General features: G+C 72.5%; 41 protein-coding genes (1 of these 41 only partly in view). 26 read left to right on the plus strand and 15 right to left on the minus strand.

What is annotated here, in order from left to right; all coding sequences use genetic code 11:
- The 3 genes in view from wrbA to EV699_RS00950 are tightly spaced (at most 53 nt apart) and all read right to left on the minus strand, a layout consistent with a single transcriptional unit that may run on beyond the window.
- Positions 1 to 444, minus strand: the 5' portion of a protein-coding gene (gene wrbA / locus EV699_RS00940; RefSeq protein ID WP_132538070.1) for an NAD(P)H:quinone oxidoreductase. Its footprint begins 159 nt before the window's first position; only the first 444 of its 603 coding nucleotides appear in the window; it begins with the start codon at positions 442 to 444; its stop codon lies beyond the left edge, outside the window.
- Positions 445 to 497: 53 nt separating this feature from the next.
- Complete coding sequence (locus EV699_RS00945) at positions 498 to 1,310, minus strand: metallophosphoesterase family protein (RefSeq protein ID WP_132538071.1); 813 nt, start codon at positions 1,308 to 1,310, stop codon at positions 498 to 500.
- The gene (locus EV699_RS00950) at positions 1,307 to 2,230 is read right to left on the minus strand and encodes a diacylglycerol/lipid kinase family protein (protein WP_132538072.1); all 924 of its coding nucleotides are present in this window, start codon (positions 2,228 to 2,230) and stop codon (positions 1,307 to 1,309) included. The genes EV699_RS00945 and EV699_RS00950 overlap by 4 nt, the downstream gene beginning before the upstream one ends.
- Before the next feature lie 33 nt (positions 2,231 to 2,263).
- Between EV699_RS00950 and EV699_RS00955 the strand changes: the two genes are divergently transcribed.
- The gene (locus tag EV699_RS00955) at positions 2,264 to 2,908 is read left to right on the plus strand and encodes a phosphatase PAP2 family protein (RefSeq protein ID WP_132538073.1); all 645 of its coding nucleotides are present in this window, start codon (positions 2,264 to 2,266) and stop codon (positions 2,906 to 2,908) included.
- Positions 2,909 to 2,932: 24 nt separating this feature from the next.
- On the opposite strand, the gene EV699_RS00960 is transcribed toward EV699_RS00955, so the two are convergent.
- The 6 genes from EV699_RS00960 to EV699_RS00985 form a co-directional block, all read right to left on the minus strand.
- Entirely contained in the window at positions 2,933 to 4,573 is a 1,641-nt protein-coding gene (locus EV699_RS00960) for an electron transfer flavoprotein-ubiquinone oxidoreductase (protein WP_165903977.1), read from the minus strand.
- Between the two features lie 178 nt (positions 4,574 to 4,751).
- Positions 4,752 to 5,510: a sulfite exporter TauE/SafE family protein gene (locus tag EV699_RS00965; protein WP_132538075.1), complete on the minus strand. Its 759-nt coding sequence runs from the start codon at positions 5,508 to 5,510 to the stop codon at positions 4,752 to 4,754.
- Positions 5,511 to 5,523: 13 nt separating this feature from the next.
- The gene (gene dapE, locus EV699_RS00970) at positions 5,524 to 6,684 is read right to left on the minus strand and encodes a succinyl-diaminopimelate desuccinylase (RefSeq protein WP_132538076.1); all 1,161 of its coding nucleotides are present in this window, start codon (positions 6,682 to 6,684) and stop codon (positions 5,524 to 5,526) included.
- Positions 6,685 to 6,798: 114 nt separating this feature from the next.
- Entirely contained in the window at positions 6,799 to 9,018 is a 2,220-nt protein-coding gene (locus EV699_RS00975; RefSeq protein WP_132538077.1) for a tetratricopeptide repeat protein, read from the minus strand.
- Between the two features lie 271 nt (positions 9,019 to 9,289).
- On the minus strand, positions 9,290 to 10,102 hold the full coding sequence (gene thiD / locus EV699_RS00980) for a bifunctional hydroxymethylpyrimidine kinase/phosphomethylpyrimidine kinase (protein ID WP_132538078.1): 813 nt from the start codon (positions 10,100 to 10,102) through the stop codon (positions 9,290 to 9,292).
- A gap of 74 nt (positions 10,103 to 10,176) precedes the next feature.
- Entirely contained in the window at positions 10,177 to 11,184 is a 1,008-nt protein-coding gene (locus tag EV699_RS00985) for a bile acid:sodium symporter family protein (protein ID WP_132538079.1), read from the minus strand.
- Positions 11,185 to 11,268: 84 nt separating this feature from the next.
- Here EV699_RS00985 and EV699_RS00990 point away from each other — a divergent pair, with 84 nt between their 5' ends.
- From EV699_RS00990 to EV699_RS01030, 9 genes are all read left to right on the plus strand, one after another.
- Complete coding sequence (locus tag EV699_RS00990; protein ID WP_132538080.1) at positions 11,269 to 12,060, plus strand: AraC family transcriptional regulator; 792 nt, start codon at positions 11,269 to 11,271, stop codon at positions 12,058 to 12,060.
- 161 nt (positions 12,061 to 12,221) lie between these two features.
- Entirely contained in the window at positions 12,222 to 13,724 is a 1,503-nt protein-coding gene (locus tag EV699_RS00995; protein ID WP_132538081.1) for an aldehyde dehydrogenase family protein, read from the plus strand.
- A 70-nt stretch (positions 13,725 to 13,794) separates the two neighbouring features.
- The gene (locus EV699_RS01000) at positions 13,795 to 14,778 is read left to right on the plus strand and encodes an MBL fold metallo-hydrolase (protein WP_165903978.1); all 984 of its coding nucleotides are present in this window, start codon (positions 13,795 to 13,797) and stop codon (positions 14,776 to 14,778) included.
- Between the two features lie 40 nt (positions 14,779 to 14,818).
- Positions 14,819 to 16,492: an FAD-dependent oxidoreductase gene (locus EV699_RS01005; protein WP_132538083.1), complete on the plus strand. Its 1,674-nt coding sequence runs from the start codon at positions 14,819 to 14,821 to the stop codon at positions 16,490 to 16,492.
- A gap of 14 nt (positions 16,493 to 16,506) precedes the next feature.
- On the plus strand, positions 16,507 to 16,728 hold the full coding sequence (locus EV699_RS01010; RefSeq protein ID WP_132538084.1) for a DUF2783 domain-containing protein: 222 nt from the start codon (positions 16,507 to 16,509) through the stop codon (positions 16,726 to 16,728).
- Positions 16,728 to 18,032, plus strand: coding sequence for a homogentisate 1,2-dioxygenase (hmgA, locus tag EV699_RS01015; protein WP_132538085.1), 1,305 nt, complete (start codon positions 16,728 to 16,730; stop codon positions 18,030 to 18,032). Before EV699_RS01010 ends, hmgA begins: the two co-directional genes overlap by 1 nt.
- Before the next feature lie 24 nt (positions 18,033 to 18,056).
- The gene (gene fahA, locus EV699_RS01020; RefSeq protein WP_132538086.1) at positions 18,057 to 19,373 is read left to right on the plus strand and encodes a fumarylacetoacetase; all 1,317 of its coding nucleotides are present in this window, start codon (positions 18,057 to 18,059) and stop codon (positions 19,371 to 19,373) included.
- Between the two features lie 151 nt (positions 19,374 to 19,524).
- Complete coding sequence (locus EV699_RS01025; protein WP_132538087.1) at positions 19,525 to 19,761, plus strand: hypothetical protein; 237 nt, start codon at positions 19,525 to 19,527, stop codon at positions 19,759 to 19,761.
- Positions 19,762 to 19,771: 10 nt separating this feature from the next.
- On the plus strand, positions 19,772 to 21,589 hold the full coding sequence (locus EV699_RS01030) for a tetratricopeptide repeat protein (RefSeq protein WP_243662514.1): 1,818 nt from the start codon (positions 19,772 to 19,774) through the stop codon (positions 21,587 to 21,589).
- A 146-nt stretch (positions 21,590 to 21,735) separates the two neighbouring features.
- On the opposite strand, the gene feaR is transcribed toward EV699_RS01030, so the two are convergent.
- Complete coding sequence (feaR, locus tag EV699_RS01035) at positions 21,736 to 22,680, minus strand: transcriptional regulator FeaR (RefSeq protein WP_165903979.1); 945 nt, start codon at positions 22,678 to 22,680, stop codon at positions 21,736 to 21,738.
- Between the two features lie 244 nt (positions 22,681 to 22,924).
- Between feaR and EV699_RS01040 the strand changes: the two genes are divergently transcribed.
- Genes EV699_RS01040 through EV699_RS01060 form a run of 5 tightly spaced genes read left to right on the plus strand, consistent with a single transcriptional unit; the run spans position 22,925 to position 26,307 of the window.
- Positions 22,925 to 24,064 (plus strand): amine dehydrogenase large subunit, encoded by a 1,140-nt coding sequence (locus EV699_RS01040; RefSeq protein ID WP_132538089.1) that lies wholly within the window; start codon positions 22,925 to 22,927, stop codon positions 24,062 to 24,064.
- Between the two features lie 16 nt (positions 24,065 to 24,080).
- A complete protein-coding gene (locus EV699_RS01045; protein WP_132538090.1) occupies positions 24,081 to 24,623 on the plus strand; it encodes a MauE/DoxX family redox-associated membrane protein in 543 nt (180 codons plus the stop codon).
- A 3-nt stretch (positions 24,624 to 24,626) separates the two neighbouring features.
- Positions 24,627 to 25,244 (plus strand): methylamine dehydrogenase accessory protein MauD, encoded by a 618-nt coding sequence (gene mauD / locus EV699_RS01050; RefSeq protein WP_132538091.1) that lies wholly within the window; start codon positions 24,627 to 24,629, stop codon positions 25,242 to 25,244.
- A gap of 21 nt (positions 25,245 to 25,265) precedes the next feature.
- Positions 25,266 to 25,790, plus strand: coding sequence for a methylamine dehydrogenase light chain (locus EV699_RS01055; RefSeq protein ID WP_132538092.1), 525 nt, complete (start codon positions 25,266 to 25,268; stop codon positions 25,788 to 25,790).
- Positions 25,777 to 26,307, plus strand: coding sequence for a cytochrome c family protein (locus EV699_RS01060; RefSeq protein ID WP_132538093.1), 531 nt, complete (start codon positions 25,777 to 25,779; stop codon positions 26,305 to 26,307). The genes EV699_RS01055 and EV699_RS01060 overlap by 14 nt, the downstream gene beginning before the upstream one ends.
- A 101-nt stretch (positions 26,308 to 26,408) precedes the next feature.
- On the opposite strand, the gene recN is transcribed toward EV699_RS01060, so the two are convergent.
- Both recN and EV699_RS01070 read right to left on the minus strand, forming a co-directional pair.
- Positions 26,409 to 28,079 (minus strand): DNA repair protein RecN, encoded by a 1,671-nt coding sequence (gene recN, locus EV699_RS01065; protein WP_132538094.1) that lies wholly within the window; start codon positions 28,077 to 28,079, stop codon positions 26,409 to 26,411.
- A 34-nt stretch (positions 28,080 to 28,113) separates the two neighbouring features.
- Positions 28,114 to 29,013 carry an NAD(+) kinase gene (locus EV699_RS01070; protein ID WP_132538095.1) on the minus strand — a complete coding sequence of 300 codons (900 nt, stop codon included), beginning with the start codon at positions 29,011 to 29,013 and terminating at the stop codon, positions 28,114 to 28,116.
- A 143-nt stretch (positions 29,014 to 29,156) separates the two neighbouring features.
- Between EV699_RS01070 and hrcA the strand changes: the two genes are divergently transcribed.
- From hrcA to EV699_RS01095, 5 genes are all read left to right on the plus strand, one after another.
- Entirely contained in the window at positions 29,157 to 30,215 is a 1,059-nt protein-coding gene (gene hrcA / locus EV699_RS01075) for a heat-inducible transcriptional repressor HrcA (RefSeq protein ID WP_207922980.1), read from the plus strand.
- 91 nt (positions 30,216 to 30,306) lie between these two features.
- Positions 30,307 to 30,927: a nucleotide exchange factor GrpE gene (gene grpE, locus EV699_RS01080; RefSeq protein WP_132538096.1), complete on the plus strand. Its 621-nt coding sequence runs from the start codon at positions 30,307 to 30,309 to the stop codon at positions 30,925 to 30,927.
- 117 nt (positions 30,928 to 31,044) lie between these two features.
- Positions 31,045 to 32,967, plus strand: a complete 1,923-nt coding sequence (gene dnaK / locus EV699_RS01085; protein ID WP_132538097.1) for a molecular chaperone DnaK — start codon at positions 31,045 to 31,047, stop codon at positions 32,965 to 32,967.
- 106 nt (positions 32,968 to 33,073) lie between these two features.
- Positions 33,074 to 34,216, plus strand: coding sequence for a molecular chaperone DnaJ (gene dnaJ / locus EV699_RS01090; protein ID WP_132538098.1), 1,143 nt, complete (start codon positions 33,074 to 33,076; stop codon positions 34,214 to 34,216).
- 362 nt (positions 34,217 to 34,578) lie between these two features.
- Positions 34,579 to 35,721: a carboxylate-amine ligase gene (locus tag EV699_RS01095; RefSeq protein WP_132538099.1), complete on the plus strand. Its 1,143-nt coding sequence runs from the start codon at positions 34,579 to 34,581 to the stop codon at positions 35,719 to 35,721.
- Positions 35,722 to 35,734: 13 nt separating this feature from the next.
- On the opposite strand, the gene EV699_RS01100 is transcribed toward EV699_RS01095, so the two are convergent.
- Entirely contained in the window at positions 35,735 to 36,748 is a 1,014-nt protein-coding gene (locus tag EV699_RS01100; protein WP_132538100.1) for a hypothetical protein, read from the minus strand.
- A 69-nt stretch (positions 36,749 to 36,817) separates the two neighbouring features.
- Between EV699_RS01100 and EV699_RS01105 the strand changes: the two genes are divergently transcribed.
- The 3 genes from EV699_RS01105 (at position 36,818) to EV699_RS01115 (ending at position 38,481) form a co-directional block, all read left to right on the plus strand.
- The gene (locus EV699_RS01105; protein ID WP_132538101.1) at positions 36,818 to 37,351 is read left to right on the plus strand and encodes a DNA-deoxyinosine glycosylase; all 534 of its coding nucleotides are present in this window, start codon (positions 36,818 to 36,820) and stop codon (positions 37,349 to 37,351) included.
- Between the two features lie 75 nt (positions 37,352 to 37,426).
- A complete protein-coding gene (locus EV699_RS01110) occupies positions 37,427 to 37,681 on the plus strand; it encodes a hypothetical protein (RefSeq protein WP_132538102.1) in 255 nt (84 codons plus the stop codon).
- A gap of 8 nt (positions 37,682 to 37,689) precedes the next feature.
- Positions 37,690 to 38,481, plus strand: a complete 792-nt coding sequence (locus EV699_RS01115; protein ID WP_132538103.1) for a ferritin-like domain-containing protein — start codon at positions 37,690 to 37,692, stop codon at positions 38,479 to 38,481.
- Between the two features lie 6 nt (positions 38,482 to 38,487).
- Here EV699_RS01115 and EV699_RS01120 read toward each other — a convergent pair whose 3' ends face one another.
- Positions 38,488 to 38,922, minus strand: coding sequence for a DUF411 domain-containing protein (locus EV699_RS01120; RefSeq protein WP_132538104.1), 435 nt, complete (start codon positions 38,920 to 38,922; stop codon positions 38,488 to 38,490).
- A gap of 157 nt (positions 38,923 to 39,079) precedes the next feature.
- Between EV699_RS01120 and EV699_RS01125 the strand changes: the two genes are divergently transcribed.
- The 3 genes from EV699_RS01125 (at position 39,080) to EV699_RS01135 (ending at position 41,205) form a co-directional block, all read left to right on the plus strand.
- On the plus strand, positions 39,080 to 39,805 hold the full coding sequence (locus EV699_RS01125; RefSeq protein WP_165903980.1) for a DUF2470 domain-containing protein: 726 nt from the start codon (positions 39,080 to 39,082) through the stop codon (positions 39,803 to 39,805).
- Between the two features lie 71 nt (positions 39,806 to 39,876).
- Complete coding sequence (locus EV699_RS01130) at positions 39,877 to 40,560, plus strand: hypothetical protein (RefSeq protein ID WP_132538106.1); 684 nt, start codon at positions 39,877 to 39,879, stop codon at positions 40,558 to 40,560.
- Positions 40,561 to 40,812: 252 nt separating this feature from the next.
- Complete coding sequence (locus EV699_RS01135) at positions 40,813 to 41,205, plus strand: GFA family protein (RefSeq protein ID WP_132538107.1); 393 nt, start codon at positions 40,813 to 40,815, stop codon at positions 41,203 to 41,205.
- A 24-nt stretch (positions 41,206 to 41,229) separates the two neighbouring features.
- On the opposite strand, the gene EV699_RS01140 is transcribed toward EV699_RS01135, so the two are convergent.
- The gene (locus tag EV699_RS01140; protein WP_132538108.1) at positions 41,230 to 41,757 is read right to left on the minus strand and encodes a hypothetical protein; all 528 of its coding nucleotides are present in this window, start codon (positions 41,755 to 41,757) and stop codon (positions 41,230 to 41,232) included.
- Positions 41,758 to 42,019: the final 262 nt, after the last annotated feature.

The raw sequence follows: 42,019 nt of genomic DNA on the forward strand, positions 1-42,019 counted from the left end.
GGCACAGGCGTAGGGCACGCCGACGATCACCATGCCGTGGTGCAGCAGCGTGGTGTGGAAGGAGGTGATCGTCGTCTCCTGCCCGCCGTGCTGGGTGCCGGTCGAGGTGAACACGCTGCCGACCTTGCCGACCAGCCCGCCGCGCACCCACAGGCCGCCGGTCTGGTCGAGGAAGTTGCGCATCTGCGCGCACATGTTGCCGAAGCGCGTGGGCGTGCCGAAGATGATCCCGTCGTAGTCCCCCAGTTCGGCCGGGCTCGCGATCGGCGCCGCCTGGTCCCACTTGGCGCCGGCCTTGCGCGCGACGTCCTCGGGCATGGTGTCGGCGACGCGCTTGAGCGTGACCTCCACGCCGGCGACGCGCTGCGCGCCCTCGACCACCGCCTGCGCCATCGTCTCGATGTGCCCGTACATGCTGTAGTACACGACCAACAGTTTGCTCATGCCCGTCTCCGTTGTTGCTGCCCACGTCATGCCGGCGTCGCGGCGCCGGCCCGTCAGTCGGCCGCCGTCACCCACCCCGCGGGGGTGCGGCGGAAGCGGCGCGTCAGCACCGGCGCGAAGGCGCCGTCGCGGTGTTCGAGGTGCTCCACCTCGATGTGCCCGTGCTCGATGCGCAGCCAGTTGAAACCGTTGCCCTCGTCGCGGGTACGCGTCGAGGTGGCGGTGCCGGCCTGCACCAGCAGCGCGCTGCGCCGGGCGCTGTGGCGCGACCCGGCAAAGCCGTGCGCGGTGCGGTGCAGGTGCCCGGCGAGAAAGACGTCGACGCCGCCGTCGTCGACCAGCTGCGGGAAGGCGGCGTCGCCGCGCCCGATCAGCATAGCCGGTGCGGCGCGGCCGCTGGGGCAGTCGAACGGGTGGTGGGTGACGAGGATGCGCACCTGCCCCGGCGCGGCCGTGCGCAGCCGCGCCACCGCGCGGTGCACCTGGCCCGCGCTCAGCCGCCCGCCCGACACCGTGAGCGAGCGTGCGCTGTTCAGCCCGAGCACCAGCCATTCGGCGTCGGCGTGTTCGGGTTCGAGCGTCGGGCCGAGGTGCTGGCGGTAGTGGCGGAACGGCCACAGGAAACGCGCGAACGGGTTGTGCAGCGGCACGTCGTGGTTGCCGGGCACCGCCAGCACCGGACAGCCGAGCCCGGCGATGAAGGCCGCGGCGTCACGGAACTGCGCCGGCCGCGCGCGCTGGGTGAGGTCGCCCGAGATCACCACCAGGTCGGGCGCCAGCGTCCGCAGCGTGGCGCCGAGCTCGGCGACCACGGCGGCGTCGATGCGCCCGAAGTGCAGGTCCGACAGGTGCGCGAGCGTTCTCATCGCGCCGGCTCGCGCGGCACCACCACGCGCAGCGCCTCGGGCACCCAGCGCAGCTCCAGCGGCGCGCGGGTGCGCACGATCTCGCCGTCGACGACGAGCTTCACGCGCCGCTTGCTGCGGTCGACGCTGATGCGCCGGGCGGTGAAGGTCTCCAGCGTGCCGACCTCGCCGATGCGCCCGAGCAGCGCGCCGAGGGCGGTGGCGAGCACCTGCAGGCGGCTCATCGGCCGCATCACCAGCACCGCGAGCCCGGCCTCGTCCGCCGCCACGCCGAGCTGTTCGAGCTGCAGCGGGTTGGCGCCGAAGAACACCATCGGCGTGTCGCGGGTGAGCGAACGGCCGCCGATCGCCAGCTGCACGCGGTAGTGGCGGTGGCGGCGCAGCGCGGTGTAGACCGCCGACAGCGCGGCGACGATGCGGTGGCGCCCGAGCAGCGCCTTGTGCCGCTCGCGCGCCTCGATGATCGTGCGGTACAGGCCGAAGCTCGCGTTGTTGAGGAACACGCGGCCGTTGACGGTGCCGGCGGCGGCGCTCGCCAGGCGGCCGTCGAGCAGCGCGGTGGCGGCGGCGAGCGGGTCGGCCGGCATGCCGAGCGCGCGGGCGAAGTAGTTGAAGGTGCCGAGCGGGATCACCCCGAGCGGCACGGGGCTGCCGAACAGCGCGCCGGCGACGGCGTTGACGGTGCCGTCGCCGCCCGCCGCCACCACCAGCCGGCGCTCCCGTGCTGCCGCGGCCTCGCGGGCCAGCGCGGTGATGTCGCGGCCGTGCGCCGGGAGGCGAACTTCCACCGCGCGGCCGGTCGAAGCCAGCGCCGCGTGCAGGCGCGCGGGCAGATCGGCGTCGTGCTGTGCGCCCGCGCCGGGGTTCATGATCAGGGTGATCGGCAGATCGTCGAGTCCGCTCCCGCCGGCGTCGGCCATGGGCGTGTGCTCCCCGTTCGGAGGGTGACGGTAGTGAAGATACCCGTTGGCGGCGTGCGTGAAAGCGCGCGCCGCCGTCTGCTGGCGGGCGCGCTCGCGCTGCTCGCCGCGCTGGCCGCCGCCGCCGGCCTGCTCGCCGGGGGCCTCGCCGCGCGCTTCGACACGGCGCTCCTGGCGGCGTTCGACCCGGCCGCGCCGTGGCGCGTGCGCATGCTCGACCTCACCGCGCTCGGTTCGTCGACGCTGGTGACGCTGTTCGCGGCCGGCGGCGTGCTGCTGCTGCTCGCGCTGCGGCGCGGCCGCGATGCGCTGCACCTCGGCCTCGCGGCGGCCGGCAGCGGGCTCCTGGTGCAGCTCCTCAAGCCGCTGTACGCGCGGCCGCGCCCCGACCTGCTGGCGCCGCTCGCCGACTACGCCGGCAGCGCCTTCCCGAGCGGGCACGCGCTGATGGCGACCGCGCTCGCCGGCACGCTCGCCTGGTGCTGCCGGCACGACGGCCCGCGCGCGGCGCGGGCGCTGCTGTGGGGGTTCGCCGCGCTGGTGGTGCTCGCGGTGGCGGTGTCGCGCGTCTACCTGCGCGTGCACTGGCCGAGCGACGTGCTCGGCGGCGCGGTGTTCGGCGCGCTGTGGGCGGCGCTGGCGGGTGCCCTGGCCAGCGCCGTGGCACCGCCGCGCTGAGCCGCCGCCCGCGGCGCGGGGGGCTCACATGTTGGGGTAGTTGGGGCCGCCGCCACCCTCGGGCACCACCCAGTCGATGTTCTGCGTCGGGTCCTTGATGTCGCAGGTCTTGCAGTGCACGCAGTTCTGGGCGTTGACCTGCAGGCGCTTGCCGCTGCCGGCCGCGTCATCGTCGACGTACTCGTACACCCCGGCCGGGCAGAAGCGCTGCTCGGGCCCGGCGTAGCGCGCCCAGTTGACGGCGACCGGCACGCCCGGGTCGCGCAGGCGCAGGTGGCTCGGCTGGCCCTCGCTGTGGTTGGTGTTGGAGATGAACACGCTCGACAGCTTGTCGAAGCTCACCTTGCCGTCGGGTTTCGGGTAGTCGATGCGCTCGCTCGCCGCCGCCGGCTGCAGCGCGGTGTGGTCGGCGTGGTGACGCAGCGTCCACGGCGCGCGCCCGCGCAGCACGTAGGTGTCGAGCGCGCCGTAGGCGAGCCCGCCGAGCAGGCCCCAGCGGAACGCCGGGCGGATGTTGCGCACGCCGCGCAGCTCCTCCCACAGCCAGCTCGCCTTGAGCTGCTCGGGGTAGGCGTCGAGCGTCACCCCGGTGGCGGTGTCGTCGGCCAGTGCGGCGAAGGCCGCCTCGGCCGCGACCATGCCCGACTTCATCGCCGTGTGCGTGCCCTTGATCTTCGGCACGTTGAGAAAGCCCGCGGTGTCGCCGATCAGCGCGCCGCCCGGGAACACCAGCCTGGGGATCGACTGGAAGCCGCCCTCGCTCAGCGCGCGCGCGCCGTAGCTGATGCGCCGGCCGCCCTCGAAGGTCGGGCGGATGTCGGGGTGGGTCTTGAAGCGCTGGAACTCGTCGAACGGCGACAGCCACGGGTTGCGGTAGTCGAGCCCGACCACGAAGCCGACGGCGACCTGGTGGTTCTCCAGGTGGTAGAGGAAGGAGCCGCCGTAGGTCTGGCCGTCGAGCGGCCAGCCGACCGTGTGCACGACGCGGCCGGGGTGGTGCTGCGCCGGGTCGACCTCCCACAGCTCCTTGATGCCGATGCCGTAGGTCTGCGGGTCGGCGCCCTCGCGCAGGCGGAAGCGCTCGAACAGCGTCTTGGTCAGCGAGCCGCGGCAGCCCTCGGCGAACAGCGTCAGCCGCGCGCGCAGCTCCACGCCGGGTTCGTAGGCGTCGGTGGGCTGGCCATCCTTGTCCAGGCCCATGTCGCCGGTGGCCACGCCGCACACCGCGCCGGCGGTGTCGTAGAGCACCTCGGCGGCGGCGAAGCCGGCGTAGATCTCCACCCCCAGCTCCTCGGCCTGGGCGCCGAGCCAGCGGCAGACGTTGCCGAGGCTGACGATGTAGTTGCCGGCGTTGTGCATCTGCGGCGGTGTCGGCAGGCGGTAGCTGGTCTGGCTGCTCAGCAGCAGGAAGCGGTCGTCGCTGACCGGGGTGTTCAGCGGCGCGCCGCGCTCACGCCAGTCGGGGATCAGCTCGTCCAGCGCGCGCGGCTCGATGCACGCCCCCGAGAGGATGTGCGCGCCGATCTCCGAGCCCTTTTCGAGCAGGCACACGCCCAGCTCCCGGCCGTGCTCGGCGGCGAGCTGTTTCAGGCGGATGGCCGCGCTCAGGCCCGCCGGGCCGCCGCCGACGATGACGACGTCGTACTCCATCGCTTCACGTTTCACGCTCTCTCCTCTCTCGGTACTGACAGGGGATGTCATCGTAACATCCCTTATCAATATAAGTAAAAACCCTAATAACGACGCAGCGCCCGCGAGGGCTCCGTCGCGCGGGCAGGGGACGGGGCCCGCCGCCGCCGTGGCCCGTCGAATTGTAGGGGCGTGGCGTGCCCGCGGCGTGGCATCAGCCGGCGAACTGCTGCCAGAGCAGGCGCGCGGCCATCGCCATCACCACCACCATGAACACCGGGCGGATCAGCGGGCTGCCGAAGCGGATCGCACTGTGCGCGCCGAGCCAGGCGCCGACCATCAGCGAACTGCCCATCGCCAGCCCCAGGCGGTAGTCGATCGCGCCGAGCAGCGCGAAGGCGACGAGCGAGGTGATGTTGCTGACGAAGTTCATGAAGCGTGCGGTGCCGGCGGCGTGGAGGATGTCCTGGCGGAAGCTGCTCAGCGCCACCGCGGTCCAGAAGGCGCCGGTGCCGGGGCCGATGAAGCCGTCGTAGGTGCCGATCGCCAGCCCCCAGCGCCCCTGCAGCGCGGCCGGCGGCCGGTAGTCGGCGGCGGCCGGCAGCGGCCGGCTGCGCCACGGCCACACCAGGTAGAGCGCCGCGGCGAGCACCACCAACGGCACCAGGGTCTTCAGCGCGCCGGGGCTGAAGGCGTGCGTCAGCAGCGTGCCGAGCACCGCGCCGACCAGCGTCGCCACGGCGCCCGGGCGCCAGCGCCGCGGCGTGAACAGGCCCTTGCGCACGAAGGTGTAGGCGGCGATCGAGCTGCCGAAGGTCGACGACAGCTTGTTGGTGCCGAGCGCGATGTGCGGCGGCACCCCGGCGGCGAGCAGCGCCGGCACCGTCAGCAGGCCGCCGCCGCCGGCGATGGCGTCGATGAAGCCGGCGCCGAAGGCGACGCCGGCGAGCAGCAGGACGGTGTCGAGCGGCATCGTGGACACCGCCTCAGCGCGCGAGCAGGCGCGTCAGCACGCCTTCGTAGATGCGCGACAGCGCGTCGAGCTCGTCGAGGCCGACGTGCTCGTCGATCTTGTGGATGCTGGCGTTGAGCGGCCCGAACTCGACCACCTGCGCGCCGGTGGGGGCGATGAAGCGTCCGTCCGAGGTGCCGCCGCTGGTCGACAGTTCGGTCTCGACGCCGGTCTCGTGGTAGATCGCCTCGCGCAGCGCATCGACCAGCTCGCCCGGCTCGGTCAGGAATGGCAGGCCGCCGAGGTCCCAGGCCAGCGTGTGGTCGTAGCGGTAGCCGTCGCGGACCTCCTCGTTCAGCAGCGCGGTGTCGACCAGCTGCTGCACCCGCGCCTGCAGCCCCTCGACGCTCGACGCCGTCGAGAAGCGGAAGTTGAAGTGCAGCTCGGCGCTGCCCGGCACCACGTTGAACGCCCCGGTGCCGGCGTGCGCGTTGGAGATCTGGAACGAGGTCGGCGGGAAGTGCGCGTTGCCGCGGTCCCAGACCTGCTCGGTGAGCGCGCCGATGATGCCGCCGAGGGCATGGATCGGGTTGTGCACGAGCTGCGGGTAGGCGACGTGGCCCTGCACCCCGTGCACCGTCAGGTGTCCGTGCAGCGAGCCGCGCCGGCCGTTCTTGATGGTGTCGCCGAAGACGCGCGCGCTCGACGGCTCGCCGACCAGGCACCAGGTGATCTTCTCGCCGCGCGCCTCCAGCAGCTCGACCACGCGCACCGTGCCGTCGACCGCCGGGCCTTCCTCGTCGCTGGTGACGAGGAAGGCGATCGAGCCGGCATGGTCGGGGTGCGCGGCGACGAAGCGCTCGCAGGCGGTGACCATCGCCGCCAGGCTGCCCTTCATGTCGGCGGCGCCGCGGCCGTACAGGCGCCCGTCGCGCACCTCGGGCAGGAAGGGGTCGGACGACCACTGCGCCAGCGGCCCGGTCGGCACCACGTCGGTGTGCCCGGCGAAGGCCAGCAGCGGGCCGCTGCTGCCGCGCCGTGCCCAGAAGTTCTCGACCTCGCCGCGGTGCACGCGCTCGCAGTGGAAACCGATCGCGGCGAGGCGCTCCATCATCAGCGCCTGGCAGCCGCCGTCCTTCGGCGTCACCGAGCGCCGGCCGATCAGTTCGCGGGTGAGTTCGAGGGTCGCGGACATCGCGTACTCCAGGGGGCGGGCGGGGGCGCGATTCTACGCGCCCGCCGCCGCGGCGCTCCACCGCACGGCCGCGGCGGGTGTAGCCCGCGCTTCACGCGGCGGCGGCGTGCCGGTTCAGGGGCGGCCGATCGGCGCGCCGCCGACGCCGAGGGTGTCCGGCGCGGGCGCGCCGAACGGCAGCAGCCCGCCGCGCGGCCCCAGGCCGGCGAGCAGCGTGCGGGCGTCCTCGAGTTCGGGCGGCGACAGCTCGGCGGCGACCGCCTGCTCCAGGTAGGGGCGCGCCTCCTCGGCGCGACCGAGCCGCAGCAGCGCCACGCCGAGGTGGTAGGCGAGCTGCGCGTCGCCGGCGGCGAGCGCGCGCGCCTCGCGCAGGTGGATCAACCCGAGCGCCGGCTGGCCCTGGCGCACCAGCACCCAGCCGAGCGTGTCGAGCGTCTCCGGGTCGCGCGGGGCGAGCCGCACGGCGCGCTCGGCGGCGCTGCGCGCGTCGGCGACGGCGCCGGCGTTCAGGCGCGCCTCGGCGAGGCGGCAGAGCAGCGCGACGTCGTCGGGGCGCTGCTGCAGCAGGTAGTCGAGCGCGAGCGCGGCACGACCCCAGTCGCCGGCCTGCGCGTAGGCGCGCGCCAGCGTCTCGATCGCCGGGCGGTCGGCCGGGTGCCCGGCGAGCCAGCCTTCGAGCAGCGTGACGGCGTCGGCGGCGCGCCCGGTGCGCAGGCGGCCCTCGGCGGCGCCGCGCACGATCGCCGACTCGCGCCAGCGTGGCAGCGCCGTCTCGAACACCTCGGCCGCCTCCTCCGGGCGGTCGCGCTGCAGCAGCACCGTGCCGAGCAGGCGCGGGGCGTCGACCAGGTCGGGCGCGCGCGCCTGCAGCAGCCGGGCGCGTTCCTCGGCCTCGGCGAGCTGCCCGGCTTCGAGCAGCGCCTCGGTCGCCGCGCGCAGCACGTCGACGCGCTCCGGCGCCTGCTGCAACGCGTCGCGCAGCGTGGTCGCGGCCTCCTCGGGCGCCTCCAGGTAGCGCTGGTAGCGGGCGACCTGCAGCAGCGCGTCGGGCGAATCGCCGGCGGCGTCGCGCATGCGCCGCAGCGTGCCCTTGGCAAGGGCCGGCAGGCCGCTCGCGTGCTGCGACATGGCGAGCGCGGCGAGCGCCCCGGGGTGCGTGGGCGCGCGTGCCACCGCTTCGTCGGCGATCGCCAGCGCGCGCTCCGCGAGGTGCAGGCGCAGGTAGGCGTCGACGAGGCGCAGGCGCGGCGCCAGCGCCTGCGGGTCGAGCCGGCGCGCCTCCTCCCACACCTGCGCGCTCGCGGCGACGTCGCCGCTGGCGGCGAGCGCGCGGGCGAGCGTGTCGAGCACGGCGAGGTCCTGCGGGTGGGCGGCGAGCAGCTGCTGCAACCGGCCGAAGGCCGCGGCGGTGCGTCCCAGGCGCTGCTCGATCAGGGCCTGGCGCAGCGGCGGCGGCAGCAGCGCGGGGGCGACGTGCTGCGCCTGTTCGAGCGGGGCGAGTGCCGCCTCGGCATCGCCGGCGGCGTCGAGCGCGAGCGCCCGCCAGCTCAGCAGCAGCGCATCGTCGGGGGCCTCGGCGAGCAGCGCCGCGGTGGTCGCGAGCGCCGCCGCGTGGTCGCGCGCATGCCACTGCTGCGCGAGCTCGCGCCAGCGCGCGTGCGGCAGGTCGGGCGCGAAGGCCTCGCACAGCGCCACCGCGGCCTCGCCCGCCGGTTCGGCCGCCGCCGGCGGCGGCGCCAGCGCGGTCGGGTCGTCGGCGGCGCGGGGCAGGGCGCGCGCCAGCACCTCGATCGCCGCGCCGTCATCGCCGGCGGCACGGTACGCGGCGGCGAGGGCGGCGAGCAGCGGCGGTGCGTCGCCACCCGGCGCCAGCGCCGGTTCCAGCGTGCCGATCGCGGCGCGGGGGTCGCCGAGGCCCAGGTAGAGCCGGCCGAGCAGGTAGCGCGCAGCGACGTCGTCGGGGGCGCGGTCGAGGTAGCGGTCGAGCGCATCGCGCGCGGCCTCGCCCTCGCCGAGCGCGCAGTGCACCGCGCCGCGCAGCAGGAGCGTCGCGGTGCCGTTGCGCGCGGCCTCGGGCAGCGCGGCGAGGTGCGCGGCGGCGTCGCGCAGGTAGCGACGGCCGGCGTCGGGCCCGCCCTGGCGCAGTTCGGCCCAGGCGGCCGCCACGGCGGCATCGGCGAGCGCGCGGGTGCCGTCGCCGCGCACGGGTGACACATCGGCCACCATGGGCAGGGGCGGTGCGGGTTCGGCCGCGGCGGCGAGCGGGGCGTACAGCGCGAGGCAGCAGGCGCAGCGCAGCAGGTGCGCGCGGAGCGGGTTGGACAGGGGTGGCATGGGGCGGATTCCGGTGAAGGTTCACCGGTGGCGGCAGGGTCCGTTCGGCGCGACACCGACAGTTCGTTCGCAGCGGCCGGCCCCGGTGCCGTCGCGGCGCAGGCCGGCGCACGGGCCGGGCGGGCCTGCGAACGCATTCGGCAAACGCTACAGCAAGCGCCGTGCCGACCAGCGCTAGGTACCTGATCGGACCGGTGTCACATGTTGCGTCGCAACACGTAAGGACATGCGGTGTAAGGATTCCTGACGCCCGGGCTTGCCACGGGCGGCTTCAGGCCTCGGCCGGCCACAGCGCATGGAAATGGTGCACGGGGCCGCACCCGCCGCCCACCTCCAGGCGTCCGGCGGCCGCCAGCGCGGCGCCGACGTAGGCCTTGGCGTCGCGCACCGCGCCCGGCCAGTCGGGCCGGCGCGGGCGCAGTGCGGCGATCGCCGCCGACAGCGTGCAGCCGGTGCCGTGGCCGTGGCGGGTGTCGACGCGCACCGCCGGCAGCCACAGCGGGTCGTCGTCGTCGAGCCACAGCAGGTCGGGGCTCGCCGGGCCGCCCAGGTGCCCGCCCTTCAGCAGCACGCCGCGCGCGCCGCACTCGCGCAGCGCGGCGGCCTGGCGCTCCATCGCGGTGGTGGAGTCCGCCTGCGGCAGGCCGAGCAGGTCGGCGGCCTCGGGCAGGTTGGGGGTGATCAGGTCGGCGAGCGGCAGCAGCCGGCTGCGCAGCGCCGCCACCGCCGCGGCGGGGAGCAGGCGGTCGCCGCTCTTCGCCACCATCACCGGGTCGAGCACGACGTGGCGCGGGCGCTTGCGCTCGAGCACCTCGGCCACGGCGTCGATCACCGCCGGGTCGGCGAGCATGCCGATCTTGACCGCGGCGATCGCGACGTCGGCGAACAGCGTGTCGAGCTGCTCGCGCACGAACGCCGCCGGCACCGCGTGCACGCCGGTGACGCCGCGCGTGTTCTGCGCGGTCAGCGCGGTGATCACGCTGGTGCCGAAGGCGCCGAGCGCGGAGAAGGTCTTCAGGTCGGCCTGGATGCCGGCGCCGCCGCTGGGGTCGGAGCCGGCGATGGTGAGGACGTTGGGGATCATCGGGTCGGGCCTCCTGGGCCGGGGTGGGGCGGGTGACGCACGCCGCCGGTCTGCGGCACCCGCCGGCGGCCGGCTCAGGCCGTGGCCGGCACCGCGGCGGCGGCCGGCCGGCGCGCGTAGCGTTCGGCGAGCACCGAGCACACCAGCAGTTGCAGCGGGTGATAGAACATGATCGGCAGCACGATCATGCCGAGCGCCGGGTGCGCGCCGAACAGCAACTTCGCCATCGGCATGCCCGAGGCGAGGGTCTTCTTCGAACCGCAGAACACCGCGGTGATCTCGTCCTCGACGCTGAAGCCGAGGCGGGCGGCGGCGCGGGTGGTCAGCAGCAGCACGATCGCGAGCAGGATCGCCGCGCCGACCAGCGTCAGCAGCAGGGTGTCGACGCCGTAGCGCGTCCACAGCCCGCCCAGCACCGAGTCGCAGAACGAGGCGTAGACCAGCAGCAGGATCACGCACTTGTCGAAGGTGTTGGTGAAGCGCTTGTAGCGCGCGAACCAGGCGCCGCACAGCGGGCGCAGCGCCTGGCCGAGCGCGAACGGCAGCAGCAGCAGGCGGGCGATGTCGAGCACCGCCTGGCCGAGCGCGAGGCCCTGGCCGCTGGCGCCGGCGAGCAGCCCGATCAGCAGCGGGGTGAGCACGATGCCGAGCAGGCTCGACAGCGTGGCGTTGAAGATCGCCGCCGGCACGTTGCCGCGCGCCATCGCGGTCATCGCCACCGACGAGGAGATCGTCGACGGCAGCGCGCACAGGTAGAGGAAGCCGAGCAGCAGGTCCGCCGGCAGCCAGCCGCCGAGCGTCGCCCGCGCCGCGATCCACAAGAGCGGGAACACCGCGAAGGTGAAGGTCTGCACCAGCAGGTGCAGCCGCCAGCGCAGCAGCCCGGCCTTGAGGCTGTGCGTCGACAGGCCGATGCCGTGCAGGAAGAACACCGCGAAGATGCCGGCGTCGGTGAGCAGGTCGGTGTGCAGCGGGCCGCTGCTGCTGCCGAGGTGCGGGAACAGCGTCGCCAGCACCACGGCCGCGACCATGCCGCCGAGGAACCAGTCGCGGGACATGCGTTTGAGGTGGTGCGCAAGCATCGGGGGCGGGACTCCGGGGGCAGCGGGAATGGGGGCTACTGTACGGCGCCGCCCGGCGGCTTTCTAACGCTAGAATGCCAGCTTATGTCGCCAACCGGACAAACCGCGCCCGAACGCATCCTGCCGCCCTTCACCGTGCTGCCGCGGCCGCTGTACGCGCGCTCCGAGTCGGCGCCGGCCGGCTCGTGGGTGCGCCCGCACCGGCACGACTGGGTGCAGCTCTCCTACGCGATCAGCGGCGTGCTGGAGGTGCGCACCGCGGGCGGCAACTTCGTCGCCCCGCCCGAGCGCGCGGTGTGGATCCCGGCCGGCATCGAGCACGCGGTGATCGCCTCCGAGCGCACCGAGATGCGCGGGCTCTACCTCGCCCGCGACGTCACCGTGTGGGCGCCGCCGCGCTGCCGCGTGCTGGCGGTGTCGCCGCTGGTGCGCGAGCTGATCTGCGCCGCCTGCGCGCTGCCGGTGGACTACGACGAGGCGGGGCCGGCCGGGCGCCTGGTCGGCGTGCTGCTCGACCAGCTCGCCGGGCTGCCCGAGGTCGCGCTGTCGCTGCCGCTGCCGGTCGACCCGCGCCTCGCCGCGATCTGCGCCGCGCTGCAGGCGCGCCCCGACGACCGCCGCACGCTGGCGCAGTGGGCGCAGGGCGCGGGGCTGTCGGAGCGCACGCTGGCGCGGCTGTTCCAGCGCCAGACCGGGCTGTCGTTCCGCGACTGGCGCACGCGCCTGCGCCTGCTGCTCGCGCTCACCGCGCTCGAACGCGGCCGCAGCGTCACCGCGGTCGCGCTCGAATCGGGCTACGACTCGCTGTCGGCGTTCAGCGCCGCCTTCCGCCGCGCCTTCGGCACCACCCCGCGCGGGCTCTTCCCGCGCCGCTGAGCGCCCCGGCGCGGCGAGTCAAGTCGCGGGCACGGCGCGACAAGTTTCCTCCGGGTCGACCGGCTAGCGTTTCCGGCACCGGGGCGCCCGCCCCAGACGACGACAACCGGCGCCGGCCCGTGCCCAGCGGGGCGGCGGCCGTCCCACCCGGAGGTAACCCCATGTCCGACGCGAACCTGATCCCGGTGCTGCCGGCGGTCACCGCCTTCCTCGGCCGCGAGCACGGCCTGTTCATCGACGGCCGCACGGTGCCGGCCCAGTCCGGCGACCGCCAGGCGGTCTACGGCCCCGCCACCGGCGAGGTCATCGCCCACGTTGCCGACGGCGACGCCGGGGACGTCGACCGCGCGGTGCAGTCGGCGCACGCGGCGTTCCGCTCCGGCGCCTGGACCGGGCTGCGCCCGGCCGAGCGCGAGCGCATCCTGCTGCGCTTCGCCGACGTGGTCGAAGCCCACGCCGAGGCGCTCGCCCAGCTCGAAACGCTGAACCAGGGCAAGTCGATCAATCTCTCGCGGATGATCGAGGTCGGCGCCTCGATCGAGTACATGCGCTACATGGCCGGCTGGGCGACCAAGATCGAGGGCCAGACGCTCGACGTGTCGATCCCGGTGCCGCCGGGCACGCGCTACACCGCCTACACGCGGCGCGAGCCGGTGGGCGTGGTGGCCGGCATCGTGCCGTGGAATTTCCCGCTGATGATCGCGATCTGGAAGGTGCTGCCGGCGCTCGCCTGCGGCTGCACGGTGGTCATCAAGCCCTCGCAGGAGACCCCGCTGACCGCGCTCTACCTGGCCGGGCTCGCGGCCGAGGCGGGGGTGCCGCCGGGGGTGTTCAACGTCGTCACCGGGCGCGGCTCGCGCGCCGGCGATGCGCTGACGCGCCACCCGCGGGTGAGCAAGATCTCCTTCACTGGCTCCACCGCGGTCGGCAAGCAGGTGGCCACCGCGGCGATCGACAACCTGGCGCGCTTCGCGCTCGAGCTCGGCGGCAAGAACCCGATGGTGGTGCTGGCCGACGCCGACGTCGACCAGGTGGTGCAGGGCGCGCTGCTCGGCGGCTTCCTCAACCAGGGCCAGGTGTGCGCCGCGGCGTCGCGCCTCTACGTGCAGCGCCGCCGCTACGACGCGGTGGTCGAGGCGCTGGGCGCCGCGGTGGCGGGCCTGAGCGTCGGCCCGGGCCTCGACCCGGGCGCGCAGATCAACGCGCTGGTCTCGGCCAAACAGCAGCAGAGCGTCGGGCGCTACCTCGAGATCGGCCGCGCCGAGGGCGCGCGCGTGGTCGCCGGCGGGCGCGTGCTCGACCGCCCCGGCTACTTCGTCGAGCCGACGCTGCTTGCCGGCATGCGCCAGGACATGACCCTGGTGCGCGAGGAGGTGTTCGGCCCGGTGCTGGTGGCGCTGCCCTTCGACGACGTCGACGAGGTCGTGCGCATGGCCAACGACTCCCCCTACGGCCTGACCGCCAGCGTGTGGACCAACGACCTGAAGGCGGCGATGAACCTGGTGCCGCGCATCGAGGCCGGCACCGTGTGGGTCAACAGCCACGTGCCGGTCGACCCCAACCTGCCGTTCGGCGGCTATAAGCAATCGGGTATCGGTCGCGAGTTCGGCCGTTCGGCGATCGAGGCCTATACCGAGATCAAGTCGGTGTGCATCGCGCACTGAGCCGGACCGCGGCGATGCCCGGGGGGCCCCGCGCCGCGGGTGCCCCTGCAGCGGGTGGGAGGAGGTGGTCATGAGCAAGCAGTTCGCATCCCACGCCGACACCGAGGAGAAGCGCGTCAGCTTCGACCGGCTGTCGGACAACGCCTACGCCTACACGGCCGAGGGCGATCCCAACACCGGCATCGTCATCGGCGACGACGCGGTGCTGGTGGCCGACACCCAGGCCACGCCGGTGATGGCGCAGGACGTCATCCGGCGCATCCGCGAGGTCACCGACAAGCCGATCCGCTACGTGGTGCTGACGCACTACCACGCGGTGCGCGTGCTCGGTGCCTCGGGCTACCGGCCGCAGCACGTCATCGCCAGCCAGGACACCTACGACCTCATCGTCGAGCGCGGCGAGGCCGACATGGCGAGCGAGATCGGCCGCTTCCCGCGGCTGTTCCGCGCGGTCGAGTCGGTGCCCGGGCTGACCTGGCCGACGCTGACCTTCCGCGGCGAGATGACGCTGTGGCTGGGCTCGCTCGAAGTGAAGCTGCTGCAGCTCGGCCGCGGCCACACCAAGGGCGACACCGTGGTGTGGCTGCCGCAGCAGAAGATCCTGTTCTCCGGCGACCTGGTCGAGTACCACGCCACGCCGTACTGCGGCGATGCCTACTTCGGCGACTGGCCGCACACGCTCGACGCGATCGCGGCGCTGCAGCCGGACAAGCTGGTGCCGGGGCGCGGCGCGGCGCTGCAGACGCCCGAGGAGGTGCAGGCCGGGCTCGCCGGCACCCGCGGCTTCCTCAGCGAGCTGTACGCCGCGGTGCGGGAGGGCGCCGCCGCCGGGCGCGACCTGCGCACCGTGTACCGCGACTGCTGCGCGCGGCTCAGGCCGCGCTACGGCGACTGGGTGATCTTCGACCACTGCATGCCGTTCGACGTCTCGCGCGCCTACGACGAGGCGACCGGCCACGCCGACCCGCGCGTGTGGACCGCGCAGCGCGACCTCGACATGTGGCAGGCGCTCGAAGGCCACGAGCCGCCGTCCCCGCTCACCGGCGCCGAGTGAGGCGCGCTGCGCGCCGCGCGGCGGCGCCGAGGAAGAGGCGATGGACATCGACTATCAGCAACTCAGGCTCGACTACGTGCGCGCGGCGGAGCAGGACGCCGCCGCGCCCGCGCACTACCCGGTGATCGTGGTCGGCGCGGGCCCGGTGGGGCTCGCCGCGGCGATCGACCTCGCCCGCCAAGGCGTGCGCACGCTGCTGCTCGACGACGACGACAGGCTGTCGTTCGGCTCGCGCGCGATCTGCTTCGCCAAGCGCACGCTGGAGATCTTCGACCGCCTCGGCTGCGGCGAGCGCATGGTGCACAAGGGCATCTCGTGGAACGTCGGCAAGGTCTTCTTCCAGGACGAGCTGGTCTACAGCTTCAACCTGCTGCCCGAGACCGGCCACCGCCGGCCGGCCTTCATCAACCTGCAGCAGTACTACGTCGAGGGCTACCTGTACGAGCGCGCCCGCGAACTCGATGGCCTCGCGCTGCGCTGGAAGAACAGGGTGGTCGCCGTCGCGGCGGACGCCGACGGCGTCGAGGTCACGGTCGAGACCCCCGACGGCCCCTACCGCGTGCGCGGCGACTACCTGCTCGCCTGCGACGGTGCGCGCTCGCCGGTGCGTCACCTGCTCGGCCTGAGTAGCTCGGGGCAGTCGTTCCGCGACCGCTTCCTGATCGCCGACGTGAAGATGAAGGCCGACTTCCCGACCGAGCGCTGGTTCTGGTTCGACCCGCCGTTCCACCGCCACCAGTCGGTGCTGCTGCACGCGCAGCCCGACAACGTCTGGCGCATCGACTTCCAGCTCGGCTGGGACGCCGACCCGGAGGCCGAGAAGCAGCCCGAGCGGGTGACGCCGCGCATCCAGGCGCTGCTCGGGCACGACGCCGAGTTCAGCTACGAATGGGTGAGCGTCTACACCTTCGCCTGCCTGCGCATGGAGCACTTCCGCCACGGCCGCGTGCTGTTCGCCGGCGACGCCGCGCACGGCGTGTCGCCGTTCGGCGCGCGCGGCGCCAACTCCGGCGTGCAGGACGCCGACAACCTGGTGTGGAAGCTGCGCCTGGTGCTGGCCGGCCTCGCGCCGGCGAGCCTGCTCGACAGCTACGACAGCGAGCGCGTTTATGCCGCCGACGAGAACATCCTCAACTCGACCCGCTCCACCGACTTCATCACCCCGAAGAGCGAGATCAGCCGCACCTTCCGCGACGCCGTGCTGCTGCTCGCGCGCGAGCACCCGTTCGCGCGCCGGCTGGTCAACAGCGGCCGCCTGTCGGTGCCCGCGGTGCTGCGCGACTCGGTGCTGAACACCCCCGACCAGGACGCCTTCGCCGGCGCGATGGTGCCGGGGGCGCCGGCGGCCGACGCACCGGTCCGCGCCGGCGGTGCGCCCGGCTGGTTCCTCGACCACGTCGGCGACGACTTCACCGGCGTGCTGTTCAGCGACGGCACGGCGCTCGCGCCGGAAGTGGCCGCGGCGCTCGACCACCTGGGCCACGCCGCGATCCCGATCCGCCCGCGGGTGGTGGTGCCGGCCGGCACCGCGCCGCGCCTGCCGCACGACCTGGTCGCGCTCGAGGATGTCGAGGGCAAGCTCGCGCAGCGCTTCGACGCCTGTCCCGGCAGCTACTACCTGCTGCGGCCCGACCAGCACGTGTGCGCGCGCTGGCGGCGCTTCGACGCCGATCGCGCCCAGGCCGCGGTCGCCCGCGCCACCGGCAACGCCTGAGCGAGGTACCGAGCATGGCCAGCCTCAACATCGAGCCCAACATCGCGCGCCCCGACGACTTCTACCAGGCGCTGATCGACACCCACCGCGACCTCAGCGGCGAGGAGAGCCAGTTGCTCAACGCCAAGCTGATCCTGCTGCTCGCCAACCACATCGGCGACGTCGACGTGCTCTGCCAGGCGATGGCGCGGGCACGCGACGGCATCCGCCCCGCACCGACCAAGGTCCCGCGCTGATGAACACCGTAAGCCCCGCCGCCGCCGACGCGCCGCGCTACCAGTCCGGCTTCGGCAACAGCTTCGCCACCGAGGCGCTGCCCGGCGCGCTGCCGGTCGGCCGCAACTCGCCGCAGCGCTGCCCCTACGGGCTCTACGCCGAGCAGCTCTCCGGCACCGCCTTCACCGCGCTGCGCAGCGCCAACCGGCGCACCTGGCTGTACCGCATCCGCCCGGCGGCGATGCACGAGCCGTTCCGCCCGCTCGACGGCGGCCGCCTGGTCAGCCGCTTCGACGAGGTGCCGACGCCGCCGAACCAGTTGCGCTGGGACCCGCTGCCGCTGCCCGATGCGCCGACCGACTTCATCGACGGCCTGGTGACGATGGCCGGCAACGCCGCCTGCGCGATACACCTGTACGCCGCCAACCGCCCGATGGTCGACCGCTACTTCTACGACGCCGACGGCGAGCTGCTGCTGGTGCCGCAGCAGGGCCGCCTGCGCCTCGCCACCGAGCTCGGCGTGGTCGAGGTCGAGCCGCAGGAGATCGCGGTGATCCCGCGCGGCGTGCGCTTCCGCGTCGAGCTGCCGGACGGCGCCGCGCGCGGCTACGTCTGCGAGAACTTCGGCGCGCTGCTGCGCCTGCCCGACCTCGGCCCGATCGGCTCCAACGGGCTCGCCAACCCGCGCGACTTCCTGACCCCGGTGGCGGCCTATGAGGACCGCGACGGCCCCTGCGAGCTGGTGGCGAAGTTCGCGGGCGGGCTGTGGTCGGCGCGGATGGACCACTCGCCGCTCGACGTCGTCGCCTGGCACGGCAACTACGCGCCGTACAAGTACGACCTGCGCCGCTTCAACACCATCGGCTCGATCAGCTACGACCACCCCGATCCGTCGATCTTCCTGGTGCTGCAGTCGCCGTCCGACACCCCCGGCGTCGACGCGCTCGACTTCGTGATCTTCCCGCCGCGCATCCTGGCGATGCAGGACACCTTCCGCCCGCCGTGGTACCACCGCAACGTCGCCAGCGAGTTCATGGGGCTGATCCACGGCGTCTACGACGCCAAGGCGGAAGGCTTCGCCCCCGGCGGCGCGAGCCTGCACAACTGCATGAGCGGGCACGGCCCCGACGCCGAGACCTTCGAGAAGGCGAGCCGTGCCGACCTGAGCCGCCCCGACGTCATCACCGGCACGATGGCGTTCATGTTCGAGACCCCCGCGGTGATCCGGCCGACCGCCCACGCGCTCGCCTCGGCGCAACTGCAGGCCGACTACCACCGCTGCTGGTCCGGGCTCAAGAAGTACTTCGACCCCGGGCGCCCCTGAGCCCTGCGCGTGAGGATGCCGCCGATGACCGCACTCAACGAAACCCACGACCCGCTCGCGCAGAGCTGGGTGGCGTCGGCCAACGCGCCCGACACCGACTTCCCGCTGCAGAACCTGCCCTTCGGCGTGTTCCGCCGCCAGGGCAGCGCCGAGCCCTTCCGCGGCGGCGTGGCGATCGGCGACCAGGTCGTCGACCTCGCGGCGCTCCAGGCGCTCGGCGTGTTCGAAGGCGAGGCCGCCGCCGCGCTCGCCGCCGCCGCCGGCCCGACGCTCAACCCGCTGATGGCGCTCGGTGCGCCCGCCGCTTCGGCGCTGCGCCTCGCGCTCTCGCGGGCGCTGCGCGCGGGTTCGCCGCTCGCCGCGCGGCTCGACGCCTGCCTGCTCGCGCAGGCCCGGGCCGAGTACGCGGTGCCGGCGCAGATCGGCGACTACACCGACTTCTACACGTCGATCCACCACGCCACCAACGTCGGCCGGCTGTTCCGCCCCGACAACCCGCTGCTGCCCAACTACCAATGGGTTCCGATCGGCTACCACGGCCGCTGCTCGTCGATCGGCGTCTCCGGCCAGGCCTTCCCGCGCCCGCGCGGGCAGACCCGCGCGCCCGACGCCGAGCGCCCGACGCTCGGCCCGTCGCGGCGCCTCGACTACGAGCTCGAACTCGGCGTGTTCATCGGCCGCGGCAACGCCCTCGGTGAGCCGGTGCCGCTCGACGAGGCCGAGGACCACGTGTTCGGCCTGTGCCTGTTCAACGACTGGAGCGCGCGCGACCTGCAGGCCTGGGAGTACCAGCCGCTCGGCCCCTTCCTGTCGAAGAACTTCGCCTCCACGCTCGCGCCGTGGATCGTCACGCTGGAGGCGCTCGCCCCCTACCGCGTCGGCTGGACGCGCCCCGCCGCCGACCCGCAGCCGCTGGCGTACCTGGAGTCGCCGGCGCTGCGCGCCGCGGGCGCCTTCGACATCCGCCTCGAAGTAGCGCTCGAGACCGCCGCGATGCGCGCCCGCGGCCGCGCCCCGGCGCGGCTGTCGCTGACGAGCTTCCGCCACGCCTACTGGAGCGTGTCGCAGATGGTCGCGCACCACACCGTCAACGGCTGCAACCTGAGCCCCGGCGACCTGCTCGGCAGCGGCACCCAGTCCGGCCCGACCCCGGCCGAGGCCGGCTCGCTGCTCGAACTGACGCGCGGCGGCAAGGAAGCGCTGTCCCTGCCCGACGGCGAAACCCGCATCTTCCTCGACGACGGCGACACCGTGATCCTGCGCGGCTGGTGCGAACGCGAAGGCTACCGGCGCATCGGCTTCGGCGAGTGCCGCGGCACCGTGCTGCCCGCCAGGGGCTGAGCCTGCGCCCCCTTCTCCCGCCGGGAGAAGGGCCGGGGATGAGGGTTTCTTAATCCCGGCTCCCTGACCGCGCACTCGCCCCTGCCCCCGGACGGTGGCCGGCCTAACCTTCAAAGGGGTTGCCGGCCAGGTCCGAGAACGGGAGGGGCGGATGGATGCGCAGGTGTTGAAGATCGTCGGGCAGGTCGCCGGCATCGGCGGGCTCGCGCTGGGCGTGCTGTTCCTGCTCTACCGCGATGCGCTGCGGCTGAAGATATTCCCGAAGCTGCCGCCGGACCTGGGCTACCGCCTGATCCGGTTGATCGTGGTGCTGGTGTTCGTCGTGACGCTGGCGGGGATCGGGGCGTGGGTGTGGACTTCAACGCAGTTTGTCACGCCCTCGCGTTGAGGGCGGGGCGATGAGCGTCTCCCTACTGGCCGAACTCGGCAAGTTCGCCGGGATAGGCGGTCTCGCGATCGGTATCTTCGGTTGGCTGTTCCGGGAAGCGATCCGGCTGAAGGTCTTCCCAGAACTGAGCCCTGCGGATGGCTATCGTCTGCTGTGCCTCTATCTGTGGCTGGTGTTCGGCATTGCGCTGGCCGGTATCGGCGCATGGGTCTGGACGGTTGCGCCGCCCGAAGTCGCGTGGGCGCCGTGGGGGCTCGCCGTCACCTGCGTGCTCGCCGCGGCGTGGACGTACGCGCATCGGCCGCCGACTGCAAAGGCGTCGGCGAGCGATTCGGCGACCCAGATCGTCGTCAACGGTGACAACAGTCCGGTGCAGATCGGCTGGAAGCCCGACGAGGTGCTCGCGCTGGTCGAGGCAGTAGGTCGCGGTGCCGGCGATGGCGCGATGCTCGCGCGCATCGAAGCACTCAGCAGCGAACTCGGCGTGACGAGCGGCGCCGTGCAGGGGTTTCTGCAGACGCTCGGGCGCCGCGACATCCCGCTGGAGCGCCTGAATACCACGCTGGCTGAGATCGCAGCACATCACCGCGCCATGCTCGACCGCCTCGCTGCGCTCGACCCGAGCGATCCGGTGGCCGGCGAATGGGTCTCGCAGGCGCGCGATGCGTTGGTCGCCGGCCGTTACGAGGAAGCCGACCGCCTGCTGGCCACCGCCGAGACCGCTGATCTCGCCGCGGCGCGGCAGGCCGAACAACTCGCGGCCCAGGCCCGGGACGCCGCCGAGCGGCGCTACATCGCTGCCGCCGCGACCCGCGCCGAGCGCGGCGAAGTTGCACTTGGGCGTATCGACTACCTCGCCGCCGCCGAGCACTTTCGTCAAGCCGCCAAGCTCGTGCCGGCGCAGCGCACCGACGAGCGCGCCGACTACCTGCAGCGCCGCGCCGGTGGCCTTTACCGGCAAGGCGACGAATTCGGCGACAACGGTGCGCTGCTGGGTGCCATCGGCGGTTATCACGAACTGCTCGCATTGTGGCCACGCGAGCGGGTGCCGCTCGACTGGGCGGCGACGCAGAACAACCTCGGCAATGCGCTTTCGGCACTCGGCGAACGCGAATCCGGCACGGCGCGGCTGGAAGAAGCGGTGGTGGCGTTGCGTGCAGCGCTCGGGGAGTACACGCGCGAACGGGTGCCGCTCGACTGGGCGATGACGCAGAACAACCTCGGCAATGCGCTGCAGGTGCTCGGGGAGCGCGAATCCGGCACGGCGCGGCTGGAGGAGGCACTGGCCGCGTTGCGTGCAGCGCTCGGGGAGCGCACGCGCGAACGGGTGCCGCTCGACTGGGCGATGACGCAGAACAATCTCGGCGCTGCGCTGCAGGTGCTCGGCGAGCGTGAGAGCGGCACGGCGCGGCTGGAGGAGGCGGTGGCGGCGTACCGCGCAGCGCTCGGGGAGTACACGCGCGAGCGGGTGCCGCTCGCTTGGGCGGCGACGCAGAACAACCTCGGCAATGTTTTGGGGAGACTCGGCGAACGCGAATCCGGCACGGCGCGGCTGGAGGAGGCGGTGGCGGCGTACCGCGCGGCGCTCGAGGTGCGCACGCGCGAGCGGGTGCCGCTCGACTGGGCGATGACGCAGAACAACCTCGGCGCTGCGCTGCAGGCACTCGGCGAACGCGAATCCGGCACGGCGCGGCTGGAGGAGGCGGTGGTGGCGTACCGTGCGGCGCTGGACATATTCCGTGCAGCGGAAGCTGGGCATTACATCGGCATCGTCGAATCCAACATAGCCGCCGCCGAAGCCCTGCTGCAGGCCCGCCGCCGCCGCTAGCGCCGGCTTTCACCCTTCTCCCGCCGGGAGAAGGGCCGGGGATGAGGGGGCTTTTGGCTTCAAAGGCTTGCGACGAAGCAAACACCTTCACCCCCAACCCCTCTCCCAGAGGGCGAGGGGCTTCGGGCGTGCAGGAGGGGATGGCGTCAGTGGCCGGCCTGGCGGGCGGTGCTGCGGTAGTCGCGGGGGGAGACGCCGTAGCGGGTCTTGAAGGCGCGGGTGAAGTGCGCGGCGTCGCTGAAGCCCCAGAAGAAGGCGATGGTGGTGATGCTGCGCGGGCAGTGGGCGTTGCCGAGGTCGTGGGCGCAGCGTTCGAGGCGCCGTTCCTGGATGGTGCGGGCGACGGTCTGGCCGTGGCGGGCGAACAGCCGGTGCAGTTGGCGCAGCGACAGGCCGGCGGCGCCGGCGATCTCGGTCGGGCCGAGGGCGGGGTCGACCAGACGCTCGTCGATGAGCGCGAGCGCGCGGCGGTAGCGCGCCGCGTCGCTGCCGCTCGCCGGCGCGTCGTCGGCGAACGCCGAGGGCAGCAGCGCGAGCAGGGCCTGGCGCACCGCGGCGCTCTCGTGCTCGGCGAAGTGCGCGAGGCCGGCATGGGCGTCGAGCACCAGGTGGCCGAGCAGCGCGCCGAGGCGGCTGTCGCCGGCGATGCGCGCGCCGGGGCGCATGCGCACGTGGCGGAAGGCCTCGTCGACGCGCGTGCGCGGCAGGTGGCAGGAGAGCTGCGACCAGCCGGTGTCGTAGCGGAAGTCGCAGGGCCGGCAGGCGTCGATCAGCACCATGTCGCCGGGCGTGAGGTCGGCGCTCTCGCCGGCCTGGCTCATGCACGCGCGGCCGCTCCGCTGCAGCACCAGGAAGTAGTACTTGCCGTCCTCGGCGGCGACGTCGCGGCGGTCGCGGAACACCCGCGCACCCCGGCCTTCGAGGGCGGTGAACGCCAGCGTGCCGTCGCGCTGGCAGAGCACGCTGCCGGCGAAAGCGCCGCCGCTGCCGGCCGGCTCGATCTGGAAGCGACCGCAGGCGCTCACCACGGAGGTCCGCCAGGCGTCGAAATCCAGAGGGGCGGCGGGCGCAAGGCCGGGTACGGGCTGCATCGGGTGTGCTCTCCGGTGGCGGGCGGCGGCCGTCGTGCGGTCGCTCTGATGTATTGGTTTCGATCGCAACCATATACCCGATGCACCGGCGCCTGTACAGCGCGCACGGCACGGATGACACCGCGCGTCAAGCGATTGGCACCCACGGTCAAGAGTGCTCCCGGAAGCTGCGTCTAGACTCGCTGCAAGCCCGGACCGACGGGTGAGACGACCATCCGAACACAAGAATCCTGAGGAGAACGGCATGAGCAGCATCAGAATCGGCCCGGCGGCCGTGCTCGCCGGGGCGCTGGTGGCGGGCAGCGCCTACGCGGATCTGCCGCACGACGAGATCGGCCAGGCGAAGCTGCCGTTTCCGCCCGAGCCGCACCGCGCCTACATCGTCGACATGGAGTTCGACACCATGGTGGCCACCCGCGTGAGCGTGGTGGACGCCGACAGCCTGCGCATGCTCGGCATGATCAGCACCGGGGGTGCCGCGCCGGCCACGCTGTCGCACGACGGCAGGACGGTGTTCACCGCCGACCTGTTCTATTCGCGCTACACACGCGGCACCCGTACCGACGTGCTCACCGCCTGGGACACCTCCACGCTCGAGCCGGCGTGGGAGGTCGAGATCCCGCCCAAGCGCGCGAGCACCATCGTGCAGCGCTACGGCCTGACGGTGAGCGACGACGACCGCTTCGTCTACGTGTTCAACCTGACGCCGGCGACCTCGGTCACCGTGGTCGACGTGCAGGCGCGCAAGGTGGCCGGCGAGGTCGCGCTGCCCGGCTGCATCCTCAACTACCCGGCGGGCAAGCGCCGCTTCGCCTCGATGTGCGGCGACGGCTCGCTGCTGCTCGTCACCCTCGACGACGCCGGCCAGGAGGTCGCGCGCGACAAGGTCAAGCTGTTCGACCCCGACCACAAGCCGCTGATCGAGCGCGGCATCGCCAACGCCGGCACCTACCACTTCGTGACGCTCGACGGCGTGGTGCAGGGCGTCGACCTCGGTGGCGACAAGCCGCGCGTGCTCGAACCCTGGTCGCTGCTCACCGACGCGGAGCGCAAGGCGGGCTGGGCGCCGGGCGGCTGGCAACTGCTGGCGATCGCGCCGAAGCTCGGCCGGCTGTACGTGCTGATGCACCCCGAGCACCAGCCGCACATGTGGGAGGACCCGAGCACCCAGGTGTGGATCTATGACCTGGCGACGCACCAGAAGCTCGGCACGCTGGAATCGCCCAACCCGATCTGGACCCTGCACGCGACCGGCGACGACAAGCCGCTGCTGCTCGGCGGCAACATCGAGGGCGGGCTCGAAGTGTTCGACCTGACGACGGGCAAGCACCTCGGCACCAAGCCGAAGGCGGCCAAGACCGCCGTGCAGATCCTGAGCCACTGAGCGGGGAGCGGCTGCAATGAACCTCCTCGATCCCGTTCCCGTCCACGCCGCGGCGCTGAGCCTGACCGTGGTGCTGGCGATGGCGGCGGCGCACAAGTTCGCGGCGCCGGCGCGCTTCGCCGAACAGCTCGCCGCCTACGCGCTGCTGCCGCCGGCGCTGGTGGCGCCCGCCGCGCGCGCGCTGCCGTTCCTCGAAGCGCTGCTGGCGCTTGCCCTGCTGCTGCCAGCGACGCGCGCCGCGGCCGGCATCGGTGCCGCCGTGCTGCTCGCCGGCTACGGCGGCGCGATCGCGCTCAACCTGCTGCGCGGGCGCCGCGACATCGACTGCGGCTGCAGCGGCCCGGGCCTCGAACGCCCGCTGTCGCCGGCGCTGCTCGGGCGCAACGCGCTGCTCGCCGGCATCGGCCTGCTGGCCGCCGCCGAGCCGCTGGCGCGCCCGCTGGCGTGGTTCGACCTGTTCGTCATCGTCGCCGCCTCGGCGACCCTGTTGCTGCTCTACGCGGCGGTCGAGGGCCTGCAGGCGAATGCGCCCCGACTGGCCCGCCTCATCGGGAGATAAGAAATGGATGCGCTGATCGTTTCCAACGTGTTGCTGTGGTGCCTGCTGCTGGCACTGGTGTTCGTGGTGATGGGCCTGGTGCGCCAGGTCGGCGTGCTGCACGGCCGCCTCGCGCCGGCCGGCGCGCTGGTGCTCGACAAGGGTGTGGTGGTCGGGCAGCCGGCGCCGCGCGTCACCGCCGTCGACCGCGGCGGGCGCCCGGTCAACATCGGCTACGCCGGCCCGCGCGGCCAGTTGCTGTTCTTCCTGTCGCCGACCTGCCCGGTGTGCAAGTCGCTGCTGCCGGCGGTGCAGGCGATCGCCCGCGCCGAGGCGAACCGGCTCGAGGTGGTCTACGTCAGCGACGGCGACCCGGCCGCGCAGGCCGAGCTGATCGCCCGCTTCGGGCTGGAGGGGGCGAGCTACGTGGTCGGGCCCGAGGTCGGCATGACCTTCCAGATCGGCAAGCTGCCCTACGCGGTGCTGATCGACGCCAGCGGCACGCTGCGCGCCAAGGGCCTGGTGAACTCGCGCGAACACCTCGACAGCCTGTTCGAGGCCGAGCGGCTCGACGTCGCCTCGCTGCAGGACTTCCTGCACGGGGGCGCCGCCGCGGTGGCGCAGGCGCACAAGGCCAAGTGAGAGCCCGGGGAGACCATCACCATGAAACTGCTTGACCGCCTGTTCGAACGCTCCACCCGGCGCGTCGCCGAAACCACCTCGCGCCGCGCCGCGCTCGCCCGCATCGGCTCGTGGATCGTTGCCGGCAGCGCGCTGCCGCTGCTGCTGCCGATCGACCGCGTCGCCGGCCGCGCGCTCGCCGCCGAAACCGGCAAGCCCGGTGACCCGGGCGACCCCAACAGTTGTGACTACTGGCGCTACTGCTCGGTCGACGGCTTCCTGTGCACCTGCTGCGGCGGCACCGTGACCTCGTGCCCGCCCGGCGTCGAGGTGTCGCAGGTGACCTGGATCGGCACCTGCCGCAATCCGGCCGACGGCAAGGACTACATCATTTCCTACAACGACTGCTGCGGTAAGCAGAGCTGCGGGCAGTGCGCCTGCACCCGCAACGACAGCGAGCAGCCGATGTACCGGCCGTTCAACAACAACGACATCAACTGGTGCATGGGCGCGAAGTCGCAGGTCTACAACTGCACGCTCGCGGTGATCCGTGGTGTCGCGAACTGAGCGCGGGCGCCGCGGCGGCGCGGCGCTCGCCGCGCTGCTGCTGGCGGCGCTGACGGGGACGGCGCAGGCGCGCTCGATCCCGCAGCCGGGGCTGCCGCCGTCGGTCGGCGCCACGCCGGCCGGCGCCACCGGCTACCGCCCCGCCGTCAACTACCAGCTGCAGTGCGCCGGCTGCCACCTCGGCGACGGTCGCGGTGCGCACGCGAGCCTGGTGCCGAAGATGAAGGACTTCGTCGGCCGCTTCCTCGACGTCGACGGCGGGCGCGAGTTCCTGGTGCGGGTGCCGGGGGTGGCGCAGTCGGGCCTCTCCGACGCCGAGCTCGCCGAGCTGCTGAACTGGCTGCTGACCGGCGACATCGCCGGCGCCAGCCGTCCGCAGGCGTTCGTCCCCTACACCACCGAGGAGGTCGCGCGGCAGCGCCACGAGCCGCTGATCGACGTGTTCCGCACCCGCGCCGGGCTGATCGCCGCGATGCGCGCGCGCGGCATCGCGATCGACGACGGCTCGACGCCCTGAGCGGGGAACGGTTCTCCGCATGACCGACGGGGGTGCCGCTTGGCCGGCACCCCCGTTGCCTTTGGCGCCACTGTGCGGAAGGCGGACGGGCCGGCGGTCGCTCAGCCCGCGGCGGCGCGCTCGATCATCTCGCGGGCGTGGGCGAGGGTGTTCTCGGTCAGCTCGACGCCGCCGAGCATGCGCGCGATCTCGGTGACGCGCGCGGCGGCGGCGAGCGGGGCGACGCCGGTGCGGGTGCGCTCGCCGTCGGTTTCCTTGCGTACCTGCAGGTGCTGGTGCGCCTGTGCGGCGACCTGCGGCAGGTGGGTGACGCACAGCACCTGGCGGCTGCCGCCGAGCTGGCGCAGCTGGCGCCCGACGATCTCGGCGACGCCGCCGCCGATGCCGGTGTCGACCTCGTCGAAGATCAGCGTCGGGATGTACGCGCTGTGTGCGGCGATCACCTGCAGCGCCAGGCTGATGCGCGACAGCTCGCCGCCCGAGGCGACCTTGGCGAGCGGACGCAGCGGCTGCCCCGGGTTGGCGCTGACCATGAACTCGACGCTCTGCAGCCCGTGCGGCGCCGGCTTGTCGGTGGCTTCGAGCTGCACCGCGAAGCGTCCGCCGGGCATGCCGAGCTCGTGCATCGCCGCGCTCACGCGGCTGCCGAGCTCGGCCGCGGCGACCGCGCGCTCGGCACCGACGCGCTCGGCGACGCGCAGGTAGGCCTCGCGCGCGGCGGCGAGTTCGCGTTCGAGCTCGCCCTGGTGGAATTCGCCGTTCTCGAGCTCGTCGAGCTCGGCGCGCAGGTGTTCGAGCAGCCCCGGCAGCTCGGCACCGCTCACGCGGTGCTTGCGCGCCAGCGCCTGCACCTCGGCGAGGCGGTTCTCGACCCAGGCGAGGCGGCGCGGGTCGAGGTCGAGCCCGCGCACGTAGCGGCGCAGCTCGTCGGCAGCCTCCTGCACCTGGATCAGCGCGCCGTTGAGCAGTTCGAGCGCCGGCGCCAGCGCGGGGTCGAGCCGCGCCAGCGCGTCGAGGCTGCCGGCGGCGTCGGCGAGCAGGGCCTGCGCGCTGACCTCCTCGCCCTCGTAGAGGCGCTCGAGCGCCTCCTGGCTGCTCGCCAGCAGGCGCCCGGCGTTGGCCAGGCGCGCGTGCTCGGCATCGAGTTCGGCGAGCTCGCCGGCGGCGAGGGCGAGCGCGTCGAGCTCCTGCACCTGGTAGCGCAGCATGTCGAGGCGGGCGTCGCGCTCGGCGCTGCGCGCGGCGAGCTCGTCGAGGCGCCGCCGCGCGCGGGCGAGGCGCTGGAAGTGGCCGCCGAGCTCGGCCAGCGCCTCGCGCAGGCCGGCGTAGTCGTCGAGCAGTTCGCGCTGCGCGTCGCGCCGCATCAACGACTGGTGCTCGTGCTGGCCGTGGATGTCGACCAGGCGCTCGCCGAGGTCCTTGAGCGCGGCGAGCGGCTGCGGGGTGCCGTTGATGTAGGCGCGCGAGCGCCCGTCGCGGCCGATGGTGCGCCGGAGCAGGCATTCGCCGTCGCGGTCGAGGTCGCGCTCGGCGAGCCAGGCCTGTGCCGCCGACAGGTGGCCGAGGTCGAACGCCGCGCTGATCTCTGCGCGCTCGGCGCCGCTGCGCACCAGTTCGGCCTCGGCGCGGTCGCCGAGCAGCAGGCCGAGGGCGTCGATCATGATCGACTTGCCGGCGCCGGTCTCGCCGGTGACCGCGGTCAGGCCGGGGGCGAGGTCGAGCTCGAGCGCGTCGACGATCGCGAAGTCGCGGATTTGCAGGTGCAGGAGCATCGCGGGGCGGAAGTCTCGTGGCCGGCGCGCGGCGCTAGCGGTTGGAATCGGTGCCCTCGGGGCTCACGCCCCAGCGCAGCTTGGCGCGCAGCAGCTCGAAGTAGTCGTGGTCGTTGGGGTGCAGCAGGCGCAGCTTGCGGCGCTTCTTGCGGATCACGATGCGGTCGCCGGTTTCGAGCGCGAGGCTGATCTGCCCGTCGCAGGTCACCTGCGCGTGGGTGGCCTTGTGCCCGGCGACGACGATCTCGATCTCGGCGTCGGCCGCCACCACGATCGGGCGGTGGGTGAGGGTGTGCGGGCAGATCGGCACCAGCACCACGGCTTCGAGCAGCGGGTGCAGCAGCGGGCCGCCGCCCGACAGCGCGTAGGCGGTGGAGCCGGTCGGCGTGGAGATGATCAGCCCGTCGGCGCGGTAGGTGTTGAGCAGGCGCCCGTCGAGGAAGGTTTCGAGTTCGACCATGCGCGCGACGTCGCGCTTGTGCACGACCACGTCGTTGAGCGCGTCGGCCTGGCTGACCACGGCGTTGCCGCGGCGCACCTCGGCGTGCAGCAGCGAGCGCTCCTCCTCGCGGAAGCGCCCGCGCAGGATCTCGTCGAGGCCGCGCGGGATCTCGTCGGGCGAGACGTCGGCGAGGAAGCCGAGGCGGCCGAGGTTGACGCCGACGATCGGCACCTGGAAGTCGACCAGCGCGCGCGCCGCGGCGAGCAGCGTGCCGTCGCCGCCGACGACGATCGCCAGCTCCGACAGCCGCCCGAGGGTGCGGCGGTTGGCGACTTCCAGCCCGCGCGGCGGGATCAGCTCGGCGGTGGCTTCGTCGAGCAGCACGCGCAGCCCGGCGCGGCGCAGGAAGTCGCCGATCAGCGTGATCATGGGCTCGACGCTCGGATCGCCGTATTTGCCGATCAGTCCGATCGTGTTGAAGAGATACGCCATCGTGGGGTGCCTGCGGGGTCGGTCCGGGAGCTATGATCGCATGCACCCGCCGGGGCCGGCACCCGCCTTGACACCCTGGAAAGCGAGTTGCTAGCGTGGGCTGGCACTCTCAGGTCAGGAGTGCCAAAGCGGAGGCCTGTCAGGTGACCCAACCCGATCCTGCGCCCGCGGCCCAATTGTCGGAGCGCGCGCAACGTCTGCTGAAGGTGCTGGTCGAGCGCTACATCGAGGAAGGCCAGCCGGTCGGCTCGCGCACCCTCGCCAAGGGCGGCATCGAGCTGAGCCCGGCATCGATCCGCAACGTCATGGCCGATCTGGAGGAGCTGGGCTTCCTGCGCGCGCCGCACACCTCGGCGGGGCGGGTGCCGACGGTACGCGGCTACCGCTTCTTCGTCGACAGCCTGATGTGCGTGCAGCCGCTGGAATCGGCCGCCGTCGACCGCGTCCGCCGCACGCTCGACCCGCACGCCTCGACCACCGACCTGGTGCAGTCGGCCTCGACCCTGCTGTCGGGGCTGTCGCACATGGCCGGGGTGGTGATGGTGCCGCGGCGCGATTCGCTGACGCTGCGCCAGGTCGAGTTCCTGCCGCTGTCCGATCGCCGCGTGCTGGCGATCCTGGTGGTCAACGAGCGTGAGGTGCAGAACCGCATCATCCACGTCAGCCGCGACTACTCGCGGATCGAGCTGCTGGAGGCGGCGAACTACCTCAACGCGCTGTTCGCCGGGCGCGACATCTTCCAGGTGCGTTCGGAGCTGCTCGCCGAGATGCGCAGGGCGCAGTCCGACGTCAACGACCTGATGCGCCGCGCGGTGGAGATGGCCGAGCAGACCTTCGTCGCCGACGGCGAGGCCGCCGACGACTTCGTGATGGCCGGGCAGACCAACCTGATGGGCTTCTCGGAGCTCGCCGACGTCGCCCGCCTGCGCCAGCTGTTCGAGGCCTTCACGCAGAAGCGCGACCTGCTCGGGCTGTTCGACCAGTGCATGCACGCGCAGGGCGTGCAGATCTTCATCGGCGACGAGACCGGCTACGACGTGCTCGAGGAATGCAGCGTGATCACCGCGCCCTACGAGGTCGACGGCCGCGTGCTCGGCGTGCTCGGCGTGGTCGGGCCGACGCGCATGGCCTACGAGCGCATGGTGCCGCTGGTCGACGTCACCGCCCGGCTGTTGTCGGCGGCCTTGAATTCCCGCGTCTGATCCCCACCTCGCGTCACGGTAGCCTGTCCGCCGGTGCGACGCCGCGGCCAGAGGCACACCCGACATCCGACCCGATTGCGGAGATTCGCCCATGATTCAAGAGGACATCAACGCCGGGGCCGCGCCTGCGCCCGCGGCGGAGACCGACGCCCCGGCCGCCGCGCCGGTGCAGGACGATCCGCCGGCGACTGCAGCGTCGGCCACCCCGCACGAGGACCTGCCGGTCGCCATGCCGGAGCAGGAGATCGCCAACCTGCGCGCCGAGCTCGCCCAGGTGCAGGCGCAGGCCGACGAGCACTGGAACGCCTTCCTCGGCGCCCGCGCCGAGATGGACAACCTGCGCAAGCGCGCCGAGCGCGATCTCGCCAACGCCCACAAGTTCGCGCTGGAGAAGTTCTTCGGCGAGCTGCTACCGGTGCGCGACAGCCTCGAGATGGGCATCGCCGCCGCGGTCGACGGCATCGACCCGGCCAAGCTGCGCGAGGGCTCGGAGCTGACGCTGCGCATGCTCGAAACCGCGATGGACAAGTTCGGCCTGGTCGAGGTGAACCCGCAGGGGGAGCGCTTCAACCCCGAGCAGCACGAGGCGCTGGCGATGGCGCCGGTGCCCGGCGCCGAGCCCAACACCATCGTGCAGGTGGTGCAGAAGGGCTATGTGCTGAACGAACGCCTGGTGCGTCCGGCGAAGGTCATCGTCGCCCGCGCGCCGTGAGCGATGCGCGGCCCGCCGTGCCTTGAAGGTGGCGCCGGCGGCCCCACATCCCGGCCAGACGCGAGCGCAGCCTCGCACCCGCAACCCCGCATCGAGCACCCGTAGAGAGAACAGAACATGGCCAAGATCATCGGCATCGACCTCGGCACCACCAATTCCTGCGTCGCCGTGATGGAAGGCGGCAAGCCGCGCGTGATCGAGAACAGCGAGGGCGATCGCACCACGCCGTCCGTCGTCGCCTTCATGGAGGACGGCGAGATCACCGTCGGCCAGCCGGCCAAGCGCCAGGCGGTCACCAACCCGAAGAACACGCTGTTCGCCGTCAAGCGCCTGATCGGCCGTCGCTTCCAGGACGCCGAGGTGCAGAAGGACATCGACCTGGTGCCCTACACGATCGTCAAGAACGCCAACGGCGACGCCTGGGTCGAGGTGCGCGGCAAGAAGATGGCGCCGCCCGAGGTGTCGGCGCGCGTGCTGATGAAGATGAAGAAGACCGCCGAGGACTATCTCGGCGAAGAGGTCACCGAGGCGGTGATCACCGTCCCGGCCTACTTCAACGACAGCCAGCGCCAGGCCACCAAGGATGCCGGGCGCATCGCCGGGCTGGACGTCAAGCGCATCATCAACGAGCCGACCGCGGCCGCGCTCGCCTACGGCATGGACAAGGTCAGCGGCAGCGATCGCAAGATCGCCGTCTACGACCTCGGCGGCGGCACCTTCGACGTGTCGATCATCGAGATCGCCGAGGTCGACGGCGAGAAGCAGTTCGAAGTGCTGTCGACCAACGGCGACACCTTCCTCGGCGGCGAGGACTTCGACAAGCGCGTGATCGACTACCTGGTCGACCAGTTCCAGAAGGACACCGGCATCAACCTGGCGAACGACCCGCTGGCGCTGCAGCGCCTGAAGGAGTCCGCCGAGAAGGCCAAGATCGAGCTGTCGAGCGCGCAGCAGACCGAGATCAACCTGCCCTACATCACCGCCGACGCCTCGGGGCCGAAGCACCTCAACCTCAAGCTCACCCGCGCCAAGCTGGAGAGCCTGGTCGAGGACCTGGTCGAGAAGACCATCGGCCCCTGCCGCACCGCGCTGAAGGACGCCGGGCTGTCGGTGGGCGACATCCACGACGTGATCCTGGTCGGCGGGCAGACGCGCATGCCCAAGGTGCAGGAGGCGGTGAAGGCCTTCTTCGGCAAGGAGCCGCGCAAGGACGTCAACCCCGACGAGGCGGTCGCCGTCGGCGCGGCGATCCAGGGCGGCGTGCTCGGTGGCACCGTCAAGGACGTGCTGCTGCTCGACGTCACCCCGCTGAGCCTCGGCATCGAGACCCTCGGCGGCGTGATGACCAAGCTGATCGAGAAGAACACCACGATTCCGACCAAGGCCTCGCAGGTGTTCAGCACCGCCGACGACAACCAGAGCGCGGTGACCGTGCACGTGCTGCAGGGCGAGCGCGAGCAGGCGCACGCCAACAAGTCGCTCGGCAAGTTCGACCTGCAGGACATCCCGCCGGCACCGCGCGGCGTGCCGCAGATCGAGGTGAGCTTCAACATCGACGCCAACGGCATCCTGCACGTCTCGGCCAAGGACAAGGCCACCGGCAAGGAGCAGAGCATCGTCATCAAGGCGAGCTCGGGCCTCACGGACGACGAGATCCAGCGCATGGTGAAGGACGCCGAGGCGCACGCCGAGGAGGACCGCAAATTCCACGAACTGGTGGATGTCCGCAACCAGGCCGAGAACCTGATCCATGCCTCCGAGAAGACGCTGAAGGACCTCGGCGACAAGGTCCAGGGGGCCGAGCGCGCGGCGATCGAGTCGGCGCTCTCCGACCTGCGCACCGCGGTGAAGGGTGACAACAAGGACGTGATCGCCGCCAAGACCGCGGCGCTCGCCGAGGCTTCGGGCAAGCTCGCCGAGCGCGTCTACGCGCAGCAGGGCGCGGCCGGCGGCGACGGTCCCCAGGCGGCGGGCGGCGGAGCCAAGCGCGACGACGGCGTGGTCGATGCCGAGTTCGAGGAAGTGAAGGAACACAAGTAAGCGCCAGCCAGCGCATCGCGACGAAGTCCGGGGCCGGATGACGGCCTCCGGACTTCGCCGTTTGTGAGGGGCGTGCCGCGCCCCGCTCACCAGAGCCCCGAAGTCCATGCCCAAGCGCGATTTCTACGAAGTGCTCGGCGTCGCCAAGAACGCGAGCGACGACGACATCAAGAAGGCCTACCGCCGCCTGGCGATGAAGCTGCACCCCGACCGCAACCCCGGTGACGCGGTCGCCGAAGAGAAATTCAAGGAGGTCAAGGAGGCCTACGAGGTGCTCTCCGACGCACGCAAGCGCGCCGCCTACGACCAGTTCGGCCACGCCGGGCTGGAGGGCGCGGCGGGCGGGGGCGCCGGGGGCTTCGGCGCCGGCGGCGGACCGAGCTTCTCCGACATCTTCGGCGACGTCTTCGGCGACATCTTCAGCGGTGGCCGCGGCGGTGGCCGCGACGCCGCCTACCGCGGCTCCGACCTGCGCTACATGCTCGACCTCACGCTCGAAGAGGCCGTGTTCGGCACCACCGCGAAGATCCGCGTGCCGACGCTGGTGAGCTGCCAGCACTGCAACGGCTCGGGCGCGAAGAAGGGCACCAAGCCGAGCACCTGCCCGACCTGCAACGGCGTCGGCCAGGTGCGCATGCAGCAGGGCTTCTTCTCGATCCAGCAGACCTGCCCGCGCTGCCACGGCCGCGGCGTGGTGATCATGGACCCCTGCGACCACTGCCACGGCCACGGCCGCGTCGAGGAGCAGAAGACGCTGTCGGTCAAGGTGCCGCCGGGCGTCGACAACGGCGACCGCATCCGCCTGGCCGGCGAGGGCGAGGCGGGCGAGGGCGGCGGGCCGTCCGGCGACCTCTACGTGCAGATCCGCGTCAAGCCGCACCCGATCTTCACCCGCGAGGAGAACGACCTCTACTGCGAGGTGCCGATCAGCTTCACGATGGCCGCGCTCGGCGGCGAGCTCGACGTGCCGACGCTCGACGGGCGCGTCAACCTCAAGGTGCCGGCCGAGACCCAGACCGGGCGCGTGTTCCGCCTGCGCAACAAGGGCGTCAAGCCGGTGCGCGGCGGCAACCAGGGCGACCTGCTGTGCAAGGTCACGGTCGAGACCCCGGTCAACCTGACCGCCGAGCAGCGCGACCTGCTCGAACGCTTCGCCGCGACGATGGGCGACCGCGCCCACGAGCACGCCCCGCAGTCGCAGGGCTGGTTCGACAAGGTCAAGAGCTTCTGGGACCAGATGACCGGCTAGCGGCCGGGCCCCGGGCGCCACCGCTGCGCCCGGGCCTCCTGCGTCCCGGCGCGTGCGGCGGCCCCTGCCGGCCGCCCGCGCCGTCGCCCTGCCCGGCCCCTGCCCGGCCCCTGGGCGGGCGTCACGCCGGCACGCCGCCCCCGCTGCCGGAGCGGCCGGGCCGGTGATCCGCCGGCGCCGCGATCCATCGGCGCCATCCGTTGTCAAATCCCTGCTGTATCCACCGCAGTGAGGAGGGAGGAGAGTCCTGTTGCATGTCTCGGGAGCGGGGTTCGCTTCGGCGTGTGCCGAAGGCCCGTTCATGGAATTCGGAACGGAGGACAGGCGGGCTGCGGTCGCGCCTGCCTCCTGGAGGAAGCGCGATGACACACCTTGACGCACACGCCTACACCTTCGGTATCGAGGAAGAGTTTTTTCTGGTCGACCCGGCCACCCGCGACGTGGTGGCGGACGTTCCCAAGGAACTGGTCCGATCCTGCCGGCGCAGCCTCGGCGATTCGGTCACCCACGAACTGCTGCAGTCACAGATCGAGATCTCCTCGCCGGTGTTCCGCGACTGCGCCGAAGCGCGCGAGGAGATGATCCGCCTGCGCCGCGGCATCGCCGAAATCGCCCGCGAGCGCGGCCTGAGCCTGCTGGCCGCCGGCACCGCGCCGCTGGCGCGCTGGCCCGAACAGCGCCACACCGACAAGCCGCACTACCGCCGCCTGATCGACGACTTCCAGATCGTCGCCTACCGCAACCTGCTGTGCGGGCTGCACATCCACGTCGAGGTGCCGCAGGGCGTCGACCGCGTCGACCTGATGAACCGGATGATGCCGTGGCTGCCGGTGTTCCTCGCGCTGTCGACCTCGTCGCCGTTCTGGGACCGCCAGCGCACCGGGCTGATGAGCTACCGCCAGGCCGCCTACGACGAGTGGCCGCGCACCGGCATCCCCGATCACTTCGCCGACGAGGCCGAGTACCAGGGCTTCGTCGACCTGCTGGTCGGCAACGGCGCCGCCGAGAGCGCGAGCAGCCTGTGGTGGGCGATCCGCCCCTCCGAGCGCTACCCGACGCTGGAGCTGCGCATCACCGACAGCTGCACCCGCGTCGAGGACAGCCTCGCGATCGCCGCGCTGCTGCGCTGCCTGGTGCGCGCGCACGTGCGCCGCCCCGAACTCGGGTGCACGCACACGGTGTACACGCGGCGGCTGATCGACGAGAACCGCTGGCGCGCCAAACGCTACGGCACCGCCGCCGAGTTCATCGACGCCGACGGCAGCGGCACGCGGCCGTTCGCGCAGATCGTCGCCGACCTCGCCGAGCTGATCGCCGAGGACGTCGAGGCGCTCGGCTGCCACGACGCGGTGCGCCAGATGCAGCGCATCGTCGCCGAGGGCACCAGCGCCCACGAGCAGATCCGCATCTACCGCGCGCACCGCGACGCCGGCATCGGGCGCTTCGGTGCGCTGAAGGGCGTGGTCGACTGGCTGGTCGAAACCACTGTGCCGGCGATCGCGTAGGCCGCGCGTGGCCTTACAGGCCGGCGACCGCGAAGCGGTACTCGGTGCGCCACGGCGTCGCCGGGTCGAACGCCACCGTGGTGGCGACGCCGGCCTGCGCGATCGGGTTGTCGGCGTTCGACACCGCCACGCCGAGGTTGTACGCCGCGGCGACCGGTTCGACGCCGAGCCCGTAGTGGCGGCCGTTCCACGGGTAATAGCCGCGCCCGCCGTTGCTGATCCACAGCACCAGGCCGGGGATCGCGTCGCCGTCCCAGCTCAGGCGCAGGCGGTAGCGTGCGGCGTGGTCGAGCACCTCGACCTCGCCGTCGACGCCGCACAGCTGCAGCAGGTCCTCGCTCGGGCGCGGCAGCGGCAGGCGGGTCAGGTCGAGCGTGCCGCCGTCGACGTCGGGCACGGCGTCGAGGCGTTCGAACACCGCGTCGACGGCGAGCCGGCTCGCGCCCGGCTCGAACAGCCCGGCGAAGGTGCGGCCGAAGGCGAAGCGGCCGGGGCGGATCTCGAAGGCGCCGGGTTCGGCCGGCAGCTTCAGCGTCGGGTGCAGGCCGAGCGGCATGCGGCAGGCGCGGCGCGCCTCGATCACCAGCTCGCAGCGGATCGCGGCCGCACCGGGCACCGGCTCGATGATGCGCGTCAGCCGCGCGATGGGTGCATCGGGCGGGTTGTCGAAGGTGCAGACGATGCGCGCCGGGCCGTGCTCGACCAGCGTCCACGGCTCGTTGGCGCAGTGGCCGTGGGCCGGGCCCTCGTCGGCCTCGGAGTAGTAGGGCAGCCATGCCGGCGCGAGCTGGTCGCGCGGGAACACGTAGCCGAACGGCAGGCACGGCCAGTCGCCGCGCGCGCGCGCGAGCAGGCCGGTGATCGGCTCGCTGCCCGGCGCGGCGGGCTCGTCGGCCCACGGGAAGACGTCGAAGGGCTGCACGACGCGGCCGTCGTCGAGACGGAACTCGACCGGGCCGAGCATCGCGCCGACTGGCTCGACGTACAGCGAACCGTGGGACCAGTCGAGGCGCCAGGGGGTGGACATGGTGCATGCTCCTGAGGACGGGGGACGACGGCGCGGACTTTCAGGCCGACCGGTTAACGGAGGATTTCGATGAATGACATGACGGCAACGCCGCCGCTGCGCGGCTTTGCGCCGATCGCCGCGGCCGACGCGCGCGTGCTGGTGCTCGGCTCGATGCCGAGCGCGGCCTCGCTGGCGGCGCAGCAGTACTACGCGCACCCGCGCAACGCCTTCTGGCCGCTGATGGGCGAGCTGTTCGACGCCGGCCCCGGGCTGCCCTACGCCGAGCGCGCGGCGCGGCTGCGCGCGGCCGGGGTCGCGGTGTGGGACGTGCTCGCGGCCTGCCGGCGTGATGGCAGCCTGGATGCCGCGATCGACCCGGCCTCGATGCAGATCAACGACTTCCCGGCGTTCTTCGCCGCACACCCGGGGATCACCCGGGTGTTCTTCAACGGCGGCACCGCCGAGGCGGTGTTCCGCCGCTGGGTGCTGCGCCGGCTCGACCCGCTGGCGCTCCCCGCGCTCGTCCGCCTGCCGTCGACGAGCCCCGCGCACGCCGGGCGCTCGCTCGCCGCGAAGCTCGCGGCGTGGCGCGCGCTCGCGGTGGCGGCGGCCGGCGGCTGAGGCGGCGGCGGTTCGATCCGCCGGCGATTCCGCGCTAAGGTGCCGCCCTTCACCTTTACCCGCCGAGGAGCCGACATGAGCCTGTTCAGGAACCGCCCGGCGGCCCCGGCGGCGTCGGGGCCCGGCGCGGCGGCGGCGCTCGCCGGCGGCCTCGGGCGCGCCATCCCCCTCGGGCTGGCGGCGCTCGCGGTGTTCGCGCTGGCCGGCGCGACCTGCTTCACCGTCGAGCAGGGCGAGCCCGGCGTGGTGCTGCGCACCGGCGCGGCCGACCGCGTCGCCGAGCCGGGGCTGCCCTTCGTCAACTTCGGCGCACCGCCGGGCAACCGCTGAGGCCCCCGATGCACGACGTCCACAGCGCCGCGCTCGCCGCCCTGCGTGCGTGCGACCCCGAGGCCAAGTGCGCCGCCGCCGCCGCCGCGCACGCCGACTGGTGCGCCGGGCGCCTCGCGGCGGATGCCGCCGCGCCGCTCGCCGCGGTCGACCCGCCCGGCCGCCCGGCGCGGCTCCAGCTGGTGCCGCCGCGCGCGGTGCCGCGGCGCAGCCTGGCCGCGCCGGCCGGGCGCCTGGCGCTGATCCACGCCGTCGCCCACATCGAGTTCAACGCGATCAACCTCGCGCTCGACGCCGCGCACCGCTTCCGCGGCCTGCCCGCGGCGTTCTACGGCGACTGGCTGCGCGTCGCCGCCGAGGAGGCCGCGCACTTCGCGCTGCTGCGCGCGCGCCTCGCGGCGCACGGTGCCGACTACGGCGACCTGCCGGCGCACGACGGCCTGTGGGAGGCCGCGCGGCGCACCGCGCACGACCCGCTGGTGCGCATGGCGCTGGTGCCGCGGGTGCTGGAGGCGCGCGGGCTCGACGTCACCCCCGGCATGATCGAGCGCCTCGACCAGGCCGGCGACGTCGACACCGTCGCCGCGCTGCGGGTGATCCTGCGCGACGAGGTCGGGCACGTGGCGATCGGCTCGCACTGGTTCGCCTACCTGTGCGCGCAGCGCGGGCTGGAGCCGCAGGCGACCTTCCGCGCACTGCTGCGCGAATACCGCACCGCGGTGCACCCGCCGTTCAACGTCGCCGCGCGCCTCGCCGGCGGCTTCAGCGCCGAGGAGCTCGACGCGCTCGCCGCCGGCTGAGCGCCTTCAGTGCTGCTGGAACACCGCCTGGCGGCCGTCGGCGTCGAAGGCGATGGTCGCGTAGGGCTGGCGGCGCCCGTCGTAGTCCATGCCCGGCGCGCCGAGCGGCATGCCGGGCACCGCGAGGCCGCGCAGCGCCGGGCGCTCGGCGAGCAGGCGGCGCAGGTCGGCGGCCGGCACGTGGCCCTCGATCACGTAGCCGTCGGCCATCGCCGTGTGGCACGAACCAAGCGCCGCCGGCACGCCGGCGGCGCGCTTCACCGCGGCCAGGTCGCCGGTGTCGGTCACGTGCACCGCGAAGCCTTCGGCGCGCAGGTGCTCGATCCACCGGCCGCAGCAGCCGCAGTTCGGGTCTTTGTGGACCTCGACCAGCGGCTCGGCGGCGGCGATGCCGGCGGCGAGGCCGAGCAACAACAACAGGGGGGCGAATTTCGATGACATGGTCCGGCTCCGGGAGCGTGGGGATGAAGCGATGCGCTGCAGCCTGTGCCGCCGCGCGCGGCGGCGCCATGATCCAGGTCGCCTGCCGCGACGCTGCTACGGACGCCGCGGCGCGCGCGCGGTTCCCCGCCATGGGCCGCCGGCCCGGGAGCGCGCGATGAACGCCCCGGTCATCACGCCCTTCTTTTTGCGCAACCGCCTGCGTGGCTGCGACCGCGCGGTGCTCGCCACGCTCGCCCACGACGACGGCCGCGGCATCACCGGCTACCCCGCCGGCGCGCTGACGCTGGCGAGCTTCGACCACGCCGGCCAGCCGCTGCTGCTGCTGTCGGCGCTCGCGCACCACCGCAAGAACCTCGAACGCGACCCGCGCGCGAGCCTGCACGTCGAACTCGACGCCCCGCCGCGCGAACCGCTCTCCGGCGCGCGGCTGGTGCTGTTCGGCCAGGCCGCGCGCGTCGACGCCGCCGCGCTGCTCGCACGCATCCTGCGCCGCCACCCCGAGGCCGAACGCTACGCCGCGCTCGACTTCCACCCGTTTCGCCTCGTCGTCGAGCGCGTGCACGTCAACGGCGGCTACGGTGCCGCGCGCTGGTGGCGCGGCGCCGAGTTCCTCGCCGCCGAGGTCGACGGCCTCGCCGCGCTCGAAGCCGACGCCCTCGCGCACATGAACGCCGACCACGCCGACGCGCTCGCCGCGATCGCCCGCCACGCCGGCCTGCCCGGCGGCGACTGGCGCATGACCGGGCTCGACCCCGACGGCTTCGACCTGTGTAACCGAAACGCCGGTCTCGCACGTATCGCCTATGCCGAGGCCATGAGCGCGAGTGCGCAACTGCGGCCCTGGCTGGTGGCGCTGGCACGGGCCGCGCGCGGCGCTTAAGGAAGCCGCGGCGCCCATGCCGGCAACGGTGGCGCGCCGCGGCGCGCCGGCAATCCGGAGGAGAGGGCGCGATGGCGTTCAAGTGCAGCAACTGCGGTCACAAGGTCGACGAGAAGCCCCGGAAGGGCTGCCCCGGGTGCGGCAAGATCTGCCGCTTCGACGTGCTGGCCGATGCCCCGAAGAACCCGGGCAAGGAGGAGAAGCCGCCGTCCGAATGGGAGGCGGCCGCGAGCACCGCGCTGACCACGATCGTCCGCCAGCCGACGCTGGACGCCTGCGCCAACAGCAACAGCCTGCCCGACGAGGTCTGCCTGACGGCGATGTACTCGGCCGTCGCGATGCCCGAAGTCGAAATCAGCCGGCTGGAGCGCAAGAACAAGCCCGAGAAGCGCGAGAAGAAGATCGCCTTCAGCGTCTTCGGCGCCAACTACGACAGCAAGGGCAACGCGCTCACCGGTCTCGAATGGGGCTTCGAGGACCGCAGCTTCGACCAGACCGGCCACGGCGCCAGCGTCTGCGCCGAGTACACGATGTGGGAGAGCCTGGCGGCCTCGGTCAAGAAGAAGCCTTACATCGGCATCGGCCAGACCGTCTGCCCCTGCCGGCTGTGCATGGCGCGCTACGCCGCCCTCGCCAAGAAGTTCGGCGCCACCATCCTGGTGCTGTGGGAAAACGGCTACGACGGGGAACCCGACCACTCGTGGGCGGTGTTCTCCTCGGCCGGCACGGCCTATGTGCGGAACAAGAAGGAGTGAGGGGGCGGGGCGCGGTCGGATACCCCGGCGACGCGTGCCGGGCCGAACGCGCCAGGCTCACCCCGGCACAGGGAGCCGTGTTGGCGCGCTATCGCCGGCTTTGCCATCACGGCATTCCGCAAGCGGCTCTTGCACGGGTCGCCGCAACCCCTCCGGCTCTCCGGCAGCCGCTTGTAACGATTGGCGCTTCGCAGAATGACCGTGTTGTCCGTTGTAAACATTCCACCCGCTTGATTTTAGAGGAGGTGCAGCATGGAGCGATTCACGGGCGGTTGCCTGTGCGGTAGCGTCCGCATCGTGGCGTCGGGGCTCCCGTACCGGGTCGGCATTTGCCACTGTCTCGACTGCCGCAAGCATCATGGGGCCCTTTTTCACGCTTCCGCGATATTCCCTCAGGATGCGGTGACGATCGATGGCGAAACACGCGACTACGCCGGGCGGTTTTTCTGTCCCCGCTGCGGCTCGTCCGTTTTCTCACGCACCGCAGACGAAATCGAAGTGAACCTGGGGTCCCTGGATGCCCCTGACCAACTGGTGCCGACCTACGAACTCTGGACCGTCCGTCGCGAGTCCTGGCTGCCGCCGTTTCCACTCACGAGACGATACGACCGCGATCGTGACGGCACCAGTCGCTTTGAGGAGTAGGTCGGCTGGAACGTAGGGTTGGCGTCATCTCGTGCATAGGGCACCTAACCCAAATGCGACGACTTCCTGGTAGTGGCGATAGATCTCTTTTGCCCACGATGCGCCGCCGCTCGACAATTTCAAAGATTCTTCGAACGAGACAAGGCCAGCTTCTCCGCCGCGCTCGATAGCTACAATTTCGAAGAGCCGTTCAAGGATGAAGCCTGAATCAACTGCACCTTCTGGACGAAGGTAGTCGCAAAGGCGTGAGGTAGATTCGCCATGGACACACAATAGGTCGTCCAATTCTCGGATCGTCCTGATCTCAAGAGCGTTCACTTGCTCATGCAACCAAAGTGCGTCGCCGTCCATGTGTTTTACTGTAAGACATCTGCGCGTCGCAATTGCATGAATGAGGTCGAGTGGTCTTGGATGAGCGCTGGCGTAGGCGAACAGCGCCCCGGGTGTGATCGGCGTGGCTGGGGCTTGCGGGTACGTTGTGTCGGCAGGCATATCGTGGTCGTGTTGTGCAATATCTCCGTGCAGCAACTCTCGTGCGTTGACTTTGAGCACTGCGGCTAGTGCAGCTCGAGTCTCCAGGTCACACTTGCCATCGCGCTCCACTCTCTGAATCGTTCGCCTCGATCGGCTGACAAGCGTGGCAAGGTGCTCCTGAGTCCAATTGTTGCGAAGTCGAAGGGTTCGAACGATATTAACTCGGCAATTCTATAGGGCATGTCATAATATTTTTATGAAACACATCGACGCCCGCAGCATGACTCCTGAAGCCCAACGCGAGAAACGCATTATTGCGTTGAACATGCGCGAGCAAGGG

Origin of the sequence: Plasticicumulans lactativorans (genome assembly GCF_004341245.1) — a bacterium.
Taxonomy (GTDB): domain Bacteria; phylum Pseudomonadota; class Gammaproteobacteria; order Competibacterales; family Competibacteraceae; genus Plasticicumulans_A; species Plasticicumulans_A lactativorans.

Bases quoted from the DNA above. Each gene is read 5' to 3' on its own strand.
- EV699_RS00945 (WP_132538071.1), bottom strand. From the start codon at position 1,310: ATGAGAACGCTCGCGCACCTGTCGGACCTGCACTTCGGGCGCATCGAC.
- EV699_RS00950 (WP_132538072.1), bottom strand. From the start codon at position 2,230: ATGGCCGACGCCGGCGGGAGCGGACTCGACGATCTGCCGATCACCCTG.
- EV699_RS00965 (WP_132538075.1), bottom strand. From the start codon at position 5,510: ATGCCGCTCGACACCGTCCTGCTGCTCGCCGGCGTCGCCTTCGGCGCC.
- dapE (WP_132538076.1), bottom strand. From the start codon at position 6,684: ATGTCCGCGACCCTCGAACTCACCCGCGAACTGATCGGCCGGCGCTCG.
- EV699_RS00975 (WP_132538077.1), bottom strand. From the start codon at position 9,018: ATGCCACCCCTGTCCAACCCGCTCCGCGCGCACCTGCTGCGCTGCGCC.
- thiD (WP_132538078.1), bottom strand. From the start codon at position 10,102: ATGATCCCCAACGTCCTCACCATCGCCGGCTCCGACCCCAGCGGCGGC.
- EV699_RS00985 (WP_132538079.1), bottom strand. From the start codon at position 11,184: ATGCTTGCGCACCACCTCAAACGCATGTCCCGCGACTGGTTCCTCGGC.
- EV699_RS00990 (WP_132538080.1), top strand. From the start codon at position 11,269: ATGTCGCCAACCGGACAAACCGCGCCCGAACGCATCCTGCCGCCCTTC.
- EV699_RS00995 (WP_132538081.1), top strand. From the start codon at position 12,222: ATGTCCGACGCGAACCTGATCCCGGTGCTGCCGGCGGTCACCGCCTTC.
- EV699_RS01000 (WP_165903978.1), top strand. From the start codon at position 13,795: ATGAGCAAGCAGTTCGCATCCCACGCCGACACCGAGGAGAAGCGCGTC.
- EV699_RS01005 (WP_132538083.1), top strand. From the start codon at position 14,819: ATGGACATCGACTATCAGCAACTCAGGCTCGACTACGTGCGCGCGGCG.
- EV699_RS01010 (WP_132538084.1), top strand. From the start codon at position 16,507: ATGGCCAGCCTCAACATCGAGCCCAACATCGCGCGCCCCGACGACTTC.
- hmgA (WP_132538085.1), top strand. From the start codon at position 16,728: ATGAACACCGTAAGCCCCGCCGCCGCCGACGCGCCGCGCTACCAGTCC.
- fahA (WP_132538086.1), top strand. From the start codon at position 18,057: ATGACCGCACTCAACGAAACCCACGACCCGCTCGCGCAGAGCTGGGTG.
- EV699_RS01025 (WP_132538087.1), top strand. From the start codon at position 19,525: ATGGATGCGCAGGTGTTGAAGATCGTCGGGCAGGTCGCCGGCATCGGC.
- EV699_RS01030 (WP_243662514.1), top strand. From the start codon at position 19,772: ATGAGCGTCTCCCTACTGGCCGAACTCGGCAAGTTCGCCGGGATAGGC.
- feaR (WP_165903979.1), bottom strand. From the start codon at position 22,680: ATGCAGCCCGTACCCGGCCTTGCGCCCGCCGCCCCTCTGGATTTCGAC.
- EV699_RS01040 (WP_132538089.1), top strand. From the start codon at position 22,925: ATGAGCAGCATCAGAATCGGCCCGGCGGCCGTGCTCGCCGGGGCGCTG.
- EV699_RS01045 (WP_132538090.1), top strand. From the start codon at position 24,081: ATGAACCTCCTCGATCCCGTTCCCGTCCACGCCGCGGCGCTGAGCCTG.
- mauD (WP_132538091.1), top strand. From the start codon at position 24,627: ATGGATGCGCTGATCGTTTCCAACGTGTTGCTGTGGTGCCTGCTGCTG.
- EV699_RS01055 (WP_132538092.1), top strand. From the start codon at position 25,266: ATGAAACTGCTTGACCGCCTGTTCGAACGCTCCACCCGGCGCGTCGCC.
- recN (WP_132538094.1), bottom strand. From the start codon at position 28,079: ATGCTCCTGCACCTGCAAATCCGCGACTTCGCGATCGTCGACGCGCTC.
- EV699_RS01070 (WP_132538095.1), bottom strand. From the start codon at position 29,013: ATGGCGTATCTCTTCAACACGATCGGACTGATCGGCAAATACGGCGAT.
- grpE (WP_132538096.1), top strand. From the start codon at position 30,307: ATGATTCAAGAGGACATCAACGCCGGGGCCGCGCCTGCGCCCGCGGCG.
- dnaK (WP_132538097.1), top strand. From the start codon at position 31,045: ATGGCCAAGATCATCGGCATCGACCTCGGCACCACCAATTCCTGCGTC.
- dnaJ (WP_132538098.1), top strand. From the start codon at position 33,074: ATGCCCAAGCGCGATTTCTACGAAGTGCTCGGCGTCGCCAAGAACGCG.
- EV699_RS01095 (WP_132538099.1), top strand. From the start codon at position 34,579: ATGACACACCTTGACGCACACGCCTACACCTTCGGTATCGAGGAAGAG.
- EV699_RS01100 (WP_132538100.1), bottom strand. From the start codon at position 36,748: ATGTCCACCCCCTGGCGCCTCGACTGGTCCCACGGTTCGCTGTACGTC.
- EV699_RS01105 (WP_132538101.1), top strand. From the start codon at position 36,818: ATGAATGACATGACGGCAACGCCGCCGCTGCGCGGCTTTGCGCCGATC.
- EV699_RS01110 (WP_132538102.1), top strand. From the start codon at position 37,427: ATGAGCCTGTTCAGGAACCGCCCGGCGGCCCCGGCGGCGTCGGGGCCC.
- EV699_RS01115 (WP_132538103.1), top strand. From the start codon at position 37,690: ATGCACGACGTCCACAGCGCCGCGCTCGCCGCCCTGCGTGCGTGCGAC.
- EV699_RS01120 (WP_132538104.1), bottom strand. From the start codon at position 38,922: ATGTCATCGAAATTCGCCCCCCTGTTGTTGTTGCTCGGCCTCGCCGCC.
- EV699_RS01125 (WP_165903980.1), top strand. From the start codon at position 39,080: ATGAACGCCCCGGTCATCACGCCCTTCTTTTTGCGCAACCGCCTGCGT.
- EV699_RS01130 (WP_132538106.1), top strand. From the start codon at position 39,877: ATGGCGTTCAAGTGCAGCAACTGCGGTCACAAGGTCGACGAGAAGCCC.
- EV699_RS01135 (WP_132538107.1), top strand. From the start codon at position 40,813: ATGGAGCGATTCACGGGCGGTTGCCTGTGCGGTAGCGTCCGCATCGTG.